Raw genomic sequence first — 57671 nt, forward strand, 5'->3', positions numbered from 1 at the left:
GCGGCGTCGAGGTTATTGATCCTCTGGACGGTGAAGTGCGCAAAGGCGGCTTACCGGAAGATGTCAAGATCCTCCGGACCGTCGATTTCGGTACAGTTAAAATCATCGAGGAACTGTGGGAGCAATACGGTATCGGCAAAATATTCAGGGAGGTTGCCAAAAAGAAGCAGGTTCCCTATGAAAAAGCCCTGCTTGCCATGGTTGCCAATCGACTGTGTACTCCGGAATCAAAACTTGGTGTTTGGGACAGGTGGCTTGAAACTGTATATCTGCCAGGGTGTGACAGCTTGCAACTGCATCACATGTATGAGGCCATGGACTTGCTCCATAGCCATTCGGATAAGGTAGAGCGGGAGATCTTTTACAATGTGGCCAACCTGCTGAACCTGACGGTGGATCTCATCTTCTATGATACCACTACAGCATCTTTTGCCATTGATTATGAGGATGAGGAAGGCCCGCGGCAGTATGGTCATACGAAAGAAGGGACATGGGCGCCTCAGGTCGTTGTCGCCCTGGCTGTTACTCGAGAGGGTATCCCTGTGAGAAGTTGGGTATTCCCCGGCAATACTGCTGACGTCAGTACTGTCGAGACCATAAAAAGCGATCTTCGAGGGTGGAATCTTGGCAGGGCGCTGTTCGTTGCTGATTCCGGGATGAACTCCGAAGGGAATCGAAAGGAACTGGCTAAGGCCTGCGGCACATATCTGCTTGCCACCAGGATGGCCAGTGTCAAGGAGGTTAAGGAAACAGTTCTTTCGCAGCCAGGTCGTTACAGGGAATTCTCTGAAAATCTTCATGCCAAAGAGGTGAACCTCGCCAACGGCAAGCGATATATCGTCTGTTATAATCCGTCGGAGGCCAGACGGCAGGCCACCCACCGAGAAAAAATTGTTGCCATGCTTGAATGGGAACTCAAGCAGCACAAAGACAAGAGTGCAACCAGGAAATGGGCTATAGCCCTGTTGGGTTCTCGAAGGTACAAAAGATACCTGACCATAACTGAGAAGGGCACCGTCCGGATCGACCGTAAAGCCATAAAGGCTGCGGCAAAGTATGATGGCAAGTGGGTACTGGAAACCAACGACATCCACCTGAGCCTTGAGGATGCGGCCTATGGTTACCGTGGCCTGATGGTCATTGAGCGGTGCTTCCGCTCACTTAAGCGTACGCAGATCAAAATGATGCCAATGTACCATTGGGCTGAAAGGCGAATAGAAGCCCATGTAAAAATATGTGTGTTGGCACTATTCGTAGAGCGGATAGCGGAGCTGAAATGCAAAAAACCCTGGTCACAGATTAGACGGGTTGCGTCTAAAATACAGGCAACGGAGTTCGCCACACCAGATCACAGTTTTTACCAATTAAATGAGCTACCCAAGGGGGCGAAGTCCATGCTGAACTGCCTTTCAATTGACCGACTTCACGAGGTTTTTGGTATAAAAACTGTTAAAAACGGTACTGCAATAACGTAGGCACACGCGAAAAACAGCGTCCTTTGCCAAGGCCCGCGGGAGCAGGCTTAGCGCCGAGGTGTTGATTTTGAATTTTAAACCCCAGTTGGATATTATTCAGTTAATCACCAATTTTAAAATATTCAGAACTCAAACAAAAAAATCTACTACAAAGAACCAATGATAATTTTCTTCAAAGTTATTGATAATGAACAAGTACGATGAATATTGACCTTTCTTTTGTAACGTATAATAGACTAGAATTCACTAAACTTTCTTTAGAATCGATTCTTGCCGATAAATCTGAAAATTTCAGTCTAATAATATGGGACAATGCTTCCAGTGATGGCACTGCAGAATACCTAAAAAATGAAGTTAATGATCCGCGTATAAAAGAAATTTTTTTATCAAGTAATAATATTGGCCAGACAGCGGCAGTCAATCAAATTTGGGCCAATTCTAAGGCAGACTTGGTAGGCAAACTAGATAATGACTGTCTCGTTTCACCAGGTTGGACACATCTTTTTGCTAAAGCACACGAAGATATACCTAACTTAGGTGTGGTTGCGATGTGGCATTTTTTTGAAAATGATTTTGATTATGCTCGAGCTAAACACAAAATAGAGACAATAAATGGGCATAATATTTTTCGTCACCCGTGGACATGTGGCACAGGGTTGTTGATTAAGAGAGAAACATTCAAGCGGTTAGGCCCAATTACATCAAAAGCTATGCCTCAATACTGGATGAAAATGGCTAAAGCTGGGTACATTAACGGTTTTTATTATCCATTGGTTTTTCAAGAACACATGGATGACCCAAAAAGTTCATATTGTAAGATAAAAGATGAAAAAACTTTTGATAGATTCAGAAAAATAACTTTTGGTTTACAATCAAATAGATACAAAGATGTAGAAGGACGTTTAAGATGGAGGCAAGAAATTATACGAAATTTAATGGATGATCCTTTTGATGTTTCGTATTATCACCCAGTGAAAGTTAAATTGCGGAACTGTTGGAAAAAACTATTGAATTCTTTTAAGGATTAAAGATAAATGGTACGTGAGACTGAACCACTAGTTTCAATAATAATTCCTGTCTACAATGCGGGAGGCTTTCTTCAGGCGGCGGTCGAAAGTGTAATTGACCAGTATTATAAGAATCTTCAAATTATAATTGTAGATGATGGGAGCACTGATCACTGTATTGAAACATTACAACATTTTTCAGATAATCGTATTACTATTCTTCGGCAAAAGAATTCTGGTAAATCTATAGCTGTGAATAATGCTTTGCATATCTCATGTGGAAAATATTATGCAATTCAGGATGCTGATGATATCAGCACACCAGACAGGATAACGGTTTTGGTAGATTTTATGGAAGAAAATCCCGATATCGCTGCGGTGTTTTCAGGACATGATCTTCTGGTGGACTCGACACGTTTTGCGCCTGTCAAAAATGAAAAAGACAGGCATGCTTGTAAAACAGATATTGATCAAATTAGGATGCCTGCACATGATCCTACCGCGATGTACCGTCTCTCCATGGTTGAGGAAATACGATATGACCCAGAATTGAAGATTGGGCAGGGGTACGACTATATTCTTCAGGTAGGAGAGAAGTATCCTATGTGGGTAGTTGATGACTGTTTGTATTCTTATCGTATTCGTGATTCTTCTACCACAAGAGGAAGCAATACTCGACGAGCAATGGCGGTAAAAAATGTATGGAAAAAAGCGTGTAATCGTCGGGGCATTGATTTTAATCAGTGGCTGAGTTCTAATAAACCGCGTCTAACGAAGTTAGAGCGTGAGGCAAATCGATATGGACTTATAGCTCATTGCATGGAGAGTGTGGTGACCTCTAAAGTTAAAAACAAATATTTGGACGCCTTAAAAGTCGGTGTTTTATGTTGCAGATTAAATCCATTTAAACTGAACTACTATAAACCAATGATATACTCATTAACTCCACTCAAGCTAATTCATTTTTATCGTAACAGGTTGAAAGAACTTAAACATTTACATTCCTCTTTGTAAGTAGGGCTTCCTGATTATTTCTCAACCAGTTGAAATTAAATAGGAATTCTTTTGACTACGTGTTATTATGTGCAGGAAAAACGGATAGTTACCTATCAAACCCTTGCACTTTTATTTGATAATGTATCGAAAAAGGTATAGCAAACAACTCAGTTTCGTAGACTTTGTACTCCCCTTTGGAGGTAAACTCCGAAGTGATAATCGTTGGGTCAAACTGGCCGACATGATTCCCTGGGAACTTGCTGAGTCGTTCTATGCAAAGCAGTTTGCTGGAAGCGGCCTTGGTCCTTCTGCTAAACCGGCTCGTGTTGCCTTGGGTGCTCTCATCATCAAAGAACGTCTTGGCGTGAGTGATGAGGAGGCCGTACTGCAGATCCAGGAGAACCCTTACCTACAGTTCTTTCTTGGGTTCAAAGAATTTCGCGATGAACCTCCATTCGATCCCTCCATGTATGTCCATTTTCGCAAGCGTTTTAACCTGGAGCAGCTCAATCAAATCAACGAAGCCATAGTCAATGCCGAGCAAGCGACACAGCAAGCCACTGCTGAGAAAGAACAAGACGATAACGATGATGAGGATGATTCACCGGGCAGCAACAAGGGCAAGCTGATTGTCGATGCGACCTGTGCCCCGGCTGACATCCGTTACCCTACTGATATCAGCCTGGTCAACGAGGCTCGGATAAAAAGCGAACAGATCATCGATATTCTGTTTAAGCCGCTGAAGGGGACGCAGCGCAAACCGCGGACATACCGCAGGAAAGCGCATCGTCTTTATCTTGCCCATGTCAAAAAACGCAAACATGCCAGTCGTCACAGACGCAAAGCCCTTGGGCAACAGTTACGTTTCCTCGGCCGTAACCTCAGAACCATAGAACAGTTGAGCAAACAGGTGCCCTTGACTCATCTGCGCCCTCGCCGATACCGTGATCTGCTGGTCATTCATGAACTACACCGTCAGCAACTGTGGATGTATGAGAACCGGTGCCATCGAGTTGATGACCGGATCGTCAGCATCAGTCAGCCACACGTGAGACCCATTGTACGGGGTAAGGCATCTGCTCCCACTGAGTTCGGGGCAAAACTCTCAGCCAGTCTGGTCGAAGGGGAGGTGTTTCTTGACCATCTTTCCTGGGATCCCTACAACGAGTGCGGAGACCTGATTCCTCAGCTTGAGGACTACAGAAAACGCTTCGGGCATTATCCGGCATCAGTCCATTGTGATAAGATTTATCGCACCCGAAATAATCGGAAGTTCTGCAAGAAGCACGGGATACGCATGTCTGGACCACCCCTGGGGAGGCCCCAGAAGAAGACGGAAAAGAATGCCGGGGCACTCAAGGCCCAAAAGCTTCAGCAGCGACAGGATGAACGTGATCGGATTCCCATCGAAGGGAAGTTTGGACAGGGTAAACGCCGTTTCGGCCTTGCAAGAATAATGGCCAAACTCTCGCAAACCAGTGAAACCATGATCGCCATCACCTTCATTGTGATGAACCTGGAAAAATTGCTGCGGGAGGCGTTTTTGTGTCTATTCTTTCTTTTTTTACGACATGCTGCAGCCCCTCTAACGGCTTTTTTCGGCGTCATAGTAGGGGTGATAAAGGGGCTGTGCTGGTTAGCCCTACAGCGTGCGAGTTGTCAAAGATCATGAGCCAATCTGTTTTCGGCTCAAAACACATTATTCAGGAAGCCCTAAGTAAATGATCACGGGTTTAAATCGAGATTTCACTGCTTTTCTCCAAGGTAAAAGCAACCAATGCTAGGGTTAAATAAAAGAGCATATTAATTTGACCAAAATAAGACACCCCCCAAAAACTGACAAAATGACTTAAAACACTGATACAAATTCCCCAACTTATCAACTTTACCTCTTTGTTTGTGCTTATAAGACTCATTCTGCCTGGAATTTTTACTGCACGAAAAATAATAATTATAAATAATAATAATGTGACAACGCCTCCACGGACCCCTTCTAGAACAAACTGATTCGTTATGTCACCCAAGCCTGTTCCCCATTTGTCAGTATTTTCAGTGCCTGTAAGGAACCAATCAGGATAGTTTTTTATGAATTTATCAAATAGATTGTACCGATGCCAACCTGTTGAGCCAGAAAAGATATCTACACGGGCAATTAAATGCCACACAGGTGCCTTCATTATTAAATGCAAAATAAAAAGACCCGCACAAATAGAGTTGAATATCATCCTCCCATACATTCTATAACTATAAATATTCCAAAATATTATGCTAGCCAGAACGGTCATCAAAGGTGTACTGGATGCGCTAAACAGTACATTAGATATAGCTGCGCTCAGAGCTAGAATGTAAAATATTTTTCCCTTATTCGCTTTTATTTCCGAATAGAACAAGGGCAGGAGTGTAGCCCAGAAACAGCCTAGCATAATTGCATGCGGGAAGGAGCCTAGAGCTCTAAAGCGCCCACGATGGTACATTCCACCTTTTCCGCCAAAAATTGAAAATATATTTAAATCATGAAATGTAACCAGGGCTATCAATGGGGCAGTAACTATTGCAAAAAATCCTAATATTTTAATTGCCTGGTGAACGTCACTCCACTCACCTAGCGCCTGTCTTGTCAACCAGTATATACCGAGGCAATCGAATATCACCCCGGATTTATAGATAAATGCTTGGGGTGTTGCATAATTGACTATATAAATAAGGCTTCCTGCAATCGCCCACGTAAAAATTAATTTATCAAAAGTATTCCATTGAATTGATCGAACTTCTCCCCTTATTGTTAGCCTCAGCAATCCTGCCAAAATTAAAAAACGTAACACTGTAAAATCAAGACCAAGAATATCTAGTCTTTCATCCATAGACATAAAACAAGCTGCTAGGATAAAAGGGGCTAAAAAAAAACGCCGGGGAGCAATAACCATAAAAATGGATAGAAATAAAGTCAAATATATGGATGGGGAATTCATAGGTTCAGAGCGCTGTCGGTATTTCAATTAACAGCTGAGGAAAAGTGAAGAAAATGGTATTTGACTCGATTAACAAACTACCCAGGTGAAAGACAATTTTTATTAGAGTGTCCTGCAGTGAAACCGCCTTAATTTTATGCTGTATATTTCAGACTTAGGGAGTCTTGAATAACCTCTTAATCTGATTTTTTCTAAGAAAAGCAACTGTTTTTGCTGGTACTACTCTGTTTCTGATAATACACCCCCCTGATAAATAACCAAGGTATCGGGATAAACTTGAAAGAATCACAGGTTTTTCAATAAATAAGCGATAAAGAAATTTTAAAAACGAATATAGGGGGTGATACCCAATATCGTATTCACTTAGACCCTGGCGAAAGCGAGCGGTACAAAATTTCATTCCTGTGGCAGAACCTACAATTCGATGTTGCAGTGCCACATACTCTGGGAACATCCGAACTTCCCAATTTTTGCTTTGAGCTTGTATGCATGCTAACGCATCTTCAGCGCCATATCTTAATGGTAAATAGCCGCCAATTTCTTCAAAACATTGTCTGCGAAACACTAAAATAGAACCGGGAGCACTTGTTTCAGATAAAATAGGTTTACGACTGGTATCTGGATATATATATCTTCCAGCAGCAATGCCTAAAGTAGAATTTTGACTAAATTCTGTTAATATATTCGAGTAGTAATCAGCAGGTAAAGAGATATCAGCGTCAAGATTACCTATGTAATCATAAAGAACTTTTTTACTTTGCAAGAACTTATAACCTTCAATAAAGGCTATGATTTTGCGGCTATAATAACTTTCAACATTATCTCTTTCAAGGTGGACACAGGAGATAAAATCGTATTTTGAGGCGTAACGATCTATCTTTGTACCAGTATCATCACTCGAACCGTCATTAACTATCACCCATATAACCGGTAATTTGTCTTGTTCAACCACGGACGTCACTAATCGGTCAATGTTACAAGTTTCATTATAGGCAGGGGTTATAATACAATATGGCTGGTCCATAGTTTACACCTCAAAGCCTTGTAACCAATTAGCTCGTTCTCGCCAGACAGTTTGCCATTTTCCTTTGCGTTGTTTGATTCTGTTAAAGAAAATTCCAGCAATTTTAAAACCAACAGCTCTTATCAGTACTGATAAAAAGAGCAGTTTAACTCCAATATATGATTGGGTTGGAGGCCAATGCTTTTTTATTAGCGTTACTTTAGCTTTAAACACCTTTACAAGCCGGGTAGATGATGAAGTCTCTGAGGCACCTCCATAATGGATAATTGTTGCTGATGGGGTGAAAAGTGGTCTTGCACCATTCTTTTTTGCTCGTAGGCAAAAATCAACCTCCTCTCCATACATAAAAAACAAAGGATCAAACCCTTGCATTTCAGTCCAAAATTCTCGATGTGTGAGAAGGAAGCAACCTGTTATAATATCAACAGTTCGGATTGTATCAAAATTCCAGTTACCAAAGGTTTCAGGACAAAAAAACTCTCTACCCTTCAATAAGTAAGATAAGCCAATTGCCTGCCAAAGTAGAGAGAGAAGGGTCGGGCTGTTATAGCAGGAAGTCCTGTTGAGGGTGCCATCTGGGAATATTGTTCGACCTCCCCAAATTTTGGCCTCTTTATTATTATTTGCAAATAGAATTAATTTTTCAATCGCGCGGTCTTGAATAACAGTATCAGGATTGAGTAGTAATAGATAGTCGCCAATAGCAATTTTGCTAGCTTCATTATTTGCTTTAGCAAATCCTAAATTAGTTTGAGAAACAATCAGTTTGACCTCAGGAAATTGGCTGCTGATGGCCTCAGCCGAACCATCAGTTGATGCGTTGTCTATAACAATTATTTCAAAATTGATATTAAAAGTTTCCTTTATGACAGATTCTAAACAGGCTGTTGTTAACTTTTTTGTGTTATAGCTGATTACTATTACAGATAAATCCATAGCTTGATTTATTTTTTTGCAAAGAAAAAAGGGTTCGGGTCAAAGCCGTAATCATGTTGTTGTTTTCCTGTAAATACATCTGTAGCGGAAACCAAACTGACTTTGAAGCCAACGTCAGTCAGGCGATTTTCAAAGTCCTGCCCGTATTTCCTAACGTGTCCTGTTTCACGTCGTTTTGGTGCCACATATTCTAACGTTTTTTCTAACTCCCAGTCTAGTGGGACTTGGAATATTGCAGTGCCCCCAGTTTTGAGCACTCGCTTTATTTCGGACAAGGCCTTTGTTTCATCCTGAATATGTTCCATCACATGTAGGCATAGAAAAAAATCATATTGTTCATCTTGATAGGACATACATGTAACGTCATCCTTCTCCATGGCATGTCGCTCATAATCAAAACTCAAATATTCTCCCTGCTTTTTTTTCTCAAGACAATACTGTTCAAAACTCCGCATGGGTGCTACTTCAAGCGCATTCTTGCCTTCAGTGAAAAAGTCGGTTTTTTTTTCAAGTATATAGGCCAATGCCCTGTGTCGGTCTTGGCATAAACATTTGGGGCACGTTGTGTTTGTCTCGTAATATCCGGGGCCCACATTAGGGTAAAATTGGTAACCTTTCCACCCGCAAACATTGCACAGGACTGACTTACCTCTGATATCATTGAAGCTATAGATAAAAAGACGGGAAATCGCTTTGAGTGCGTTAAAGATAAAATCTACATCATTGTGGACCAATGATCTCGCAATAAATCTGTTCCAACGAAAGAGTAAGCGTAATCTACCAAAAATTATATTAGAGTCTATCATAGTAGAATATTACAAGTGCAGTTTAAAATATTATTAAAAACGCTCCTCCCATCCCCCATTAAAAAGATAGGCCGGTTAACATTGCAGAAGACAATTTGGTAATCTTCATGAATAGTCTGGAATTTTACTGTAGAGTTGACCTGTATTTATCCCACATTGCACCAATAAAACCACTAGGTCTGAGTGCTGCTCCTTCATTGGCTACTGTATAACCAAATGGGTCGGGGTCACCTCCTGAAATAGCCATATACCTATCGGTATAATCAAACAAAGCTTGGTGGTTCCATAAATCTTGTATGCCCATTATTTTCGCAACAAGTGTTGCACCTGCAAAATAAGGGGTGTTGTTTCTATTGGTCCTGTATTTCGTGGTCCATTGTGAATCGGACGCTTCAGGAACATCGTCATATTTAATCCCCCATTCAGGCATCCCAATCATAGTTGTTGTATATGGGTAATTTGGGGCGGCTCTTGTATCTGGGTTCCATGCTGGACCGTTAGTGATGTCTACATCAAATTGTTTTACATAAAATGTTTGACTGTCTTCACCAAATCGAATGTACCCTGGAGGGACATTTCCTGGGCCATATCCGCCAGCATACAGGTAGTCACCAGATATTTGACCGATATTTTTCATGCTATCATCATTGAGCATAAGACCTGCAAAAAGTATGGGTAACTTTCTTCCTGGTCCATGGCCCCCATCCGGCCACCAGCCGGCTAATCCAGCTTCAACGAAACTATACAGGTCAATACCTAATTGTACATAGTTGATGAGTAGAGTCTCTTTCTCCGAATCTGTAAAATTTAGATTAAGCAGCAGTGGGGTTACAGCGAAGTAAGGGGCGAAATAATAATTATCTAGCCCACTGTCAATGGGATGTAGATATCTGCCAGACCATCTGCCGTTATGGTCAATCCACACCATTTGAAAGCGTGCTGCAATCTCATCAAGATACGAAGGAGTTATGATGGTTTGGTGGGTTTCCGGTACGTCAAGTTTTTTGAGCAAAGATAGATTGAGATCATTCTTGTTGTGCAGATGTTTGATGGTGCTACCTATCCCAGGCCTGAAAGTCCCAGAAGGAGGAGCTGTCGAAAGACAGGTCAAAACTGCTGCAGTTTTAATGTAACTCGAATTATCAACGATCCCATCTGGATTGCTGATAGTTGTTACAAGAGAGTTGTTCGCTGTTAGTATCAATGGTGTTTCTTCTGAAATACCGATTCCAACATTTTTACTAGCATCATAAGAATTAGCAGCATCATATCCTTGCCATTGGCCAACAGGGTTGAGCATGGAGCCGTTCATATCACGTCCAGTCTCTGGATGCTGCATATATCCAGGCGTAATTTGAATCACTTTGACTCCTTTTCCTGGGTCTAGTATCCAATAATCTCCATTAACAAACTCTCCATATTCTACTGGGGAATCAAAATACCATTTAATGCCGTTCTGCTTAATCTCAGTGGTGTAATTGGTAAGTCTCCAGTTCAAAGGAGTGTTTATTTCCGCTCTGCTAACTGGTGAGATCAAGGTAAGGCAAAGAGTGGTTATAAAAAATAAAAAGGTTAGCTTCATAACGTATTTGAAATTTTTGATGGTTTAATTTGCAGGATTAAATTGCACTTTAACTGCATCTGCAATTGAATAGCCATTGCCACCGTTTGTCAGTGTTATCATTAATTCTCCGCCTGTTAATGTGAATGATCCTAAAGCAAAAAAAGTGTTCCCATTGACCTGTTGATTTACTGTAAGAGTTGACACTTCGTTGCCGTTGTTATTAATTGTAAAAGGCGCATTCGTAGCACGGTTTGCGTAAGCAGTGTAATAACAATATATGGTATAATTACCAGCTGTAGGTAAATCAAATTTCCAAGTGGCCTGTAAACTCCCATCCCCATTTGGTGCTGTCTTGTATCCTACATTATAATAACCGTCGGTTACTGTAGAGTTACCCCATGAGCCAACGGTGCTAAAGGCACTCTCATCAGCGTCATCCACAATAATCTCAAATGGCTCAGTGTGGGAGAAGAGAGTTGATCTTGTCAAAGTCATTCCTCCCTGATTATCAATAACAGTCAGCGTAACTTCTGCCGGAATGTTTTCAAAATGATGTGTTACAGTTACTCCTGTTGCGTTTTCTCCATCCCCAAAATCCCATTGGTATTCGCTAATACTTCCATCTGGGTCAGTTGACTGTGCCGCACTGAGCGTGTATGTGTCGCCTTCCTGGGCATACTCAATAGTTGCAGTTGGCGGGCTGTTGCTGTTATCGATGTCGGTGATGGAAAGAGAAGTGAGGCCGTACGCAGCATAGACTGCGGGTGCGTGTGACTGACAAATGAAAATGGTGGTAATTATTACTAATAAGTGAGGCACTGAACTGGTTCTCTGTGGCGAGGTGTTGTGGCTGATGTATTTCCGCATGTCCTTTCTCCTTGCTAAAGTAACAAGACATTGCTGGGTAAGAAGGTCTTTAAGGCTTTGGTGTGGTCCCATGTGCATTCTATTGCCTGTTCATACTGGGAAGCTTGTGCATGCAAGCTTAAGTGTGGAACGGTTCTCGGTTACAGTTATCACCATTTGTTGGAGGTGTATGCATCCATAACGTAATATAGCGTCGCTATTCTCTTTTTTAGAAATATTAATTAGCCGTAATAAATTGTTTAATACCCTCTATCAGGCTTTCAGTGGCATTTTTACCCTTCAACAGATCTCTATTTACCCACTCTTCAGTTTGGTAATTTTCAAGCATGCCGATCAAGGTTTTATCATCGTACGCTACTAGTAAGCCTCTTTTCTCAAATTGTCTTGCTGTGGCCAGCTGGTGGTCGTTCCTGTGTTCTTTGTATTGTGCTAAACGTGGCATGACGATTATCTGCTTAGCTAAATCTAAACAGGTGATTATCGTACCCATGCCTGCATGGGCAATAACCAATTCTGCTTTTTGAAGTTTATCCTCAAATCGCTGGGAATCCAAGAATAACTCATATTCGATATGCTTTGGTTTAAATTTTGAGTCGCCTATCTGTGCGAACACATCAAGCTTAGCGCTTTTGGCCCATGCATCTACAGTTTGAATTAATCGATTAAAAGGAAGTTGATTCCCTACTGTGACAAAAATCATATCACTGAACCCAAATAGAACGGGCCAGTGGGTTTAGCCAGGTGCTCCCATTGCGTCAACCACAAATCGCTGAATTTACCAGCAAGCTTTCCTGATAATGATAACGTGTTGACGTTAGCTATACTGTCAACCCAGATTGTCTTTGCGCCCAAGGCCTTTCCAAAAATGATGGCAAACAATCCGGGAGCCGCACCAGTTGAAACAACATACTTTGGTCTGTACTTCATTACATAAAAAAAGGTTTTGAACGCTGTGTGCATTAGTTTAAGCTTTGTCCACCGGCTAGAATCAGGGACAGTGAGCACAAGACTGTTTCCATTTTTGGCTGTAGTGTTTTTTTGAGTGGTCATAAAGACACACTGGTATCCAGAGAATGCTGGGAGCAACTTGTTTAATTGCACCCAATGTCCACCAGAAGAACTGACAAGAAAAACAATATCATTTTCCATTTTAGCTCAACCGATTGTTGCCGGATTATTGGCTCGCCTCGAGAACCTTTAAGGAGAATTTTTTCATGAGTAATTGTAATTAATCCGGTGCATTAAAAAACAAATTAGTTCCAAAAAAATTACAAGTCCGAGTTAGGATTGGTAATATGGACGCCTGCAACAATATCACGTAATAAGCGGGCCAAAGGTAATTCTCTGCTTAGTTGGAGTTATCGTACACATAGCTCGAAATCTCAGTTTCCGTAGAGTCAGAGTTTATGGTTGTCATGGAGAGCGTCAGGGGGCCTTCCGGGGCCAGGCCCTGGCAGCTCAGTGTCCCTGTGTCCGGCGGCGTGTCTTTTTCGCACAGAAGCTCGTTGTTCAGGTAAAAACGCAAGCTTGTGGCAGTAGTGTCATCGGGCAAGTCCCAGGTAAAGGTAAAGAGCTTTTCTGTTCCGCCGGTGGTCGTTATAGTGGTGGAGGTCTCACTGAACTGCTCCTCAGAGGGGGGTTGCTCCTCCACAGAGGTCGAAGAGGAGATAACCGCTGTTATGGAAGTTATGGTAGGGCCCTTTTCAGTGCCACCTGCCGCTGTCTCCTCGAGCAGGGTCGTTATCACGGTGGTGGCACTGGCGAAATTCCCTTGTTCATCAGAGATGGTCAGGGTGACGTTGAATTCGCCTTGTTCCGTAAAGGTATGCGAGGGGTTGCTTTCGCTGGATGTGTTGCCGTCGCCGAACGACCATGCATAGCTCGTGATGGCCCCCTGAGAGGAGTCTGCAGAAAAATTGACTTGCAGGGGGGTGGTGCCCTGGGTTGCTGAGGTGCTAATCTGGGCGTGCAGGGTTTCAGTCGCTGTCTCTGTGGGGCTCACGCTTAAGGTGAAATTATCGGAAAGCGTGGTTTCCGTTCCATCAAAACCTTCTGCGGTGATGGTGAAGGTGTTTGTATCTTCGAGCAGCAGGCTGCAGCTCATCTCTCTGGCGTTTGCGTCGCTGGTTTCACAGAGCAACTGGTCGTTCTGGTAGAGGCGAAAACGGTTTATGCTGGACGTATCGTTGTCATATTGCCAGGTAAAATGGCCAAGGCGCCAGGCAAAGAGATCCGGGTAGGCAAAAGGGTCCAGGGTGAAAAGGTTGGCAGGTTCTCCTTCTGTGCCTTCCGTGGTAACGGTTGTCATTGTGAAAATCATGGTTTCCGGAACGATGTTCACAGGGCAGGTGAGGGAGGTTACTGAAGTATCTTGGGTCGAGCAAACCAGGTCGCTGTTAAGGTAAAAGTTACGTTGTGAAATATCGGCTGGGGAGGCTTCCCAGGTAAAGGTGATATTTCTTGTATGGGCTGTGACCTGGTATGCCGGGGTATAAAAGACTGAAATAGCTCCTGTCAGATCGCTTTCGTCTGCACCATTATAAGCGGACAGGGCGAAATGGTAGGTGGTGTTGTCTTCCAGTCCGGTGAGGGTAATGCTCGAGGCGGCAGGGTCTGTGATGCGTATGGGGGATGGCCCGTTTTCTGCGTCCTGGCCGTCAAAAGGTGGAGCAGGTTCACCGCCTTTTTTGTAGTAGAGCCTGTACCCTTCGATGGTATCCGTATTCGGAGTCCAGGAAAAGGTATAGTCTTTTGCAACGGCCCAAGTGGGCAATGCTAATATACTCCACAGCAAACCGAAGGCAAATCCTGTGGCTGCGAGGATGGTGTGGCGTGTTGCTGTTGCTTTCGGGTGTTTCATCCTGAGTGCCTGGTTAATGGTGCGGGGGCAGGAAGACAAGCCGTGCGAATGGGAGTGTTGAGTGCCGTTCATACTGCCTGCCCTTTGCTCCGGCTTTTCTGCCTGGTATTAACGCGTTTTCCTGGTTAGAAACTGGCTTCACGTCAGGCAAGTCGCCTCACGGGGATTATTGCGCCTGATTTCGCTATTTATCCTTCGAAAAATAATAAAAGAGCAGACCATTTTTCAGTGTGTGTAACAGCCATCGAGAATTCTTTTTCTGGGCAAACAATATGGTCATTGCAATTCTACAAGATGCTGGATTCAGCAGGACACAGATCCGCAGAAACCATACTGTTAGGAATATCCTGGCGCTGGTTAATATTTTCCGTGGCCCAGAGAATGGCTTGCACCCGGTTAGTGGCACCAATCTTTTTATAAAGGTTACTGACGTGGGTTTTTACCGTATTCGAACTGATAAAAAGTTTATCCGCAATGTGTTGATTGGAAAAGCCGGCAACGATCAGCTGGAGTATCTCCATTTCCCGTTTGGTAATGAGCGGCTCTTCGAGCACCGCTTGCTTACCATTTTTCTGGTTGCGCATAATCTCCAGGCTTTGCACCAGTAAGTCGCGAGTGACCCAGTAGTGCCCTTGGATTATCTTGTCTATCCCCTTGGTGATGTTTTCAAAATCGTCGGAGGTATAAAACACACCACGAATCGGGTAGCGGATAAAATCCTGCATCACCTCGACTTTTCTATCTACATTCATGAGAGCGATAGCAGGGTTATGCGTGTTGATGCCGGAGCTTTTGATGAGCCGATTGCAGTAGGAATCAATGGGTTTCTTATCGCAATCACAAAAGACAATGCAGTTATCATCAAAGAAATGCGCATTGATCTGCTCATCTTTATTAATACAAACAGGGTCAATACCGGATAGCCCGTACACCTGGCTAGCAAAAAGCTTGTTGGTAAAGGGATTGGGTCCCCAGATGAAGACTCGTTCAAACAGCATGAGAGTGCCACAATGTGTTACATTTTATATTGTTTCAGCATGTTAGTACAATATGAGAACACTTCTTTATAGCAATTATCTATGGATTGGTCAATTCACCCCACCGTTTTTGCATTCCGCATTTGCGGAAACCAGGCACACAAAAAGTGATGTAAGCGCAGGCGCTTCAAGGGCTACCCCCATGAAACACGGTAATGATGCGTGCAAATAACGACAGGTTTGTAATAAAAAAATGTCATTTCTGGATTTTTTTTTTGGATACACACTCTGGCTCCCCACCGGTGGCAAGCTAGCCCCCCCCCTCGGTAAAACCGAGGGGGGGAATAACCAACGAACCAATTCCAGTCTTCTCGTCTTACTGGGCTGGGTTCACCTCCCTTATGGCCAGGTAACCTACCACCTCATTTGTATGCCCTGTTTCGCTTTCTCGCGACTGCTCTTCTTCCACCCTGACCTGGAAACTCCCCTTGGCCTGGTTGGTTACACGGAGGGCGGAAGTATCACCACCATTGGTTGTCTGCATATCAGCAAAAAGGAAGGGCAACTGTTCACCGGTGTTTTGGTAGGTTACGCCTTTCCAGCCGTGATTAACATTCTCCGCAGTGGTGATTACTTCAAAACTCATATTGCCCATGACCCCGCCTCCTTTTTGCAGGGCGACATAATGCACGGTTTCCGCAGGATGAATATTTTCATGCAGTTCCTGCTCGCGGAAAGCGTAGGCAAATCCGGCGCCGGTCACATCCTGTATTCTTCCTGCTATGGTGTCCGTTTCGGATTCGCTGGCAACAGTGGTGAGCACCACCGGCGGAAAGGCGAATGGCTGATCAAAACTATGGGCAGTGAGGGTCGTTGTGCCTGTGATGGTGCCAGCCTCAAGAATGCTGCCGTTGATGACATGCCTTCCCTTTTCAACCACCAGGTAACTCACGGTTTCATCAAGGTGGCTACCGTCCAGGTAATCCCACTCCTCAAACTTGATCTCAAATCCGGCCTGATCAACATTTCGCAGCCGAATCACACCTGGATCACCCCCATTGTAGGTTGGCGGGCCGGCGATAACGATGGGGTGGGTAAACATTTTTTCCAGCTCGACCCGCTTCCACTCACCATTCACCGTGACCTCGCCTACTTCCACGGCAGAGAGGTGGTTCTCTTCAACTGGTTCAACAGCGGTGTTGTCAGCATCAGCCTGGTTGTTTTCTTGAGCCTGGCTCAGCTCCCTTATGGCCAGGTAACCTACAACCTCATTTGTATGCCCTGTTTCGCTCTCTCGCGACTGCTCTTCTTCCACCCTGACCTGGAAACTCCCCTTGGCCTGGTTGGTTACACGGAGGGCGGAAGTATCACCACCATTGGTTGTCTGCATGTCAGCAAAGAGGAAGGGCAACTGTTCACCGGTGTTTTGGTAGGTTACGCCTTTCCAGCCGTGGTTAACATCCTCCGCAGTGGTGATTACTTCAAGACTCATGTTGCCCATGGTCCAGCCTCCTTTTTGCAGGGCGACATAATGCACGGTTTCTGCAGGATGAATATTTTCATGCAGTTCCTGCTCGCGGAAAGCGTAGGCAAATCCGGCGCCGGTCACATCCTGCAGCCTTCCAGCTATGGTGTCCGTTGCGGATTCGCTGGCAACAGTGGTGAGCACCACCGGCGGAAAGGCGAATGGCTGATCAAAACTATGGGCAGTGAGGGTCGTTGTCCCTGTGATGGAGCCAGCCTCAATGATGCTGCCGTTGATGCTATGCCTTCCCTTTTCAACCACCAGGTAACTCACGGTTTCATCAAGGTGGCTGCCGTCCAGGTAATCCCACTCCTCAAACTTGATCTCAAATCCGGTCTGATCAACATTTCGCAGCCGGATCACACCCGGATCAGTTCCATTGTAGGTTGGCGGGCCGGCGATAACGATGGGAACGGCGAACATTTTTTCCAGTTCGACCCGCTTCCACTCACCATTCACCGTGACCTCGCCTACTTCTATGCCAGGCGATGGATCATCCTGGACCGAATCAACGGTGATGGTGGTACTGGCAAATGCTGTCGAGCCTTTATTATCTGTTACCTGAAGGGTGGCGGTATATATTCCTTCAGCAGTATAGGTATGGGTTACAGCAACACCGATGCCGACATCTCCGTCACCAAAGTCCCACGCATAGGTTTCAATGGTGCCGTCGCTGTCTGAGGAGCCGGAGCCATTCAGGGTGAGAGTAAACGGCGCCTGCCCTGATGCGGCAGACACACTCACAGCAGCCTGAGGCGGCTGATTGGTTTCTACGACAGGTGCGGTAATAATGATCGGCAGACTGGTGGTACTTTGTACTCCCTGACTGTCTGCAACCGTCAGGCTTACACTGTAGGTAGCGGCAGTGGCAAAAGTGTGGGTGACCTGCTCACCACTGGCTGACGAGCCATCACCAAAGCTCCACTCATAGCTGGCAACGGTCCCTTCTGTGTCGGTTGAACCTGATCCGTCAAACACGATGGCGGTAGAGGTTGTTCCTGTTGAGGGACAGAGTATAACTGCCTTGGGGGCGGTATTGGTGACAGGTGCCTCGGTAACGGTAATGGTGATAGTGTCACTGCTCATGTTGCCGTCGCTGTCTGTAACGGTCAGCCTGGATGCATAACTGCCGGGAAGGGTGTAGGTGTGGGCAACATTGCTGCCACTTGCTGCGGCTCCATCACCAAAATCCCAGCCATAGGAGGCGATCTGGCCGGATGAGGAGGAACCATCAAAACTCACAGTCAAAGGAGCGCTGCCTTCCTGCGTACTTGCCACCACCTCCGCTACAGGGGCGGAAGCAACCGGCGGGTCCACTGGTTGGGTTGGCTCTTCTCCATCGAAAGAAAACAGGTACGGTTCGGAATGATCGCTCTCAGAGCCGTCTGCAAAAAGGGCCACCATAGTGAAAGTGGTCGTTTCTTCTACCAAAGTTAACGTGCAGTCCATGGTGGTAGCGTCCGGGTTATGGGTCTCGCAAACCGGGATGCCTTCCTGGTAAAGCCGAAAACCCGTAACCGCCGGTTGGTCAGGCGGAGCATATCCCCAGTCGACATTAATGGAACAATCTACAGCGGCAGCCGCAGTGGCGTACCCCCAGCAAATAAGAGCGAGAAATGTGATGGCGATGCGGTTACACATGAAATGCTTTCCCCTTTGTTACGATTATTCATGAGCCGAGAGGATGCTATTTGGCACTGTTACCGCTATTTTCATATTTCGTTCCACCTGCGCGCCAGAAAAAATCTACAATAATTTCATAATATTACGTGAAAAAACGTTCCGAAATTAATTACTTTTTCGTAACCCATCTTACCTTTTATACCGTTTTGCTCTTCCCGCACGCATACCAGGCACTTGTCGATAGGTGTTTGCAGACTATTGAAGGTGGCGCTTTTGGTGCAGCTTTGGACTGCTCTGCTCACCCTATGACAAGCGTAAGATGAGCGGGTGAGCGGGCTGGGTGCAGCTTTGGACAGGGGTTGCCTGGGGAGTAGACGCAGATCCGGATAGAGGGGGGTCAGGGCAGCTAAGAAGTATGATTGGCAGACAGGAATCGTTGAGCGGGAACAGGCAGAGGGGAGGTATAGCCACCAAAAGGAGGGTAAAGGCGGCAGAAACAACACGAACCAGTAACCATTCCAGATTTGCTATTCCGGTTTGTCCGCGCTATAAGTACAAGCGGTTGGTTTTTTGGTTACACTCCCCCTGCATCGCACCTTCCCTTAAGCTATAAACAGTTGAGGAGCATTTATGGAAAACTATATTTACCTTATCGGCGAAGAGCAATCGGCCATTATCCCGGAAAACCGGGAAGTGCTGCAGTTCACCGAGGCCAAAATGGGCAGCATCGATACCGAAGAACTGCGATTGGTGGTTGCCAATGTGTTTGGCAAGGGAGATTTTTTCCCCGGCCCTCAGGAAGTGGTCACTTCCATCATTCACGAGCTGGTCAGGCGCTGGGAGCCCTACCAAAAAAAGACGATCAGCGACAGTTACTGCGTGCTCATGACTGCCTTTCGCCTGCTTGACGGAGAGATTGAAGCAACCCCGCAGGCCATCATTCCCACTGAGGGGCAGTCACTCTCGCCTGGTGATGACAGCAGCTTTTACCGGCTGCTCCTGGAAACACTGCCCACCTTTCAAGAATGCTTCACCCACAGTGCCTATGCGCCGGACTCCAAGCTGGTTGCCATCATTAAAGACAGCGCGGTGCACCACCAACAGCAGTAAATCAAGCAGATCTATCCAGCCTATGGCTTGCGGACGAAATCGGTCAACGTGGGCGGAGTGACGCAGAAGCCGCTCATGCAGTCGCCGATGGAGTTGATCGCTGCATCTTCCAGGTCGATCAGGGCCAGGACAACATCTTCCACCGTTGCTCCGGCATACTCGCCCTCCGCTGTAAACCACCCTTCCCCTTCCTTGCACACAAACTGTTCCTGCACGTACCGGTGCTGCTCTGCCTGGGGCTTATCGATAAATTTTCCATCATACATAGGCCACCTCGTCAATGGTTGGGGGGCTCAGGACTGCAGCGAATAACAGGGCGAGTAGGACTGGGAGGCAAGCTTCATGCGCCCTGCATCGATAAAGTCGGAAAGCAGCTGATCGAGCGGGTCCATCACCTCGCAATCCCCATGGAGTTCAAACAAGCCTTTTTCTTCAATGGCGCGAATGCCGGCGTCCTTGACGTTACCGGCAACGATGCCGGAAAAGGCCCGCCGCAGGTTGACCGCCAGCTGGTATTTATCCTGCTTAAGGGACAGGTCCAGGTTGCGCATGCTCTCGTGGGTCGGCTCAAAGGGGTGTTGAAATTCCGGATCAATATGGAGCAGCCAGTTGAAATAGTAGGCATCATCATTGAGCTTGCGGAACTGGCGCACCCGCTCAATGCCCTCCTTGGCAATCAGCGCCACCTTAACCGGGTCGTCAATGACGATGGTGTAGCGCTCCTGGGCTTCCGGGCCCAGGGTTGCACCGATAAAGGCGTCAATCTGCTCAAAATAGGCGGCAGCGCTTGGCGGTCCGGAGAATATAACCGGAAAGGGCATGTGCTTGTTCTGCGGCGCCATGAGAATGCCCAGCAGATAAAGGATCTCTTCGGCCGTGCCCACGCCGCCGGGAAAGACAATGACCGCATGCCCGGTGCGGACAAAGGCCTCCAGCCGTTTTTCGATATCCGGCATGATGACCAGGGCATTGACGATCGGGTTAGGTGATTCCGCAGCAATGATGCCCGGCTCGGTAATGCCCAGGTACTGGCCAGTGTAGTTGCGCTGCTTGGCATGGCCGACGGCCGCCCCCTTCATGGGCCCCTTCATGGCGCCCGGGCCGCATCCGGTGCAGATGTCCATACCGCGCAGACCCAGCTGGTAGCCGACCTCCTTGGTATAGTCATACTCGTGCTCCCGAATGGAATGACCGCCCCAGCAGACCACCAGCCGAGGGTTGGTACGGGGACGCATGATGTTGGCGTTGCGCAGGATATGAAACACTGCATTGGTAATGCCGCCGGTTTCCTGCAAGTCAAACTTGGGATTATTGTTAATCTCATCATCCACGTAGATGATATCGCGCAGGACCGCGAACAGATGCTCGCGGATACCCCGTATCATTTCACCGTCGACAAAGGCAAGTTCCGGAGCATTTTTCAGGTCCAACTTAATCCCCCGCTCCTCCTGGATAACCTCAATATCAAAACTGGCGAACCGCTCAAGCAGTTCCTTGCCGTCGTCAAGGTATTCGCCATAGTTGAGCACGGCCAGCGAGCAGCTGCGGAAAAGCGGGTAAAGCGGACCTCGGCTGGTATCGAGCAGCTTACTGATTTCCAGGCGAGAGAGGACATCCAGGTGGCCGTTGGGCGATATACAGGCATCCAGTACAGAGTGTGGCATGCAGGTTCCTTAGAATAAAGAATGGTTATTGGGCTTGTTTGCTGCGTCATCCCGGCGCTGCAATCTGTGCGTTCCATGGCTGTCTCAAGCGGCGCAATCTCTCCTTGACCGCTTACGGAATGAGTCTGAGCTGCACATGAAGAATTCGCACTGGAGAGCAACCGCAGAAAAGACCTGGCTCGCGCTACTGACGGCCAGGTCGCGTTCATTGTACCACAACCGTTGTCCAGGCAAAGCGCTTTTCACCTTTTCTTTCTCTCCTCCCCTTACCCACTCAGAAGGCAGCTGGAAGATGATTTTTTCTGGTGACACGGGCGCAGGCAGGGGTTGAAATGTAAAATATTTTACTAATTGCAGCTGTCACCGTTTCTTGATCATAATTTTTATTTACTGTGCTGCAGGCGCTTTTAAGAGGTTGCCGAAAAAGAGCTTGACCACTTAATTACTTTTTTGCAACTTAAATCAAAAAGCTGCAATACACTCAATCACTCAACGCCTCCTGTTGAAGAGAGCAACGCCATGCATAGCACGCACAAACCAGAACCCCCTTTTGCCACCCGCCTTCTTGCCTCCCTTTGCTTCAGCATAAACTGCATTTACACCGGGCAGTGCTCTTTTCGCCGTAGCCCTTCCTGCATACGTGCCTGCCACTTCCGCTCCTGCGTGTTCCGGATATGCGCAACGGCCCTTCTTGTTGCAGGGGTGCAGGCACCTGCCCTGGCCGCAGTACAGTATTTCTACGATAGTCGTCACCAGCTGCAGCGTGCAGTTTTTACTGATGGAACAACCATCGCTTTCAGTTACGACCTCAATGGCAATCGCATGCACAAGACCACCACAGGACCGAACTTCATCACCTACGAAGATGGTGAAGATGGTACGACCAACAGCTGGCAGGTGTACGACAAGACCCCGGAGGGTGCAACCATTGGCAACGTGTATGATGCACTCCGCCAAAGCCGGGTAATTACCCTGAACGGAACCGGTACTGCCAACGGTTTTCGGCTGCGCAACCCAGACGACAGCAACTGGAACAACCGGGACTATCCGGTAATCCAATGGTCCATGCGCTATGCAGAGCATTTTGTGGTCTACATTGCCGCCCAGACTACCGACGGGTTCCGCTACCTCTACTACACCCCGGTTGATACCAACAAACTGGGTGACGGCACCTACATCCACCACGGACTTGGGATAAACGCCAAAGATAGCACCTGGCAAACCTTTGTCCGCGACCTGGAGTACGACCTCCAGGAGGCCCAGCCGGACAATAGGCTCATCTCAGTTGACGCCTTCCTTATTCGCGGCAGCGGCAGAGTTGACGACATCCAGGTGCTGCGCGAGATTCCAGAGATGCTTGACTCAGACCAGGACGGCCTTGCTGATGGTGATGAAATGCAGCTCTATGGTTCTCATCCCTACCAGGCTGATTCCGACGATGACGGACTGAACGATGGTGAAGAGTTGGCGTACTGGGGGCAGGCCTGGGACCAGGATGCCGATGGGGACGGGACGATCAACCTCCTGGATAGCGATGCTGATGATGACGGTATTTTTGATGGCCTGGAAACAGCAGAAGGAACCGACCCGCTCGACCCGGCATCCGCACCCGCAGCCATTACTGTGGAAGATGGAGAAAACGCATACACTCTCGGCTGGCAGATATACGACAATACCCCTGAAGGCGCAACTATTGCCACGGTCTATGATGAGCAGCGCCAAAGTCAGGTCGTCGCTTTCAGCGGAGAGGGAACGGCCAATGGTTTTCGACGGCGAGATGCCGATGGCCGCGACTGGGGCTTTGAGCATTTTCCGGTGGTTGAGTGGTCAATGCGCTCTACCGAGCATTTCGTCATCTACATTGCTGCCCAGACCACCGAGGGCTTTCGCTACCTCTACTACACTCCGGTCGATACCGACACGCTGGGTGACAGCACCTACATTCACCACGGACTCGGGACAAACGCAAAAGACGGCACCTGGCAGACCATGGTCCGCGACCTGGAGTACGACCTCCAGGAGGCACAGCCCGGCAACAGGCTCCTCTCGGTTGACGCCTTCCTCATTCGCGGCAGCGGACGGGTCGATGATATCCGGGTGCATCGCGAACTTCCGGAATCGCTTGATTCTGACGGCGATGAGCTGACCGACCGCAACGAGATGCAGCTATATGGCACGGATGCCTATCTGGCCGATTCTGATGGCGACGGTGTGGATGATTGGCAAGAGCTTGAGTATTGGGGGCAAGCCTGGGACCAGGACGCTGATGGCGACGGGATGATCAACCTCCTGGATAGCGATGCTGATGATGACGGCATAGCTGATGGGCTGGAAATAGCGGAAGGAACCGACCCGCTCGACCCCGCGTCCTATCCCCTGTCAATGTGCCTTGAGGACGCTGAGGACGGAGCAACCCTTGGCTGGCAGGTCTACGACAACACTCCCGAAGGTGCACTCATAAGCAACATCTATGACGAGGAGCGCCAGTGCCGGGTGATTGCCTTGAGCGGCTCAGGCACGGCAAACGGCTTCCGACTGCGCAATGAGGATGGCAGCAACTGGAATATTCAGCAGTTCCCGCTGATCGAATGGTCCATACGCTCCACAGAACATTTCGTGGTCTACATCGCTGTTCAGACCAGCGAAGGGTTCCGCTACCTTTATTACACCCCGGTTGATATCGACAAGCTGGGAGACGGGACCTATATCCATCATGGCCTGGGTATCTCGGTAACGGACGGCAGCTGGTACTCAATTGTTCGCGACCTGGAACAGGACCTGCGAGATGTGCAACCGACCAATGAACTGCTGTCCATCGACGCCTTCCTCATCCGCGGCAGCGGCAGGGTTGACGACATTCGGGTACATGCACGGATGCCTCAGCCATAATCGGATGCGCATGCCACGCCAATTAACCATGAAACAACAGACAACCAAACCAAACAACCACATTATTACGCCCTCATCACCATGAACAACACAAAGATCGCACCCCTTGGCCCGGCCGTGCTCACAGCAGCCATTCTGCAATTTTTCTGCTGGTCAGCAGCCTCCGCTGATTGCAGATGTTCTGTGGGCAGTAATTATATCAACATAATCGGCATGGAGATATTTGCGGCATCCTGCCCGCCCGAAGGACTCACTCATGATGAAAACAACACCACCGTCAGGTACCTGATTGACCCGATAAGGTGCGCAGGCTCAACCATCCAAAAATACGCCTCCTATGGCGACATGGTTATGTCGCCGGCATCCGTAATCTCTTATCACCAGAGTCAAGGATATAAAGTGCTCTCCAACCCCAGCGGCAGCCACATTATTGCTGTTTATAAAAATTTTACTGGTCGCATTGCCGGTAAAAAAGTCACCGAGCTCTCCACTTCGCAGGTCTATGTCACAGAGGCACTCAACCAGTATTGCACAGCACCCAACCAGCTTACGGATAGTGACGGTGACGGCTTTCCTGACTGCCTGGACTGCGCGGCTGCCGACCCTGAACTTTCCACCGGGTGCCCGACCTGTACTGATGAATATGCAGCCCTGGTCAAGCAATGCGGCAGTGAATTGATGATCAGCAGCTTCGATCCTGAGGCATGCAACGGCTACTGCAGGGAGCTGGGCGGCCCAAGGTGCCTACTGAATGCATCACCCCGGTAAACTCTTCTTCTTCACTCCCTCTATCCACAGATAATTATGCACACCACAGCTTATCAACAAAAATGGTTTTCCCTCCTCCTGGGTCTGCTGCTTTGCCATGTGAGCTCCACCGCCAACGGATCATCGCAACCCTACCTGTTTGAGCACCAGGTCAACTTTGCCACTGGCAACAAATACCACCAGGAAACCGATATTGCTCTGGGTGGGCCAGGCCTGCCAGTGATTTTTACCCGAACCTACAACAGCCAGAGTGAAGAAGTTTTTCTGCTGGGCTATGGGTGGAGTTGCAACCTGAACGAACGGTTAGTTGTTGGCGCGGACAGCATGCATATGGTGGCCCCTGATGGACAGACGATTTTTTTTGCCATGAAGGAGCAAGGTCTGTGGGAATCACTTACCGGAAGGCGACAGACAGTAACTGCGGTTGGAGATCAGTACCGGTTGAGGCTGCCTGGCGGCAAGAGGAAGACCTATGCCGCCGATGGTCGCCTGCTGGAAAGCATGGACCCCAACGGCAATCGTTTAACTTATACCTATACAGCAAACCAGCTCACCGGCATCGCCTCCAACTTCGGACAGGCCCTGGCGTTCAGTTATACCGCAGGCCGACTCGCTGCCGTGACCAGTCCGGCAGGCAGCTTCCACTTTACCTACGATGAAGACGACAACCTGACCTCAGTGACCAGGCCTGATGGTTCAATGATCAGCTACCTCTATGATGACCCCAATGATCCCCACAACCTGACCGGCAGAATCGACCAGGAGAACAGGCGCAGCTTCACAGCCGTTTATGATGCCGAAGACCGGGTGACCAGTATCGCGCTGATGGGCGGCCTTAAGGCGACGACCATCGCCTATGACGGTGCGTGGGAACGCACCGTCACCAACAGTTTGGGACAGGCGACCACCTATCGCCTGACGGCCAAGAATGGCCAAGCACTGGTCGATTCCTTTATCGGCCCGGGATGCTCTTCGTGCGGTTCGTCGGCAGACACATCCTACACCTACAACAATCGCGGCCAAATGAGCTCTGCCACCAACGCCGCCGGCGCTGTAACCGAGTACACGTATGATCCTGACGGCAACCTGCTGACAATGACAGAAGCACAAGGCACACCGCTGGAGCGAACAACCACCAGGACCTATACCGCAGCAGGCAAACTGAACACCTATGCTGCACCCTCGGTTGGCGGTGTTGATGAGGAAAAACTGTTCACCTACACCTATGATGGAGCAGGTAACCTTTTGGGTAAGACTACCAGCGGTTACGATAAAGATGGCCCGTTGTCTATTTCCACGACGTACACCTATAATAGCACTGGCCAACCGCTCACCATCGATGGACCACGAACAGGTATTGACGACACCCTGACCATCACCTATTACCCCAATAACGCCGACCAGAGAAACAATCGGGGCCAGCTCCATACCATGACCAATTGCCAGGGACATACCATTACCTATGCGAACTACACCGCTCTGGGCATGCCGTCCACAATAGTCGACGCCAACGGCGGCACGATCACCCGCACCTATGATGATAGCGGCAACCTTGTCTCCCAGGCACAGGGAGGCTTAGTCACCAGCTACACCTTTAATAAGGCGGGCGACATCACCGGTATCACCTATCCCGGAGGGCAAAGCTATACCTACACCTACGCTCCAACAGGACTGCTGGAAGAAATAGCCGGCAACTCCGGCAACTCCATCCACTACACCTACGACTCGGAAGGCCAGAAAACCGATGAGGAGGTGTACGATCCGGCCGGTACGCTGCAGCGATACGCAGGATTTGCCTACGATGAACAGGGCCGCTTGAGCAAAATGATCATGCCGGGCGGCGACCTGCACCAAGCCACCTATGATGCTCTCGGCAACCTGGTGCAGAGGGTCAATGCAACCGGGCTCCAGACCACCATGAGCTACGACCAACTCAGCCGAATGGTTACAAGTGAGGAAGCAGGGGCAACTGTCGGCTATGCATATGACTCGGCAGGCAACCTGGTTCAGTTCACCGACGCGCTCAACCTGGTCACCCGATATACCTACGATGACCTGGGACGAAGGATTGCCCGTAATGCACCTGATACAGGCGAGACTACCTACGAGTACGACCAAGCAGGCAATCTTATCACCAGCACAGACGCCGCCGGACGAACTATTCACTCCGCCTATGACAGCTTGAACAGGCTGGCCAGTCGACGGACCGACGGCGTTACGGACAATTTTTTCTATGACATTGGTCCAAATGGCACCGGTCGTCTTACGGGAACAATCGATAATTTTGGCCAACGGACGCTGAGCTATAACCTCAACGGACAACCTCTCAGCGATACACGCACCATCAATGCAACCTCATATACCATTGCATACGACTGGAACAGCAGCAGCGGCCAACTGGAGGCCCTTACCTACCCCAGCGGCATGCAGGTTGCGTACTCGCGAGGGGACAATGGACGCATACAATCCATCACCGTAGACGGCGAGACCATTATCAGCGCAGTTACCCACCTCCCTTTTGGACCGCTTACACATGCAGTTCTGGGCGAGGTACCACTCAACCGGACCTATGACCAACGATATAACCTGACTGAAATTTCCACTGGCTCTCTGCATCGAACCTACACCCGCGACCCTGAAGGGCACGTAACAGGCATAACCAACCTGCCTTCACCAAATGCGAGTGACGCAACAGTCAACTATACGTACAAGCAAGGAACCAACCAGCTTGCATGGGCCAGCGGCAACCTGCAAAAGACCTATACGCAGGATCCTGTCGGCAACACCATCTCAGACGGCAGGTTTACCTACACCTACGATGGTCTCAACCGACTCACCCGCGTGGAACAGGGATCCACCCTGGTTGCTGAATACGGCTATGACGTGCACAATAGAAGGATATACAAAGCAACAACCAGCCAGACGGTTCATTTCCACTACGATACCAACGGGCTACTCCTTGCGGAAACAACGTCGGACGGCACCCCACTCCGCGAATATATCTACATCGGCAACGAGCCAATCGCCCTCAAGGTGTACGACACCGCTCCAGGCATCTACTACTTCCTGAACGACCATCTCGGCAGCCCACAACAGCTGATCACCGCCACCGGCACCATTGCCTGGCAGGCAGCATACCTGCCCTTCGGCCAAGCCCAGATCCTCCAGGAAACCGTCACCAACAACCTCCGTTTCCCGGGCCAGTACTTTGACGAAGAAACCGGTTTACACTACAATTGGAATAGGTACTATGATCCTGCTACGGGGAGGTATATTTCTGCTGATCCTATTGGGTTGGAGGGTGGGATGAATTTGTATGCGTATGCGAATTTGAATCCTGTTAATTTTTCTGACCCGAAAGGACTGGAATTAGTTGTACCGGATCTAACAATGGTCTTTCCGAAATCAAAACTTGCGGCACCCATTGCGCAAGTTGCTATTGGAGGCGTAGAATTAGGAATCGGCTTAACAAATGGTGTTGCAGGAATAGCATTAATCGTTTCCGGGCCTCAATATTGGTTAATGGCCCAGCCTTTTTTAATTTCCTCTCCGTCATTGGTTTTTTCTGGATACACACGAATAAAAGACGGAATTGAATCCCTGGAGGATAGGACTTGTGAGCAAAATTGAATTTATATGGCCATTGAAAATAGTTCTAAACGTATCAATATTTCTACTTTCTATTATTTTTATACTTTATGCATCAGCACCTTTTTTTGGAGGAATTTTATCACTTTCAGCTTTATTATTTTATTTTTCAATTATATTTTTACTATTTATTGCAAAATATATTTTCAATAAAATAGAAAAAAATGAAAAAATAAAAAAAAATGAAATTATTCATATAACTATTTATGAAATATTTTGTTCTTTTTTATGGTTTAGACCTTTTCTAGCCTTTTTAATATCGATTATGCTTATTATTACAAATTACATTTTACACAAGAAATACTTAATAAATAACAATTGACTTTTACTTTCAATAGCATCCTCAATCAGCCCCCTCGCCAGTTCACCCAGCGCTCGTCAACGGCTCTGCAATATAAAAAATTTTTGGCGATGCAATGATGTATCTTGCTATGTGTCTTGCTATCTTTTTTGCCATTGCTGGCGGCATATGTCTTGTAACAATTCAGTTGAGAAAAAAGCTGCCATTATGGGGCGGGCTTTTTTCTGAAAAGCTGTTTTCCGAACTTGATAAAAAAGATAAACTTTTATTTCATATTGGTTGTGTATTACTCCTTGCTTGTGTGGTGATAGCCGCATTAGCATATTAATTCCAGAATACAACCCGATTAATCAAAACACTCTCTTCTCAAAATTTCAAAAACTTTGGAGAGGACGATGCGCAGTACACGACAACAGCAAACACCACTTCACTGCTAGCATCCTTCATACAGTGACAAAGGCTGCGCAATCCGGGGAATGAAGACCTAAACACAACCACAAAGACCAACGGCTATACAGTTACCGCCCTCACCCTTAGCTTGTCGAAGGGACCCCAGAACCAACACTACTAAGGAAACAATCACAGGCCTCGGCCGGCTCAGCCTGAATGGAAGTGGAGAAAAAAACAGCCCGCAAGAAAACAAAAAAACCCACTAGCTCCATGCTAGTGGGTTTTTTGTACTGAGATTTTACTTACTGCTTACTGTCGTCTTCGACGGGCTGCTCCAGCAAGACCAGCAAGGCCTACTCCGAAAAGCACCATTGTGGTTGGCTCAGGGACGGCGCTGATATCCTCAACGAGATAGACACCATCGTTAAAATCGAAGTCTGGTCCTTCGTTGAATGCGAGCAGCCAATCATCGGCTTCTCCTGTGCCCTGGAATGGTCCCATACCATACTCATATGTAATACCTTCCAGATTGTATGCTAAGGCAAGGGCTCTTCCAGTGTTTCTGTCGTCCTCAGTATAAGCGTAGCTATTATCTTTTTTAATGTAAAAGCCGAAGCTATTGCCAAAGTCCAGTATTTCTTCTGTACCATTAACCCACAGATCGCCATCTACATCAATTTGAAAGTCGATTGATGCCCCTGTAGTGGTAAGCGTATCAAAAGTATATTCTTTCGTATTATCGGTGAAAGAGTAAATGCCGAACTGATGGGGGTTGCCAGCATACAAAGCCACTCTGTATGCATCTGAGTCGCCATCCCCACTTGGCGTCCAAATAGCTTCTTCTCGCTGATCGCCAATAGCTAATACATCATTATTATTTTGCGTGAAACCATCAAGTATGCTCTGTAACGACGGCTCACCGCCGTCAATGATAGCAATCTGAGTATCTCTGTCGTTAAACGGGAGCGCAAAAGCACTACTCGCGAGTAAACCCGTACCGATCAGAGTAACCAGAGCGCCTTTAAATAATTTTTTTTCCATTCCATTCTCCCTCATTTAATTATCAAAGTTCAACGTTTGATGATAATACCTGGTCTAAAGATGAACAATCCGCTTGCACCCGGCCTGATCAAATGTTTTCTACTATTCTACTGAGATGCATAATTTATGCCACATGCGCACTACCAAAAAATCAACGGTCAATATGAACGGAAAAAAGGCCAATAATAGACCTAAAAAAGTTTACCCGTGCTGCGAAGGAAGCACATGCAATCTGCAAATGGAAAACCCTAAAGAGAGAACCCTTCCTCTACAAACCGAAAAAAAACGTTGCCCCACAAGAGGCACAGCCTCACTGAAAGCCAGCTCCCCCGAAACCACGCGCCTTCTCCTGGTAAAAAACCACCCTCTTTTGAAAATTGATCTAGGCCCTCAGGAAAAACCAACCCCATCCGCTGATCCCCTTTCAATCACTCAAGCCCACCGGATATCTCTTCAACTACACCCATTTTTATCCATCACGCAACTCCGGAATTCCGGAAAATCGGACTTTTCCCCGGAATTTTCCTCAAGGGCACTTTCTACGCCCCTCAAAATCAGGTTGGTGGGTAGGAGAAAATTGCTACTCAGCAAGACGCTGCTGAAAATAATTGCAGGAAGAAAAAAAACCGCTGGTACAATATGCAGTTACATATTCTCTGGAGGGAAGAAACAACCCATCGTGAACAACTCGACAACTCCTCGTCGATGCAGACCAGTACCGACAACACATTGGTTCTCCGACGAGCGATGCATTATCAGGCGAAATGATAGGTTGGTTGACCTTTAGTTTCTGCATAAAAAGCATTATGCAAAAAACACTCCGATCAATAACTCGCAGGTACTGATTGAGTTAAAACTTAAACCGAAACCCGGAATTTCCTAGAGTTCTTTTTTGATCTGTTTTGCTGAAATATCATACCGCTTCATCTTATCGTAAAGTGCGGTTTTGCCGATCTGGAGTTTATCTGCAGCGATGGCGACATTGCCGCTGAACTTACGCAAAGCCTGGGTGATGATATCGCCTTCGAACTCGGCAAGGATACTTTTGAGAGAACCTGTTCCCAACTTTTCGTCAATATTGATGCCGCCTCGTTGTTGCTGGTGATCATCAAGATTCTGATCGAAAAAGAGATCTTTCTCGGTGATCATCTTTCCTTTTGTCATCAGGACCGCGCGCTGAATCAGGTTCTCCAATTCGCGCACATTGCCAGGCCAGTCGTGGAGCAGTAACCGGTTGATGATCGACTTAGGGACAAAATCGATCTCTTTTTTGAAAGCCTCCCGGTAATGGTTGACGAAGTGGGATACCAGTTCCACAATGTCTTCCTTGCGATCTCGCAGGGGCGGCATATCGATATTGATGATGTTGAGCCGGTAGTAGAGGTCGAGCCGGAATTTCTTTTCCTTGACGGCAGTTGCCAGATCCACATTGGTGGCGGCAATAACCCGCACATCAACCTGAACCGGTTCATTTCCGCCAACCCGAACAATTTCTCCATTTTGGAGTACGCGCAGCAGTGAGGCCTGCATTCGGGGACTGATATCTCCTATCTCATCGAGGAAGATGGTACCGCCATTAACGATCTCAAATTTACCCACCTTGCGAGCAGTCGCTCCGGTAAAAGCCCCTTTTTCGTAGCCGAAAAGGTCTGACTCGAGGATCGAGTCGTTAATGGCATTGCAGTTGATCTTGAGAAAGGGTTTATCATCCCGGCCGCTGGTGGCCTTGATCAGATTGGCGACCAGCTCTTTGCCGGTTCCGGACTCACCGGTAATAAGGATGGTGGCATCGGAACCGGCTACTTGAAAAATCATTTCCCGCAGTTCCCGCATTTTCCTGCTAGAGCCAATCATCTTGTCGGCCTCGTGGCGGTGCCCCAACTGGCTCTTGAGACTGTTCAACTGCCGGGAAAGACGTTGACGCATCTCTTCGCTTTCCCTGAGTTCGGCAATCTTCTGCTGGAGGATGTCCTCAATGTTATGATTAAACATCCGCAGCTCCTCCTCACGCGCCTTACGCGAGGAGATATCACGCATAATCAGCATGATCAGTTGCTCCCCGGTATAACCGACAAAGGGGGCTGATGAATACTCCACCGGGGTCGTGCCGATTATGGCCTCCTTTACCTCTCCATTCGGCTCGGATGAAGGGTGGTGCACCTCATCTCCCCCACCAAGCTGACAAAGCCCAATGACTGAAAAATCCAGAGTGGCCTCCTCCATGCTATTGACAGCAAAATGTCGACGTGCACTGGGGTTCATGTATTCAATAGAGCAGTTTCCATTAACAAGAACCACCATCTCTGGCATGGCATCGAGCAAAGCCCTCCAGTTGGTCGAGAGACGATGAACTTCCTCTTGAGCGTCTACAGTTGAGAGCGTATTATTAGTCAAAAATTCACCAAATCAATGAGGGAGATGTTATATGATAATTAAATTATTTGTACTTATAGTAGCATGTATTTACCCCTCAAACAATTTTTTTCCGGTAAATCGAAAAAAATACCCAATTTTATCACATATCCTACTAAAAATATTATACAAACTGCCAATAGGTACTTTTACCCATTATCCGGAAATTTCCTGTTGCTGGAGGCGCTCGACCAGTTTCCGATGACCGGCAGGAAAAGGGTACTCACTTAACAGAGAAAGTTTTGTCCAGGCGGCATCATTTGCTGCATGAAGCACCGGCGCACCAGGATCATCAGAGAGCTCGCACCAGAAACTGTGCAATGTCACCCGGTAACGGGTGTAGTAATGGACTACTGTGTGAAATGGTACGGGGTTGCTGACCTGCCACTCGGTCTCCTCTTCCACCTCACGGACAACCGCCTGCTCAGGAGTTTCCCCATCCTCGAGACGGCCTCCGGGAAACTCCCACAAGCCACCCCAGATATCATCGGCTTTACGCTGCTGAATAAAAAAGAGTTCCCCACGACGCAGGATGGCGCAGGCCATGGTGATGTCGATCAGTTGTTTTTTTGCCCGCGGAACCGGACGCTCGGACACCGTCCCCCGGGCAAAGGCTACACAATCCATGCGAACCGGACAATGCGGACAGTCAGGATTTTTCGGGGTACACACCAGGGCGCCGAACTCCATCAGGGCCTGATTCCAATGACGGGGATCCTCCCGATAGAGGAGCGTTTCCGCCAGGGCTTCCAGTTGCCGGCGGGTACCAGCCTCCTTTAGCGGGGTATCAATATCAGCCAGCCGGGCGAAAACCCGCTCCACATTGGCATCAAGCACAGGCACCGGCTGGTTGAATCCAATGGAAAGGATGGCGGCTGAGGTATAGGGGCCGATTCCCGGCAACTCCAGCAATGCCTGCCGCGTTGCAGGGACCCGGCCCTCATGGGCTTCCATCAACAGCCCGGCGGTTCGCTGAATGTTGCGGGCCCGCGAGTAGTAGCCCAGTCCTTCCCAGGCCTTGAGAATATCCCGCTCCGAGGCACGGACAATGGCCTCGACCGTGGGGAACTGCTCGATCCAACGGGAAAAATATTCGGCCACCCGCTCCATCTGGGTCTGCTGGCCCATGATTTCAGATATCCACACATGGTAGGGGTCATAGCCCGCTCGCCAGGGAAGCGGACGTTGATGCTCACGGAACCAAGCGAGCAGATGCTGCTGCAACTGATGTATTGTTTTCTTATCCATTCCTTGCTTCAAAAATAAATAGTCTGGAAACGCGTAATGGCGCAAAGCCGGGGGGGGGGACGTCTTTAAACAGGTGAGGTGAAGCTTTGCTTCATTTCCGTTGCTGCCTGAGGTAAACTCATTTTATTCAATACAAAGATGCTGCCTCTACGCGGTCACGGCTTCAGGCCTGAGCGATCATCCAAGAGATATTTTCACAGTCACCCATGCATTTACGCACATTTTTCCCCTTCATTCTCCTTCTCCTGCTGATGCGCATTTCCCCTACGCCCACCTTTGCCCTCATCCCAGACGAAGTAGTGGTAATCGCCAATACCCGGGCTAACGACAGCCTGTCTCTGGCAAAATACTACATGCAGCAGCGCAACATCCCCAAGGAGAACCTGGTACGTATCCGCACCACAGGGGAGGAGTCCTGCAGCAGGGAGGAATACCAAGACACTATAGCCAAACCAGTAAAAAAAGCGGTACAAAAGCTGCGTGGTCAAAAACGGATCCGCTGCCTGGTGACCATGTACGGGGTTCCCCTTAAAATCCGTCCGCCCCTGCTGGACGTTGACGGGGAAGAAGAAGTCAACCTACTCCAGCAGGAGATAAAACAAAAACAAGAACACCTGCAGACAGCACAAAAATTGGAACAACGGGGGCTTACGGAAGCCATCGAATCCCTCAAGCTGCAAGTCAAGCTCCTGCAACGAACCGATACCAGGGCAGCGGTGGACTCGGAGCTTGCCCTGGTACTCAGTGGAGACTATCCGCAGGACAGCTGGCTCCCCAATCCCTATTTCCTGGGCTTTCAACGCCAGAAAACACTGCTCAAGCGCGACCAGGTACTGATAGTCAGCCGCCTGGATGGACCTCGGCCGGAAACAGTGCGACGCATCATAGACGACACCATCGCCACCGAACACCAGGGCCTGCAGGGCCAAGCCTGCTTTGACGCCCGCTGGCCGCCGCCAACAAAAGAAAAAGAACTTAGCGGCTATGCCCTCTACGATGCCGCCATCCATAAGGCAGCAGAACGCCTTGCCACCGCCGGTTCGCTGTCGGTAGTGCAAAATCAAGAGGGGGCGCTCTTTCAACCCGGCGAGTGCCCGAGCCCTGCTCTCTACTGCGGCTGGTACAGCCTGGGAAAATACACAGATGTCTTTGGCTGGGCCCGAGGTGCAGTCGGGTATCACATTGCCAGCAGCGAGTGCGTCACCCTCAAGCAGGAATCTTCCCAGGTGTGGTGCAAACGGATGCTGGAGGAGGGTGCCGCCGTGGTCATCGGCCCGGTGTATGAACCCTATGTCCAGGCCTTTCCTTTTCCTGACATCTTTTTCAGTAAACTCACGGAAGGCTACCTCACCGTAGGCGAGACCTACCTGATAAGCCTTCCGTTTCTCTCCTGGCAGATGGTGATGGTTGGCGATCCGTTGTACCTGCCGTTTCAGCCGACACCCTCGCCTGCTGCGCAATAACGTTCTTTTTTTCCAGCCAGAATCCAACAGCTGGTGTGGTCAGGGGGAGCTTCAGGAAAAACGAAATGGTGGCCTTCCCCCTTTGCGCCGAACCCAGTTCAGGGTCCGTTGCACCCGCTTTTTCTTCACCACCTGCTGGAGCAGCCGTTGTTTTCCGGGAAAATTCATCACACACACCCCTATCAGGATGGTCAGCACTCCCTGTCCGGGGAGAAACAACATGGCCACCCCGGCCGCAACCAGGGCGAGCCCGAGCATATTACGCCCGATGAGTAGGGCGAGGGCACGCGCCGGATGCTCCCGCTGTTTGGCGGCCAGCTGCCGCCAATGGCGCTGGAAATAATCGCTCGGCATACGATTGATCAACCAGGGAACTGCCAGCAGACTGCCGAAAAAGGTCAGCAGCGACAGCACCCCCAGTACCTGGAAAAGCAATAGGGCAGACACGGTACCCCGCCTCCTACTGTGAAGGGCTCACCAGCACCTCATCCAGGGAGCGTTTGGGCACATGGTGTACGTTCCCGTTCCGTTCATCGTGCCAGTATCGCACGCTGCCGCTCTCATCCACTGTCTCCAGCACCACTCGCTCGGCCGCATACCCAAGGGCCAGGACCAGCATCACCTGCAGAGGAGCGGAGATACCGAGCACCTCATCGATATTTCGGGAAAAGGCACCAATACGGCATCCGTAAATAGATTGCTCCGCTGCTGCAAGCAGCATGCTTTGGGTGGCAATCCCGCAGTCAAAATGGGCCTCGTTTTCCGTGCCGATAAGCAGATCCCGGTCCAGCAGGCACAGTATATAGGCCGCCGGCCGTTCACCGGGAGCCGGCCCCTTCCACTGCGCCAGGTATCCGGCCCAGCCCAAGAGCGGAAAAAGCCGCTCCCGCTGGTGCTCTTCGGTAAGCACCATATACTTGAGCACCTGGGCGTTGCGGGCTGAGCCACTCAGCCTCGCTGCATCTACCAACGCTTCCAGGGTTGCCCGGCTGATAGCCCGCTGCTCCTGAAAACGCCGTACAGTCCGCGTCTGTCGAACCAGTTGTTGTATCTCCATATCGCTTCGCTTGCCTCCTGCGCAGTCCATCATCACTGCCAATGGTGTTGCTGCATACCGTTATTTTCGAAAAAAATCACGCTTCACTTCAAACGCCCTCTTCTTAGCACATGGCAGGCTGTTGTGTCACACCCTGTGTGCCAGGGTATTTTTTCAGCACTTTCCATGATTCTCCTGTTCATTTACCAGCTAACATGCTAACTTTTTACTATTAAATACTTATCCTCTCTCAACGCCTCCATCTATGCTCGATACGCTTGGACTCCTCCGCTGGCAGGATATTGCCGATATCCTGATTGTTTCCTACATTATTTACCGTATCATGCTGTTGATACGCGGAACCCGTGCGGTACAGATGCTGGCAGGAATTGCAGTCATTATCATTGTCTACTTCTTTTCCGGCAAGCTCGATCTCCTCACCCTGCACTGGCTGTTCAAGACCTTTCTCAGCTCTATTCTCCTGCTGGTCATCATCGTTTTTCAGGCAGATATCAGGCGTGCCCTCACCCAGATGGGCAAAACACCGTTCCAGAAAACCGACGACGTAGACCACCAGGATATTGAAGAGATTGTCCGTGCGGCAAGCTATATGGCCAAACGCAAGATAGGGGCCCTGATGGTGATAGAACGGGAAACCGGCCTGCGCGACTACATCGACTCCGGTTTCCGGTTGGACGCCCGGCTGCGCTACGAGCTGCTGGTCGCTATCTTTCTGCCCTCCTCCCCCATGCATGACGGCGGGGTAATTATCCACCAGGGCAAGATCCACTCTGCCGGCTGCCTGCTGCCCCTTTCCCAGAATACCCGCATCGACAGGCGCTACGGCACACGGCACCGGGCAGCACTCGGCCTCTCTGAAGAAACCGACGCGGTTATCATAGTGGTCTCGGAAGAAACCCAGGAAATATCCCTGGTAAAACAAGGACGCATCGCTACCTTGGGGGATGAAAAGGCACTGCTCTCTGCACTGCGCTCCATCCTGCAGCGAAAAAAAGGCAAAAGCAGCTGGAGAGACTGGTTCACCCTCTCACCATCCGAAAAAAGAAAATGACACGTCTCGATTTCTCCACTCTTGTGACCAAACACTGGCCGCTCAAGCTGCTGTCCCTCATTATTGGCGCCAGCCTCTGGTATTTTGTCGTGGGCGAGGATCAAATCGACATCACCATCAATGTCCCCATTGAGGTGCACAACCTGCCGCCCAACCTGGTCATTGCCAACCAGTTTAAAAAGGAAATCGAGGTTTCCATTCGGGGCTCGCGGCGCATCATCCAGGAAATCCGTGAACAGAATATCTCCCGTCCGGTGGACCTGACCAAAGTGGAGGCCGGAGCCATCGTCATTACCAATGACCGCAACGCCATTCCTTTTCCCCAGGGCATTACGGTGCAGCGTCTGCAGCCGACGAGCTTCACCCTCCTGATCGACCAGCTGGCACAGCGAGATTTTCCCATCAACCCGGTGCTGGAAGGCGAGCCAGAGCCAGGGTATGTCCTGCAGTCCATCAGCATCGAGCCCTATCAGCTGGCCGTCACCGGACCCAAGACCATGCTCGAAAAACAGACCGCGCTGAAAACCGTGGTCATTGCCCTTGACGGCCTGGTCAACTCAACCAAACTGCAGGTTGCTCTCGACCTGAGCAATGAAATGTTGAAACTCATTGGCGAGACCGTGGTTACCGCCACCCTGGAAATCGAGGAAACCATGCTGACGAAAACGGTGCGCGGCATCCCGGTGAATGTCCGCGACGCTGCTGTACCATACAGGACTGCCCCTTCCATGGTTACTGTTGAGGCGGATATTCCGGAAAATCTGATTCGCGACACCCCGGAACTTGCCATGCTTTTTCGCGCCTCGGTCAGCACCTCGGTCACGCCTGATGCAAACGGTACCGTCCCGGTTATCGTCAATGGCATCGACGTCCCCGGGCATAAGCCGATCACCGTCATCAATGTGACACCGGAAAAAGTCCGCCTTGTTCGGCAATAGCACCGTGCAACGGCGATGAAGGACAAGCGGCAAACCCATCGATTCCCAGTTTTGTGTGGGGTCAAGGCTGGCAACACAGGCTGCTGCAGCCATCCACTCTTTACTCCACGGATATGTTTTAGCGTCAACCAGGATAACGGGCACCAAACCACAGGGTAAGACTGCCCGGCGACTACACCAAGAGGAAAACCATGCGTAAACTTTTCGGCACCGACGGGGTACGGGGGGTGGCCAACACCTATCCCATGACCTCGGAAATCGCCATGCAGATAGGCAGAGCCATTGCCTTTATTGTCAAAAATCGTGACCGCGGCAACTCCATTGTTATCGGCAAGGATACCAGGCTGTCCGGCTATATGATCGAAAATGCCCTCTCTGCAGGGATCTGCTCCATGGGGGTTAATGTCCAGGTTGTCGGCCCCCTGCCCACTCCGGGAATCGCCTTTATCACCACTTCCATGCGTGCCGATGCGGGGGTGGTGATTTCCGCCTCTCACAACCCGTTTCAGGACAACGGCATCAAGATATTCTCCCGTGACGGCTTTAAACTGCCCGATGAAGTCGAGGCAGACATTGAAGACCTGATTTTTTCCCAGAAAATGGCCGCCCTGCGGCCGGTCGCCGATGAAGTCGGCAAGGCCTCCCGGATCGATGATGCCCAGGGCCGGTATATCGTTTATCTGAAAAACACCTTCCCCAAACAGTACACGCTCGATGATTTTCACATCGTTCTCGACTGCGCCCACGGAGCAACCTACAAGGTCGCCCCCCATGTTTTCACCGAGCTTGGGGCCAAGGTGACCACCATCGGCGTTGCCCCGGACGGAAAAAATATCAACCATGACTGCGGCGCCCTGCATCCTGAAAAAATGGCGGCCAAGGTCAAGGAACTAGGCGCAGACATTGGATTGGCCCTGGATGGAGACGGCGACCGCCTGATTGTCTGTGACGAGCAGGGGCAGATTGTTGATGGCGACCGAATCATGGCCGTGTGCGCCAAGGACCTGCTCAGTCGACGCAAGCTCAAGAAAAAGACTCTGGTAGCCACGGTGATGTCCAACATGGGCCTGGAGCAGGCCATGGAGCGTATGGGCGGACACATGGTCCGATGTCAGGTGGGCGACCGCTATGTGGTGGAGGCCATGCGCAGCCGAGGGTATAATTTCGGCGGCGAGCAGTCCGGTCACCTGGTATTTCTCGACCACAACACCACCGGTGACGGCATCCTCGCCGGGCTGCAGGTGTTGTCGATCATGATCAAGAAGAACAAACCACTCTCGGAACTGGCGCAGGTGATGTCCACCTATCCCCAGGTGCTGGAAAATGTGCGTATGTCGCGCAAAATTGCACCATCGCAGATCCCCGGGTTTTCTGATGCACTAGCTGCTGCGGAAACAAAACTCGGTAAGCGCGGCAGGATCCTGGTCCGCCCCTCAGGGACAGAGCCGGTTATTCGGGTGATGGCCGAAGGGGAAGATCTGCAGGAGATCGAAACCCTGGCCCTGGAACTGTCCGATGTGGTACGGCGGGCTGATCGCTAACCCGCCCGACGTCGTGTATGGGGTATCAATCAGGCCCCATCCGACACTGCCTTCAGGGCGTGTCGGATGTGGCCTTCTTTCTTCGGGGTTCCGGTGATCGTTGACAGCTATGCCTGCTGCTTGGCAGCGGCCATGGCGCGTTTGAATCCCTCAGCAGCACGGGTAATCACCGCCTCGTCCACGCAAAAAGCAAGCCGGATATATCCGGGCATGCCGAAGCCTCGACCGGGAACGGCAAGAATCTTTTCCTGCTGGAGCAGCCCGCAGAACTCCACGTCATCGATTGGCACCTTGGGAAAAAGATAAAAGGCTCCCTTGGGCCGCTCGTAGTCAAAGCCCGCAGCATCAAGCACCCGGCAAAAGGCTTCAAGCCGGGTGGCGTATATGGAACTGTCTACCGAAATATCCTGCAGTTGTGCCACCGCACGCTGCATCAGGGCCGGAGCATTGATGAACCCCAGAATCCTGTTAGCCAGGGTCATGGCATTGAGCACGTTCTGTTTCTCCGGCATTTCCGGATGCACGGCAATATACCCGATGCGCTCTCCAGGCACAGAAAGCTCTTTTGAATAGGAGGAGGCAACGATTGACCGGGCGGTGGCCGTCATCAGGGCCGGCACCTCATGGTCGTCAAACACGATGTTGCGGTACGGCTCATCAGATACCAGGTAAATGGAGGTGTAGTAGCGTTCACTGGCCGCATCCAGCATTGTACCAAGGGCAGCGAGCGACTCGGCGGAATAGATCTGGCCGGTGGGGTTATTGGGGCTGTTGATCAACACCACCTTGGTCCGGTCGGTCAGGGCGGCCTCAATGGCCTCCAGGTCAAGGTTGAAATGGGCATCTGTATTGACCACCTTGACCACTCCGCCGTGATTATCCACATAAAAATGGTAATCAACGAAAAACGGGCACAGAACAATAACTTCGTCGCCCGGATCCAGCAGGGCCTTGAAAATCACATTAAGTGCTCCGGCGGCACCGCAGGTCATGAGAATGTCGCCCTGGTCCAGGGAAACCTCCTGGTCGCGGGATAACCGCTGAGCAAGGGCCTCGCGTACGTAAGGATACCCGCCGTTGGGCATGTAGCCGTGAATTCCTGGCTTTTCCTCGGCTACCAGCTCGCTGAGCACAGTGGAAAATTTTTCCGGGGGAGGTACATCCGGATTGCCAATGCTGAAATCAAAGACATTGTCATCGCCAAACTCGGCCTTCATCTTCGCCCCTTCCTCAAACATCTTTCGAATCCAGGACGACTTTTCCGCAAACGCCTGCATCTTTTTCGCTATAGCCATATGGTTTTCCCTCTCTGATAAGTCAATAGAATCAACACACCCCTACTGCATAATCCAGTATGCTGCCAACAAAGTATTACTCACCGAATTTTCGACGAAAATAATCGTAAGCCGCATTAATCTCCTTCATTTTCTCCTCTGCAACCCCTTTGAATTCATCGCCGAGGTGGGCAACCTTGTCCGGATGGTACTGCATGGAGAGCTTTCGATAGGCCTTTTTGATCGCCGCAAAGTCGGCACCCGGCTCAAGCCCCAGCACGGCATAGTAGTGCTCATCCGAGGCGGCTGCATTGGTTGCCTCCTGGTACTGATGATACCGGTATTTTGCCTCTACAGTCCGCTGGTCATAGGCTGATATCTGGAGAAAGGCGGCGATTCGGCGTGCGGTCTCCAGTTCACTGGCTACCGGTGGTTTCTTGGTATAAATTATCTGGTAAATCAGTTCCAGCAGAATCAGCCGCGGTTCATAGGCAAAGCCGTTACGAAATTCCGTCAGCAGTTCATCCATACTGACATCCGCATTGCGGGCGTCCTTGATCAATTGCTTGACCCAGTAAATCTGGTCCTGATTATAGCGCAGATTATACTGGAAAAAATTGACAATGGTATTGAGCTCTGCCCGGGTGAAATGTCCGTCAGCCTGGGCGATCTTTACCAGAATGTGTACCAGCAGATAGACAAAACGTTTGTGGGATTCCGTCTGCGCGGCCTCGTAGGTGTGGACCCGGCGCTGCACGTAATAGGAAAAGCCCCAAAAGGCGGCAATCAGCAACAGGATGCCGAAAATACCCGAGAAAAAGATAAAGCCAAGAAAATTAAACAGCGCCGGTGCGCCGCCGGTAACCAGGACCAGCAACGCAATGATCAGGAGACAGCCGCCGCATCCCGGCTGATTATGTTGTCTGTATTCCATAAAAAAAGTGGTAGAGAAAAAAAGAAGAATGTCCCTCGGGTCGCTGGGTGAAGATTACCTCTCATCCCGATCGGCAAAAAGGGCGTCCACGAATTCACGCGAGTCAAAATCGCGCAGATCCTCCATCTGTTCGCCAATACCGATAAAACGAACAGGGATCCTCATCTCGCGGCATATATTGGCAACGATCCCGCCTTTGGCTGTACCATCAAGCTTGGTCAGGGCAAGACCGGTGACATCCACTGCTGCATCAAACAGCTTGGCCTGGGAAAGACCGTTCTGCCCGGTGGTCGCATCGAGAACCAGCATCACCTCATGGGGGGCCCGGGGCATTTTTTTACCAATAACCCGTTTGATCTTCTTGAGCTCTTCCATCAGGTTGACGCTGGTATGGAGGCGGCCGGCAGTGTCGATGATAATCACATCATACCCATGGGCCATACCATACTCCATGCCGTCAAATACTACGGAGGACGGATCAGCTCCCGGTGCCTGGGCCACGACTTCAACCCCGACCCGCTCACCCCAAATCTTTAACTGGTCGATGGCTGCCGCCCGAAAGGTGTCGGCAGCGACCAGCAGGACGCTCTGTCCGGAATTGACGAATTTATTGGCAACTTTGCCGATGGTCGTTGTTTTTCCGACCCCATTGACGCCGACGACCATGATCACAAACGGACCTTTCTCCGGCATAACCTTTTCAGCAGGCTGATCGGCTGCGGCTATGTAGGAGAGGATTCGCTCGCGAAAAACCGCCTTCAGCGAGCGAGGATCACTGAGTTTATCCCGTTTGACCGTCTTGCGGGCGTATTCCAGTATATCGGTACTGGTTTCCACCCCAAGATCGGCAGTAATCAGGATTTCTTCCAGTTCGTCAAACAGGTCCTGGTCAATTTCTTTTTTGCCGAGAAAGAGGGTATCGATCCGTTCAACAAAAGAGTCCCGAGTTTTCCCCAGCCGCTGCTGCAGCCGGCGAAACAGGGAACGGCTCTGCTCGTCTTCTTCCTCGAGGGCAGTAAGTTCATCGGTTTGCTCCAGGACAGGAGGTTCCCCGGCTTCAAGGGCAGCTTCCGCCTCTTCGATGACCTCTTCGACAACCTCTGCGACGGTCTCTTCGACCTGTGGCTCGGCTTCCGCAGCAACGGGCTCTTCACCTGTCGGCGCCTGGTCAAGGACGGTCTCCGGCTGGGCAACGATGTGATCCGACTCCTGGATATCGGCTTCCGGTTCCTGCGGGGCAGGCTCGACAGCAGCTGCAGGTTCCGGCTCCGACGATGCAACAACCTGCTCTTCGTCAACCACCTCGGGCTGGTCATCACCTGGTAAAGCTATTTCCGCTTCAACCGGTTGCGGCTCAATCCCTGTTTCCGCATCCGTTGCAGCGGCGGGTGTGGCAGCTTCCTGCTCTCTCTCCTCTTCCTCTGCTTCAACCGGCGGCTCTTCAGCGGCTTCGGCAAGGGAAGAACCAACGGCAGGGGGTTCTCCCTCCCGGGCTTCTTCAGCCAGCAGTTCTTCCATCGGCGGCGCTTCGGGCACGGCCTCTTCAGCAGGCGCGGGTTCCGGTTCTACCTCCAGGGCGGGTTCATCGGCTTCCGCCACTCCCGACGCCTCTTCCGTCGTCTGTTCGGAAACTGGGGGCTCGGGCACCGTCTCCACCGGCTCTTCTTTAACCGGTTTGTCTTCAACCGGTTCCGGTTCAGGTGCCGCTGGAGGGGGCTCCACCACCTCCTCCGGGGGTTCTTGCGCCTGGGTTACCGGTTCAGCAGGAGGCTGCTGTTCAGGGCTTTCGCTTTGTTCGAGTTCCGATTCCTGAGGAACCTCGACAGGTGTTTCTTCTTCGACCTTTTTCTTGCGGCCGAACTTCTTTTTAAACCAGCCCAGCATCAGCTATCCGCCTTTTTATCTATTGCTATATCAAGCACTTCACGAATGGTATGAGGATAGTGAAAGATGACCCCCTCACGGATATCCTCTGGTATCTCCAGCACATCCTTTTCATTGAGTACCGGCAGAATCAACTCGTTAATTCCGGCACGGAGTGCTGCCAGTACCTTTTCATTAATGCCGCCCACCGGCAGCACATCGCCGCGCAGGGTAATTTCTCCGGTCATGGCCACATCCTGACGCACCGTATTTCCGGTGATCACCGAAACCAGCGACGAGACCATGGCTACCCCTGCCGACGGCCCATCTTTGGGTATGGCGCCCTCCGGGACATGGACATGCAGGTCCAATGTGGAGAACTGTTCCTCATCAATGCCAAGCTCAGCAGCATGGGACTTGATATAGGTAAGGGCAGCAGTAGCCGATTCTTTCATCACATCGCCCAGCTTACCGGTCAGGGTCAAGCCGCCCCGCCCTTTCATGCTGGAGGTCTCGATAAAGAGGATCTGACCGCCGACAGGGGTCCAGGCAAGGCCGGTTGCCAACCCCGGTCCCCAGGTCCTGGCCTTCATTTCGGAAAAGAAGCGCAGCGGTCCCAGATAGGTATACAGGTCCTCTGTGGTGACCACGGATTTTTCGGTCTTTCCTTTGGCTATTTGCGCGGCCACCCCTCTGCAGATGGATGCTATTTCACGCTCCAGGTTCCTGACCCCCGCCTCTCGGGTATAGGATTGGATCAACTCGGCGATGGTCTCTTCCGGAATCTCCAACAGCTCTGTACTCAGGGCATGCGCCTCCAGCTGTTTCGGCACCAGGTGCCTGGTGGCGATGGCCACCTTCTCCTGCATGGTGTAGCCGGATAGTTCAACCACCTCCATTCGATCCCGCAGGGGTCCGGGAATGGTATCAAGCACATTGGCGGTGGCAATAAACATCACCTTGGACAGGTCGAACTCGATATCCAGGTAGTGGTCGGTAAAGGTCGAATTCTGCTCAGGATCAAGCACCTCAAGCAGGGCTGAGGAAGGATCGCCGCGGAAATCGTTGCCCAGCTTATCCACCTCATCCAGGAGAAAAACCGGGTTATTGGCCTCGGCCCGTTTCAGGCTCTGGATAATGCGGCCAGGCAGCGCCCCGATATAGGTCCGACGATGCCCCCTGATCTCGGCCTCGTCGCGTACGCCGCCAAGGGCGATACGAACGAACTGGCGGTTCATGGTTCGGGCTATGGACTGACCAAGCGAGGTCTTGCCGACCCCTGGAGGACCGCTCAGGCAGAGAATCGGCCCGTGGATGTCTTCCTTGAGTTTACGGACGGCAAGAAATTCCAGAATGCGCTTTTTGATTTTTTTCAACCCGTAATGGTCTTTATCCAGGTCTTTCTCGGCCTGTTCCAGGTCAAGGGTATCGGTGGTCGACTCCATCCACGGCAGATCGAGGATCCAGTCCAGATAATTCCTGGATACCGTGTACTCAGGAGATGACGGTGAAATCCGCTCCAGCCTGCCCAGCTCCTTGTCCACTACCTTCTGGGCCTCTTCGGTAAGCGCTTTTTCCGCGAACCGTTCACGCAGTTCCCGGATTTCCACCTTGTCGTCTTCACCTTCACCCAGTTCCTTGCGAATGGCCTGCAGTTGCTGCCGAAGAAAAAATTCACGCTGCCGCTCATCCATGTCCTTTTTCATGGACTTCTGCAGCTCGTTGCTCATTTCCACGGTTTCGATCCGATCATTCAGCTCTCGGGTCACCCGATGCAGCAGATCGTGCAGGTCCTCCAGTTCCAGTACCTCCTGCTCGGCTTCGAGTTTCAGGTTGAGTTGGGAGCTGACCAGATAGGCAACATAGAAGGGATTCTCCAGGGAATTGACCGTGGCCAACAGCTCCTGGGGCAGTTCGCTGGCTGCGACAAGCTTCTGAAACTGGTTGCGGAGGTTGAAGACAAGGGCTTCAATCTTTTTATCTTCAACCAACTCCATGGGAATCTCGCTGATCCGGGCGCGGAGATAGGGATCGGTCTCGGTATACTCCTCAACCCGCATCTTGCGGGTACCGCTGACCAGGACCTGATAAAATCCCTGGGACGACTTGGTCAGCTTGTGCAGGTAGCCAACTACCCCGATATCGTACAATTCATCCTGGCCGAGGTTTTCTCCTTCTTCCACCTTATCCTTTCGACTGGGCAGCATGCCGAACATCCGATCGCCAAGCAGGACATCATCAATAAGCTGTTTAGAGGATTCACTGGCCACCTGAAGCGGAAAGCCCATTCCCGGATAGAAGACGAATCCCTGCAAGGGCAGAATGGGAAGAGATTCAGGGATTTCGAGTGTTGTCGGATCGACTTTTTTCTGTTCTATATGCTCTGTTACTTGTTCGTTTGTCATCATTATTCACCGGGCTGAATCGCTATATTGACTTTTCCCTTCCTGACGCGCTTGGGTAACCTCACCACAAGTATGCCGTCGGCATAGGCGGAGCTGACCTGGTCGACATCCACCTGCGACGGCAGGGAGACGGTCCGCTGAAACTCGCCCAGTTCAATCTCCAGTTGATGGATACAGGCAATTGATTGCTGGTCAGGCAGCTGTCTTGTTCCGCTGATCACCACCCGCTGTTCATCTACGGTTACCTGCAGGTTTTCACGGGTGACGCCTGCGATATCCGCATACACATATACTTCATTTTCTGCTTCGTATATGTCCACCGGCGGCTCCCAGCCGCCTGCTCCCATGGGCATCATGCGGGCAATCGTCATATTACGGAGCATGCGGCCGGTCTGCTGCTGCATCTGTTCCAATTCCTTGAATAACTTCTTGCTGAAGGGGTCCATTTCTTTCTCCACTCGTCTGCCTGACGCAGGCGGCTGTTGATTGCTCACACCGGCCGTACCTGCCGGTATATGATATGGGCGGAATTGCTATAGGCTGAGCATCTGAGGTATCATTTCCGCTCAGGTGTGCTCCGGATGGAGCGATAGGCGATAGACCTCCCCCAGGCAGAGCCCCGATCTCCTCTACCAGTGTTTTTCATCAGCGCAAGAGGAGAGAACCGGCAATTTTTCGGGAACCGAGAAAGCACTTGTTCAATGCAACAATTCAAGCAGACAAGCGTCAACGGTTGTCAACTTCCTGCAGCCCCAAAAATTTCGATTCCAACGGGGATGGTCAAGCCTATCAACTGTCCGGTTTTTCTTCTGCAAAATAAGTAAGCACTATAACTATTCTGACAATTATAAATCAAGAAAAAGACAGCAGATACTTCTCCACCTGCTCAGCCGGTTCCTGCAGCAGGCATGTGCACAGCCCGCTGCACCATAAATGAATGTCCGTTCACTCTGCACAATGCCCAGGAACAGCTCCCTGCAGAAATAACCACCCACCCACCTTTTCGTACCTTTTTGATTGCAATTCAACAAACAGGAATTAGATTACAACCCGATTATTTTCTGGTGATCATCAAAGTGACTGCGATAATCGACTGACCTGGCGCCCTGAGCTTTTTCTCCTTCCCGGCAGATACCCGGGGCTGTTTCGCCGCGATCGTTCGCACAGCTTCCCTGCCTGTTTTTGGCTAGTAACCCGGTCGATCCGATAACGTATCATTGGAACAACCGATTCTCATCGACAGGGAATACCAACTGACAGCCGCTTTGAACACCTATTTCATACTTTCATGGAGGCAATTATGAGCAGTTCATGCAACGGATCTTGCGGTACGGAACAGGGCGGCAGCTGTAACTCGGCAGATGCCCACCTCGCCCAGCAGGATATGGCCATCAACAAATCTCTGGGCAGGATAAAAAACAAAATCCTGGTTATGAGCGGTAAAGGCGGTGTCGGTAAATCAACGGTTGCCGTAAACCTGGCACTCGGTCTTGCCAAGAAAGGGCATAAGGTTGGATTAATGGATGTAGACCTGCATGGTCCCGACATCTGCAGGATGCTCAACCTTACCGGTTCACTTGAGCCCCCCGAAGACCCCAACGGTCTCATTCCACCGCTCACCTACGACGAGCACCTCAAGGTGGTCTCGCTGGAGTACATGATGAAGGACCGCGATGAAGCCATTATCTGGCGCGGCCCGCTGAAAATTCAGGCCATCCGGCAGTTTGTTGCCGATATGGACTGGGGGGAGCTGGACTACCTGGTTGTTGACGCTCCTCCGGGCACCGGCGACGAGCCCCTGTCCATCGCGCAGACCATCCCCAACGTGCAGGCGGTTGTAGTGACCACTCCGCAGGCGGTTGCCCTGGCCGATGTCCGCAAATCAATCAACTTCTGCAAGACCGTTGAAATGCCGATCGTCGGCGTGGTGGAAAACATGTCCGGCTTCATCTGTCCTCATTGCGAAGAAACCGTCGACATTTTCAGTAGCGGCGGCGGCGAACAGACTGCACGCGACTTTGACCTCCCCTTCCTGGGCAAGGTTCCCATGGATCCACGGGTTGTGGTCGCCGGCGACAGTGGCAGCCCTTATCTGTCCTCAGATGAATCCACTCCAGCCACAGAGGCGTTTGGAAAGATAGTGGAGTCTGTTGAAAAACGGCTTCCTGCCACTGGCGGCGTTTCTCTGAACACTATCGAGACAGGCAGTGGCTGCGCCTGCGGGCCCGGCGGCTGCAGTTAATCTTTTTCCAGTTTCGCAGCCCGGTCTTCCGGGCTGCGGCATCAACCTGTACGGGAGCTATTGCACATGCTTGTTCAACAACTAACGGTCGGCATGATGGGCGTTTGTGCCTATGTCGTTTCCTGTGAGTCTACCAAAACCGCAGCGGTCATTGATCCCGGCGGAGATGAGGACCGAATCCTAGATTACTGCCGTGATAATGGGCTGCAGGTAAAATACATTATCAATACCCATGGTCACCCCGATCATGTGTGCGGCAACGGCCCTATCAAGGAGGCGACCGGTGCCAAGATTATCATGCACACAGCCGATGTTGAATACTTCAGCGACCCGGACCTCAAACGCTATTTTTCCGCACTTGGTCTGCCCGAGTCGCCGCCAGCGGATATCCTCGTCAATGATGGCGACACCATCACCATCGGCGAGGAAGAGCTGACCGTTATCCACACCCCGGGACACTCCCCGGGCGGCATCTGCCTGTACAATGCTCCGCACCTGTTCACCGGTGACACCCTTTTTGTCGGCGGTGTGGGAAGGACCGATTTTCCGCGCTGTTCCATGGCGGAGCTGAGCAACTCCATTAAAAATCGGTTGCTGACCCTGCCTCCGGAAACCATCGTCTGGCCCGGCCACGGGTATGGCGGCTCCCAGTCGACCATTGGCGCGGAAGCACGCTCCAATCCTTATTTCTAGCACCGCCAACCCGGAGCGGCTGCTTAGACAGCGGCAAAAACGCCCCCTCTCCGGGGCGTTTTTACCATCATTCCTTCGCCTCAACGCACTCTACAACCACCCCAGCACAACGTTATGCGTGAAATCGTACTCGGCACCGCCGGCCATGTAGACCACGGCAAAACCAGCCTGATCAAGGCGCTTACCGGAACAGATACCGATCGGCTGAAAGAAGAAAAACAGCGGGGAATCACCATCGAACTGGGTTTTGCCCACCTTGACCTGCCGTGCGGTCACCGTCTCGGTATTGTGGATGTACCCGGGCACGAAAAATTTATTCGCAATATGGTCGCTGGTGCCGCAGGCATGGACATGGTAGCGTTTATCATTGCCGCAGACGAAGGTATCATGCCGCAGACCAGGGAGCATTTTGATATCTGCCGCCTGCTCGGCCTACGCAACGGTATCATCATCCTGACCAAAAAGGACATGGTGGAACCCGACTGGCTGGAAATGGTCGAAGAGGAGGTTCGAGAATTCTTTACCGGCAGCTTTCTGGAGGAAGCGCCAATTCTCCCGGTTTCATCGGTTACCGGAGAAGGAATCGACAAGGTGGTGGCGCTGCTTGACGAGCGGGTACGGTCGCTGCAGTTTCAGGAGGAATTCGGCCCTTTCAGGCTGGCGGTTGACCGGGTCTTCAGCATGAAAGGCTTTGGTACGGTGATCACCGGGACTTCACTCTCGGGCAGGATTGCGCTTGGCGACGATATCATGTTTTATCCCGGTGGACTGACAGCCAAGATCAGAGGAATTCAGGTCCATGGCCAGGAGGTGGAACTGGTTGAAGCAGGCCATCGAACGGCAATCAATCTGCAGGGGATCGAGAAGGAGCAGATACGCAGAGGCGATGTGGCGGCAACCCCGGGAGCCCTGATCGACACCACGCTTCTGGATGCACGGCTGCACTATCTCGCCACCAGCGGCCGGGACCTGAAGAATCGAAGCCAGGTGCGGGTTCATGTGGGTACCCGGGAAATCATCGGTCGGGTGCTGCTGCTGGAAGAGGAAAAACTTACCCCCGGGTCCGATGCCGGCGTGCAGTTGATTCTCCAGGAACCAGTGGCCGCCTGGCCCGGCGACACCTACGTCATTCGCAGTTATTCGCCGATCACCACTATTGGCGGCGGCACCATTTTAAATACCGCTCCGCGCAAGCGCAAACGAAGCAGTGAGCAGCACCGGGAACACAACCGCCAGGCATTCGCCATCATGGAGGGAAGCGACGACACGGAAAAGATGCTGCTTTTTCTTGAAGAGAGCGGTAGAGACGGCATCACTGCCGACCAGTTGGCGGTCCGCCTGGGCATTTTCGGCAATAAACTCAAAAAGATTACCCAGCAACCGATCAGCGCCGGACGGGTCATGGTGGTGGATTCTGAGAGCCAGCGACTGGTTGCCGCCGATATTGTTGCCCGTCTCAGGGAGCAGATTGTCGATTACCTGACCCGCTACCATCAGGAAAACCCGCTCAAGTCCGGACTGGCCAAAGAAGAACTCCGTTCCCGGCTCAAGCCGCCGGTGGATGCCAAGCTCCTCCACTATACGCTTTCCTCGATGACGCGAAAAGGAGAACTGGAACAGAGCGGCGCAGAAATCAAGCTGGCAGGACACACCGTTACCCTGCAGGTCGACGAACAGGAGATGCAGGAAAAAATCGGATCGCTCTATCGCACCGCCGGACTGAAGCCGCCGATTCTCAAGGAAGTGCTGGCCTCCTTTGATATGTTCCCCGCCCAGCAGATCATGCAGGTCATCGAACTGCTGCGGGAACAGGGGCAGTTGATCAAGATCAACGAATCCCTCTTTTTCGATGCCCAGGCAGTCAGTACCCTCAGCCGCGAGGTTACCGCCTTCATCCAGCAGGAGGGAGAAATTGATGCCCCCCGGTTCAAGCAGCTGACCGGACTGACCAGAAAATTCTCCATTCCCCTACTCGAGTATTTTGACAAGATCAAGCTGACCATCAGGGTGGGCGACAAACGGGTGCTGCGCAAGTCCTGACCCGTGAGCATGGGCACCAAGCGCGTCCGTTTGTTTATATGCAACCCGACGAGCTCCATCCCTGCCCGAGCCGTGCTTCCACGTACAGGGCCAGTGCCATAATCGCCCGGTCTATACTGCGGAAAACCGGAAAGCCGAGGGCCTCCAGGTCTGCAACAAAGGGGTCATACACCGCACCGCCGTCAACAACCAGCACCAGCGGTTTGCTCAGGCTATCCCTGAGGCTGGACATGTGATGATATATGCCCTGGCGGTAGGCTTCGCTGCCATCAGCCAATGAATGCATGGCCGGAGTAATCGGAACCAGGCCGGCCACCACGGCGTCCACTTCACTCTCCTCTGCCAGAATACGAATAACTTCGGCAAAAACCCGGTCATCGGCGCCAGGATTGATATCCAGCGGATTATCGATGGTTACCAGTGTATCCAGCCGATGCTCCGCCATGAGGCCGGCAAGTGCTTTCTCCGTTTTCCCGGTAAACGTCGCCAATTCCATGGCATAGTCATCGGTGTGGATATAATCTGCCAGGCCCACCGCCTCAAAACCGGCACTGGAAAAACCGGCGATCCGCTTGCCGGGTATCGGAATACCGTGCAGCATGGACGCCAGCTTGAGCAGATCGGCGAACTGGTCAAGCGTCTGGGCAACAATGGCCCCTGCCTGGCGCAGGCAGGCCTCGCACACAACGTAATCGCCAGCCAGTGAAGCGGTGTGCCCAGAGGTTGCCTTCTGCCCCTCGGGCGTTCTTCCTGCCTTGTAAAAGACCACGTTCTTGCCCGCCTGCACGGCATCACGTACCGCCCCGGCAAAGACATCGCCGTCTAGGTCATTGAACCCTTCGGCATAGACCCCGATCACATCCACCTGGTCCTGGCAGCTGAAGTACTGCATGAAGTCGCCAAGGCTCAGGTCGGTCTGGTTGCCGATGGAGACCAGGTATAGGGGATCAAGGTCGGGAAACCTGCTCATCCGGGTCCCCATGAAGGCGCCGCTTTGACTGATGAAGGCAATTCGCTGTTGCCCGCCAGTCTGCTGTTTGGCCAGTTTCTCTTCCGGCAGAAACCAGGTATCGTAGGTGCCGGGATGAGAGATCACCCCCATGGAGTTGGCGCCAAGGATGATCGGTCCCTGCCACGGGAGGTGACGCGAATGTTGCAGCGCTGACCGCACCTGTTCCGCCCGCTCCCGACTCTCCTCTGTTTCGCCGATGCCGCCGGGAATAAGGAGAACGCTTTCCGCACTATGCCCGGCAATAACCGCATCAATGACCGCTGGAACCTGCTGCGAACCGATCGCCACCACCAGCAGATCCACAGGTCCTGGGAGTTCATCCAGCCCACCGATGCAGCGCACCCCGTCGATGGCCGCACTCTCCGCCTGAATGACCGAAAGTCGCTCGGCAGGAAAACCAGCTCGAACAATATTGCGGAGGATGACGCGACCGAAGTTTATTCTGGATGCGGATACCCCCAGAATCGCAATGGATGCGGGATGAAGCAGGTTATTGATTTTTTCTATGGGGCGTCGGGGCGCTACCGCCTGTGGAGCGGAGAAATTAAGGAGGCCGTCCAGAGGCACCATATGAAAATCGGTAAAGGCAAAGGGGTTGACCTCAAATTCATTGATATACCAAGCTGCCTCGGGGTTTGCCGAGGAAAAATGATTTCCCACTTCGATCATGGCGGAAAAACACTCGACCAACTGCTCATCGGTCACAATGCGCTTCTGTCCCCGTGTGAGTCCTATGAGCTTGCGATAGGAGACCGTCTGACTGAACAGCTGAAAAAAGGCAAGCCCGCTGATCGCATTGGTTGGGGCAGTCACTATTGCCTTGTTCTTACGAAAGAACGTTGCATACAGCTCCGTATCGGTGCCGCCGAGGCCGGCACTGAGCACCATCCCGAATTCCCTGGTATGGCGGAGACCGACAATCAATTCATTGCCAAATGCCTCGGAATCAGGCGGCATGTACTGGATGAGCAACACCCCCCTGACATCGGCAATGACCGCCTCCAGCAGGTCTTCACCGCTGAGGCCGGCATAGGACTCGGGTACCACCGCCTCCCCGCTTTCAATAAGCCGCTTATACTGCTCGGGGACTTCATACTGCATCCGGCGCCAGGTGGAACGGATGGTATCAGGGTCGTTGCTGACCACCCGCACTCCCCCAACCTCTGTCTTGTGGACGATGGTCGGAGAAACGATTTTCATTACTACCCGTTCTCCGTCAAATCCAGCCAACTGCTGCTGCTCAGGCTTTCGCCCTGCGGGCAGCAGCGTGCAGCGAGGGACGGTTTCGGAGCCTAAGGCAGCCAGAAAAGCGTAGGCCTCGTGCTCAAACAGGGCGCTCCTTCCTTCCGCTGCTGCAGCAGCAAGTATCTGTTCGAGCTGGTCCCGGTCCACACTGGTCTGGATGTGGAGTAAACGACATTGTTTCTTCATACAACACCCATCCTCAGAGGAGGGAAAAGGAGATGGCGGGTAAAAAGAGGTAGGCTGGCAATTGCTCCACGCCTGTACAGGTGCCAGTCCGGATTGCTCATGAGCAATTTCACTTCAAATTCACTTGATTGATATTATTACTTAAAGGGAAATCCAGGCTACTCCCAGCCATCAATCCCCCTACCCGAGCAGATAGACGCCGCTGCCAGCCGGCCCTGCATATAGAGCGAAAGCGTTTTGACCGCCCGATCACATACGGTAAAGACCGGAATATGCGCATCAATCAATGACTGACGGAGCGGCTGGTACAGTTCACCACCGTCCACCACGGCCACCACCGGCTTTTCAGCCTGCGCACAGAGTGCTATCAACCGGTTTTTGATGCTGTCAGCGGCATTCATATCGTATTTGGCGTTCTTCGGGTCCTGGAGGGTGCGCATGGCCGGCGACAGCGGGTCAAGGCTGATCACCAGGGCATCGACGTCAGGATCCCTGAGCAGCACCTCCGCGACCCCGGCATGCACCTCGTCATCTGCCGCGGGGTTGATGTCCAGGGGATTGGCCACGTTCACCAGACCACTCAGCCGTTTAGCCGCCAGCAACGCGCCTAGGGACTGCACCGTTGATTCGGCAAAGGTTGCCAACTGCATGCGAAACGCTTCCGACACCAGGGAATCGGCCATGCCTACCGCCTCAAAACCGGCACCGCTTACTGCTGCCAGCCGATTTCCCTGAATGGGGCGGCCGTGGAGCCGTTCGGCAAGAAAAAAAAGATCCTGAAATTCGGCAAAGGAACGCGCAATAATAGCTCCGGCCTGGCTTACACAGCTCTCACACACCATATAGTCACCGGCAAGCGAGGCGGTATGGCTGCTGGTTGCCGCTTTCCCTTCCGGGGTGCGCCCGGCCTTGTAGAAAACAACCACTTTGCCGGCAAGTACAGCAGCCCGTACCGCCCTGCAGAAAGCCAGCCCATCCATGTCATTGAACCCTTCTGCATACACGGCAATCACATCCACTGAATCGACATCCTGAAAATATTCCATCATGTCGCCCAGGGTGAGGTCGGTCTGGTTGCCCATGGAGATCATGTAGGCCGGTTGCAGTTCTGGGCACTGGTGGCTGCGATGCAGCATGAACGCACCACTTTGGCTGATCAGCGCAGCACGCTGAGTGGTGGTGGCTGTATGCAGGGGCAGCTTTTCCCGAGGGATGAACCAGGTGTCATAGCGCCCGGGCCTGGAAATCACTCCCATACAGTTGGCGCCGAGAAACACCGGCCCCCCGGCGACACCACTGTGGGCCTCGTCAATCAGCCTGATCACGTCTTCGGCCCGTTGTCTGCTTTCCACGGTTTCCCCCAGACCGCCTGCAATAAGCATAACGCTTGCTGCGCAGGAACGCGCAATGACCTCGGCAATGATGGCAGGGAGGTGCTCGGCGGCTACCGCCACGATCAGCAGGTCGACCGGCTCCCCCAGTGCTTGCAGGGCAGGAATACAGGCAACGTTTTCAATCGCTTTTTCCGTCGGGTGAATGACAGAGAGCTGTTCGCTGGGATACCCCTCGGCGAGTATGTTTTCCAGGATGATACGTCCAAAGTTTTTGCGGCTGGCGCTCACTCCCATGATGGCTATGGAACGTGGATGAAGCAGCTTATGGATGTTGTTGACCGGCCGTTGCTGCCTGAGTATGGGTTGACGCCCGAACCGGCACATACCATCCAGGGGGACCATCAGGTAATCGGTAAAGGCAAAGGGGTTGACCTCCAACTCCTCCAAGGTAAAGGATACATCCCGATTATCCGGTGCATAGTAATTGCCCAGGGCAATAAACGACGAAAAACACTCGATCAACTGTTCATCGGTCACCACCCGCCGTTGTCCCCGGGTCAGGCCTGCCAATTTTTTATAGGCAATGGTGGAGCGAAACAGTTCAAAAAAACTCTGTCCGTCCGTCAGTCTGGTGGAAGAAGCGATAATAGCCTCTCCTTTACGGAACCGCTGGGCATAGAGCTCGGTATCGGTACCGCCCAGCCCGGCACTGATCACCATCCCAAATTCACGGGTGCGTCGAAGCCCGACGATCAATTCGTTGCCAAAGGCAGTGGAATCCGGCGGCATGAACTGCACCAGCAATACTCCGGTGAGATCGTTGCGTATCGCCGCTTCCAGAGCTTCGCCCCGTAAGTGACTGTACGCCTCCGGTACACCCGCCTCTTGTCGTTCCAGCCGCAGGCTGTAGTGCTCAGGTACTTCATACAGCATACGCCGCATTCCGGAACGGATCGCATCAGCCCGATTGGCAACAATTCGCACCCCGCCGACTTCGGTTTTATGCACAATGGTCGGGGAGACAATCTTCAGGACAACGCGGTCGCCGGGCAACTCGGTCAACGCGCTGTCGGAAAATCGAGTACCGCGAGGAATAAACATGGTCCTCGGCGGCGTTTCCGCACCGGAGAGGGCCAGCAGGGAATAGACCTCATATTCGTAGAGAAAATCGCGACCGTCATCGGCAGCAGCCTCCAACATGCCGGTTATGGACGAAAAATCAATGGACAGGCTCATTTCTCACTCCGGTTGAGCGGATGGTGTGCGCCAAAACAGTCACTGAATGCTTAGCGACCGCCTGTTTCCGGACAGCAACTGATCGCCTCTGCTGCCACCTGAATATGACTCTTTTCCGCCTGGGCAATTTCAAGAAACACTTTTTCCAACTCCGTTCCACCATAGGTTTGGGCAAGATGCCGGTACATGTCATAGGCGGTGCATTCAATGTATACGGCCATTTCCATGGCTGCCAGGCAGGGATTGTCGGTATTCTCCGTCAATACATCAAACAACTGGTCTACCGGCAGGTTCCCTTCAACAATATCTCCGGTTAGCCCCTGGTAGACAGTTGTAAAGGAGGCCACCCCCTCATCACGTGCTGCCCAATGCCGATGAAGCAGCCGTGCATGGGCCTCCTCGGCCCGGGCCAGCATTCGCAACGGACGCTGCAATCGCTCGTCCTTGAGACGTTCGAGAAGCGACTGATAAAAGCGCTCTGCACCCCGCTCCAGTTCCATTGCCCGGGTAAAGAGCTCGTGGACGGTGCCGGCGCCGAGAAAAGATTTGAGATCAGGCATACCGCTCAATACCATCCCGTCCCATGCGAGCATGCCGCCATCCATATTATACAGTGCAGGCTGCTCAGCGGTTCGGTTTGCTCCAATAAGGGTTGCAGCCGCGCGTGACCTCTTCCCTGAGCGACAATACATCACCAGCTTTTTGTCACTGGGCAACTCACCCGCGCGTGCAGCCAGCTCCCCCAAAGGAAAGAGCGCCGCTCCGGGAATGTGTCCCTGCAGGTATTCATGGGGTTGCCGTACATCCACCACCAGGTATTCCTGCTCGTGGTGCGAACGGATAATATCTCGTACCCGATCGACCGATATGTTTTCATACACCGCTTCCATGCTCGCTCCCCCAGCGCCAAATTGACACCCTCTTTGATTATTTCGCAGATGCTCCACCGGCCAAGCAACGCAGCGTGCTCGACATGACTGCCGAAGCATGTCCTCGACATGGCGGTGGGGCTGCAAATACCCTCGTTTTATCTCGTGGAAAACTGTACACTAACAAA

The 57671-nt window shown here is 51.0% G+C and carries 44 protein-coding genes (1 of these 44 only partly in view); 18 read left to right on the forward strand and 26 right to left on the reverse strand.

The features are described 5' to 3' along the window. The 4 genes from ACZ52Z_RS06220 to ACZ52Z_RS06235 all read left to right on the forward strand — a co-directional run. Positions 1–1475, forward strand: partial view of an IS1634 family transposase gene (locus ACZ52Z_RS06220; RefSeq protein WP_464269885.1) — the 3' portion only. Its footprint begins 187 nt before the window's first position; 1475 of the gene's 1662 nt are visible here — the last part of the coding sequence; the start codon falls outside the window, past its left edge; its stop codon occupies positions 1473–1475. Positions 1476–1675: 200 nt separating this feature from the next. After that, on the forward strand, positions 1676–2503 hold the full coding sequence (locus tag ACZ52Z_RS06225; RefSeq protein ID WP_464269886.1) for a glycosyltransferase: 828 nt from the start codon (positions 1676–1678) through the stop codon (positions 2501–2503). 6 nt (positions 2504–2509) lie between these two features. Continuing rightward, positions 2510–3496, forward strand: coding sequence for a glycosyltransferase family 2 protein (locus tag ACZ52Z_RS06230; protein WP_464269887.1), 987 nt, complete (start codon positions 2510–2512; stop codon positions 3494–3496). A gap of 121 nt (positions 3497–3617) precedes the next feature. Continuing rightward, positions 3618–5150: an IS5 family transposase gene (locus ACZ52Z_RS06235; protein ID WP_464269888.1), complete on the forward strand. Its 1533-nt coding sequence runs from the start codon at positions 3618–3620 to the stop codon at positions 5148–5150. Between the two features lie 61 nt (positions 5151–5211). On the opposite strand, the gene ACZ52Z_RS06240 is transcribed toward ACZ52Z_RS06235, so the two are convergent. From ACZ52Z_RS06240 to ACZ52Z_RS06290, 11 genes are all read right to left on the reverse strand, one after another. Further along, on the reverse strand, positions 5212–6345 hold the full coding sequence (locus tag ACZ52Z_RS06240) for a hypothetical protein (protein WP_464269889.1): 1134 nt from the start codon (positions 6343–6345) through the stop codon (positions 5212–5214). A gap of 256 nt (positions 6346–6601) precedes the next feature. Then, complete coding sequence (locus tag ACZ52Z_RS06245; protein ID WP_464269890.1) at positions 6602–7471, reverse strand: glycosyltransferase family 2 protein; 870 nt, start codon at positions 7469–7471, stop codon at positions 6602–6604. 3 nt (positions 7472–7474) lie between these two features. After that, positions 7475–8407 carry a glycosyltransferase family 2 protein gene (locus ACZ52Z_RS06250; protein WP_464269891.1) on the reverse strand — a complete coding sequence of 311 codons (933 nt, stop codon included), beginning with the start codon at positions 8405–8407 and terminating at the stop codon, positions 7475–7477. Positions 8408–8415: 8 nt separating this feature from the next. After that, the gene (locus ACZ52Z_RS06255; RefSeq protein WP_464269892.1) at positions 8416–8931 is read right to left on the reverse strand and encodes a class I SAM-dependent methyltransferase; all 516 of its coding nucleotides are present in this window, start codon (positions 8929–8931) and stop codon (positions 8416–8418) included. A 406-nt stretch (positions 8932–9337) separates the two neighbouring features. Further along, positions 9338–10795 carry a hypothetical protein gene (locus ACZ52Z_RS06260; RefSeq protein ID WP_464269893.1) on the reverse strand — a complete coding sequence of 486 codons (1458 nt, stop codon included), beginning with the start codon at positions 10793–10795 and terminating at the stop codon, positions 9338–9340. A gap of 24 nt (positions 10796–10819) precedes the next feature. After that, positions 10820–11644 carry a golvesin C-terminal-like domain-containing protein gene (locus ACZ52Z_RS06265; RefSeq protein ID WP_464269894.1) on the reverse strand — a complete coding sequence of 275 codons (825 nt, stop codon included), beginning with the start codon at positions 11642–11644 and terminating at the stop codon, positions 10820–10822. Between the two features lie 217 nt (positions 11645–11861). After that, positions 11862–12344: a glycosyltransferase gene (locus tag ACZ52Z_RS06270; RefSeq protein WP_464269895.1), complete on the reverse strand. Its 483-nt coding sequence runs from the start codon at positions 12342–12344 to the stop codon at positions 11862–11864. Continuing rightward, entirely contained in the window at positions 12341–12793 is a 453-nt protein-coding gene (locus ACZ52Z_RS06275; RefSeq protein ID WP_464269896.1) for a UDP-N-acetylglucosamine--LPS N-acetylglucosamine transferase, read from the reverse strand. The genes ACZ52Z_RS06270 and ACZ52Z_RS06275 overlap by 4 nt, the downstream gene beginning before the upstream one ends. 199 nt (positions 12794–12992) lie before the next feature. Beyond that, entirely contained in the window at positions 12993–14576 is a 1584-nt protein-coding gene (locus tag ACZ52Z_RS06280; protein WP_464269897.1) for a PKD domain-containing protein, read from the reverse strand. A 215-nt stretch (positions 14577–14791) separates the two neighbouring features. Further along, entirely contained in the window at positions 14792–15502 is a 711-nt protein-coding gene (locus ACZ52Z_RS06285) for a LuxR C-terminal-related transcriptional regulator (protein WP_464269898.1), read from the reverse strand. A gap of 355 nt (positions 15503–15857) precedes the next feature. Further along, on the reverse strand, positions 15858–18647 hold the full coding sequence (locus tag ACZ52Z_RS06290) for a PKD domain-containing protein (RefSeq protein WP_464269899.1): 2790 nt from the start codon (positions 18645–18647) through the stop codon (positions 15858–15860). Between the two features lie 612 nt (positions 18648–19259). On the opposite strand from ACZ52Z_RS06290, the gene ACZ52Z_RS06295 reads away from it, so the two are divergent. Then, entirely contained in the window at positions 19260–19739 is a 480-nt protein-coding gene (locus ACZ52Z_RS06295) for a hypothetical protein (protein ID WP_464269900.1), read from the forward strand. 20 nt (positions 19740–19759) lie between these two features. Here the strand turns inward: ACZ52Z_RS06295 and ACZ52Z_RS06300 are convergent, their stop codons facing one another. Together ACZ52Z_RS06300 and ppnN are read right to left on the reverse strand one after the other, a co-directional pair. Continuing rightward, complete coding sequence (locus ACZ52Z_RS06300) at positions 19760–20005, reverse strand: hypothetical protein (protein ID WP_464269901.1); 246 nt, start codon at positions 20003–20005, stop codon at positions 19760–19762. A gap of 27 nt (positions 20006–20032) precedes the next feature. Then, a complete protein-coding gene (ppnN, locus tag ACZ52Z_RS06305; protein ID WP_464269902.1) occupies positions 20033–21403 on the reverse strand; it encodes a nucleotide 5'-monophosphate nucleosidase PpnN in 1371 nt (456 codons plus the stop codon). Positions 21404–21922: 519 nt separating this feature from the next. Here ppnN and ACZ52Z_RS06310 point away from each other — a divergent pair. The 5 genes from ACZ52Z_RS06310 to ACZ52Z_RS06330 all read left to right on the forward strand — a co-directional run bounded on the left by ACZ52Z_RS06310 (position 21923) and on the right by ACZ52Z_RS06330 (position 29337). Beyond that, the gene (locus ACZ52Z_RS06310) at positions 21923–24292 is read left to right on the forward strand and encodes a hypothetical protein (protein ID WP_464269903.1); all 2370 of its coding nucleotides are present in this window, start codon (positions 21923–21925) and stop codon (positions 24290–24292) included. A gap of 183 nt (positions 24293–24475) precedes the next feature. Continuing rightward, on the forward strand, positions 24476–25060 hold the full coding sequence (locus tag ACZ52Z_RS06315; RefSeq protein ID WP_464269904.1) for a hypothetical protein: 585 nt from the start codon (positions 24476–24478) through the stop codon (positions 25058–25060). Between the two features lie 36 nt (positions 25061–25096). Continuing rightward, the gene (locus ACZ52Z_RS06320; protein ID WP_464269905.1) at positions 25097–28690 is read left to right on the forward strand and encodes an RHS repeat-associated core domain-containing protein; all 3594 of its coding nucleotides are present in this window, start codon (positions 25097–25099) and stop codon (positions 28688–28690) included. Next, a complete protein-coding gene (locus ACZ52Z_RS06325) occupies positions 28677–29030 on the forward strand; it encodes a hypothetical protein (protein WP_464269906.1) in 354 nt (117 codons plus the stop codon). The genes ACZ52Z_RS06320 and ACZ52Z_RS06325 overlap by 14 nt, the downstream gene beginning before the upstream one ends. A gap of 94 nt (positions 29031–29124) precedes the next feature. After that, a complete protein-coding gene (locus ACZ52Z_RS06330; RefSeq protein WP_464269907.1) occupies positions 29125–29337 on the forward strand; it encodes a hypothetical protein in 213 nt (70 codons plus the stop codon). A gap of 371 nt (positions 29338–29708) precedes the next feature. On the opposite strand, the gene ACZ52Z_RS06335 is transcribed toward ACZ52Z_RS06330, so the two are convergent. Further along, positions 29709–30440, reverse strand: a complete 732-nt coding sequence (locus tag ACZ52Z_RS06335; protein WP_464269908.1) for a PEP-CTERM sorting domain-containing protein — start codon at positions 30438–30440, stop codon at positions 29709–29711. 639 nt (positions 30441–31079) lie between these two features. Between ACZ52Z_RS06335 and ACZ52Z_RS06340 the strand changes: the two genes are divergently transcribed. Further along, positions 31080–31208 (forward strand): hypothetical protein, encoded by a 129-nt coding sequence (locus ACZ52Z_RS06340; protein ID WP_464269909.1) that lies wholly within the window; start codon positions 31080–31082, stop codon positions 31206–31208. Between the two features lie 111 nt (positions 31209–31319). Here the strand turns inward: ACZ52Z_RS06340 and ACZ52Z_RS06345 are convergent, their stop codons facing one another. Both ACZ52Z_RS06345 and mutY read right to left on the reverse strand, forming a co-directional pair. Beyond that, positions 31320–32834, reverse strand: coding sequence for a sigma-54 interaction domain-containing protein (locus ACZ52Z_RS06345; protein ID WP_464269910.1), 1515 nt, complete (start codon positions 32832–32834; stop codon positions 31320–31322). Between the two features lie 174 nt (positions 32835–33008). Further along, on the reverse strand, positions 33009–34100 hold the full coding sequence (mutY, locus tag ACZ52Z_RS06350; protein ID WP_464269911.1) for an A/G-specific adenine glycosylase: 1092 nt from the start codon (positions 34098–34100) through the stop codon (positions 33009–33011). A gap of 206 nt (positions 34101–34306) precedes the next feature. On the opposite strand from mutY, the gene ACZ52Z_RS06355 reads away from it, so the two are divergent. Next, positions 34307–35563, forward strand: coding sequence for a TIGR03790 family protein (locus ACZ52Z_RS06355; protein WP_464269912.1), 1257 nt, complete (start codon positions 34307–34309; stop codon positions 35561–35563). Between the two features lie 51 nt (positions 35564–35614). On the opposite strand, the gene ACZ52Z_RS06360 is transcribed toward ACZ52Z_RS06355, so the two are convergent. Both ACZ52Z_RS06360 and ACZ52Z_RS06365 read right to left on the reverse strand, forming a co-directional pair. Beyond that, positions 35615–36010, reverse strand: coding sequence for a PGPGW domain-containing protein (locus ACZ52Z_RS06360; protein WP_464269913.1), 396 nt, complete (start codon positions 36008–36010; stop codon positions 35615–35617). Positions 36011–36023: 13 nt separating this feature from the next. Further along, the gene (locus tag ACZ52Z_RS06365) at positions 36024–36620 is read right to left on the reverse strand and encodes a nitroreductase family protein (RefSeq protein WP_464269914.1); all 597 of its coding nucleotides are present in this window, start codon (positions 36618–36620) and stop codon (positions 36024–36026) included. A 244-nt stretch (positions 36621–36864) separates the two neighbouring features. Between ACZ52Z_RS06365 and cdaA the strand changes: the two genes are divergently transcribed. The 3 genes from cdaA (at position 36865) to glmM (ending at position 40150) form a co-directional block, all read left to right on the forward strand. Further along, positions 36865–37671 carry a diadenylate cyclase CdaA gene (gene cdaA, locus ACZ52Z_RS06370; RefSeq protein WP_464269915.1) on the forward strand — a complete coding sequence of 269 codons (807 nt, stop codon included), beginning with the start codon at positions 36865–36867 and terminating at the stop codon, positions 37669–37671. After that, positions 37668–38609: a CdaR family protein gene (locus ACZ52Z_RS06375; protein ID WP_464269916.1), complete on the forward strand. Its 942-nt coding sequence runs from the start codon at positions 37668–37670 to the stop codon at positions 38607–38609. The genes cdaA and ACZ52Z_RS06375 overlap by 4 nt, the downstream gene beginning before the upstream one ends. A gap of 191 nt (positions 38610–38800) precedes the next feature. After that, the gene (gene glmM / locus ACZ52Z_RS06380; RefSeq protein WP_464269917.1) at positions 38801–40150 is read left to right on the forward strand and encodes a phosphoglucosamine mutase; all 1350 of its coding nucleotides are present in this window, start codon (positions 38801–38803) and stop codon (positions 40148–40150) included. Positions 40151–40257: 107 nt separating this feature from the next. Here glmM and ACZ52Z_RS06385 read toward each other — a convergent pair whose 3' ends face one another. The 5 genes from ACZ52Z_RS06385 to ACZ52Z_RS06405 all read right to left on the reverse strand — a co-directional run bounded on the left by ACZ52Z_RS06385 (position 40258) and on the right by ACZ52Z_RS06405 (position 47072). Beyond that, on the reverse strand, positions 40258–41445 hold the full coding sequence (locus ACZ52Z_RS06385) for a pyridoxal phosphate-dependent aminotransferase (RefSeq protein WP_464269918.1): 1188 nt from the start codon (positions 41443–41445) through the stop codon (positions 40258–40260). A gap of 76 nt (positions 41446–41521) precedes the next feature. Next, positions 41522–42358, reverse strand: a complete 837-nt coding sequence (locus tag ACZ52Z_RS06390) for a DnaJ domain-containing protein (RefSeq protein ID WP_464269919.1) — start codon at positions 42356–42358, stop codon at positions 41522–41524. A 54-nt stretch (positions 42359–42412) separates the two neighbouring features. Next, complete coding sequence (ftsY, locus tag ACZ52Z_RS06395; protein WP_464269920.1) at positions 42413–44242, reverse strand: signal recognition particle-docking protein FtsY; 1830 nt, start codon at positions 44240–44242, stop codon at positions 42413–42415. Continuing rightward, entirely contained in the window at positions 44242–46626 is a 2385-nt protein-coding gene (lon, locus tag ACZ52Z_RS06400) for an endopeptidase La (RefSeq protein WP_464270765.1), read from the reverse strand. Before lon ends, ftsY begins: the two co-directional genes overlap by 1 nt. A 2-nt stretch (positions 46627–46628) precedes the next feature. Next, entirely contained in the window at positions 46629–47072 is a 444-nt protein-coding gene (locus ACZ52Z_RS06405; protein ID WP_464269921.1) for an Hsp20/alpha crystallin family protein, read from the reverse strand. 854 nt (positions 47073–47926) lie between these two features. Between ACZ52Z_RS06405 and ACZ52Z_RS06410 the strand changes: the two genes are divergently transcribed. From ACZ52Z_RS06410 to selB, 3 genes are all read left to right on the forward strand, one after another. After that, entirely contained in the window at positions 47927–48868 is a 942-nt protein-coding gene (locus tag ACZ52Z_RS06410) for a P-loop NTPase (protein ID WP_464269922.1), read from the forward strand. Between the two features lie 66 nt (positions 48869–48934). Beyond that, positions 48935–49561, forward strand: a complete 627-nt coding sequence (locus tag ACZ52Z_RS06415; RefSeq protein ID WP_464269923.1) for an MBL fold metallo-hydrolase — start codon at positions 48935–48937, stop codon at positions 49559–49561. A 114-nt stretch (positions 49562–49675) separates the two neighbouring features. Beyond that, positions 49676–51601 (forward strand): selenocysteine-specific translation elongation factor, encoded by a 1926-nt coding sequence (gene selB / locus ACZ52Z_RS06420; protein ID WP_464269924.1) that lies wholly within the window; start codon positions 49676–49678, stop codon positions 51599–51601. A gap of 34 nt (positions 51602–51635) precedes the next feature. Here selB and ACZ52Z_RS06425 read toward each other — a convergent pair whose 3' ends face one another. The 3 genes from ACZ52Z_RS06425 to ACZ52Z_RS06435 all read right to left on the reverse strand — a co-directional run bounded on the left by ACZ52Z_RS06425 (position 51636) and on the right by ACZ52Z_RS06435 (position 57504). Beyond that, entirely contained in the window at positions 51636–54044 is a 2409-nt protein-coding gene (locus ACZ52Z_RS06425) for an acetate--CoA ligase family protein (protein WP_464269925.1), read from the reverse strand. Positions 54045–54202: 158 nt separating this feature from the next. After that, positions 54203–56614 (reverse strand): acetate--CoA ligase family protein, encoded by a 2412-nt coding sequence (locus ACZ52Z_RS06430; RefSeq protein WP_464269926.1) that lies wholly within the window; start codon positions 56612–56614, stop codon positions 54203–54205. A 50-nt stretch (positions 56615–56664) separates the two neighbouring features. Further along, on the reverse strand, positions 56665–57504 hold the full coding sequence (locus ACZ52Z_RS06435) for a rhodanese-like domain-containing protein (RefSeq protein WP_464269927.1): 840 nt from the start codon (positions 57502–57504) through the stop codon (positions 56665–56667). Between the last annotated feature and the right edge of the window lie 167 nt (positions 57505–57671).

It is taken from the genome of Desulfogranum aggregans, from assembly GCF_055398265.1.

Coding starts and splice junctions, on each gene's coding strand:
- ACZ52Z_RS06225 (WP_464269886.1), top strand. CDS start 1,676: ATGAATATTGACCTTTCTTTTGTAACGTATAATAGACTAGAATTCACT.
- ACZ52Z_RS06230 (WP_464269887.1), top strand. CDS start 2,510: ATGGTACGTGAGACTGAACCACTAGTTTCAATAATAATTCCTGTCTAC.
- ACZ52Z_RS06235 (WP_464269888.1), top strand. CDS start 3,618: ATGTATCGAAAAAGGTATAGCAAACAACTCAGTTTCGTAGACTTTGTA.
- ACZ52Z_RS06240 (WP_464269889.1), bottom strand. CDS start 6,345: ATGTCTATGGATGAAAGACTAGATATTCTTGGTCTTGATTTTACAGTG.
- ACZ52Z_RS06245 (WP_464269890.1), bottom strand. CDS start 7,471: ATGGACCAGCCATATTGTATTATAACCCCTGCCTATAATGAAACTTGT.
- ACZ52Z_RS06250 (WP_464269891.1), bottom strand. CDS start 8,407: ATGGATTTATCTGTAATAGTAATCAGCTATAACACAAAAAAGTTAACA.
- ACZ52Z_RS06260 (WP_464269893.1), bottom strand. CDS start 10,795: ATGAAGCTAACCTTTTTATTTTTTATAACCACTCTTTGCCTTACCTTG.
- ACZ52Z_RS06265 (WP_464269894.1), bottom strand. CDS start 11,644: ATGCGGAAATACATCAGCCACAACACCTCGCCACAGAGAACCAGTTCA.
- ACZ52Z_RS06270 (WP_464269895.1), bottom strand. CDS start 12,344: ATGATTTTTGTCACAGTAGGGAATCAACTTCCTTTTAATCGATTAATT.
- ACZ52Z_RS06275 (WP_464269896.1), bottom strand. CDS start 12,793: ATGGAAAATGATATTGTTTTTCTTGTCAGTTCTTCTGGTGGACATTGG.
- ACZ52Z_RS06280 (WP_464269897.1), bottom strand. CDS start 14,576: ATGAACGGCACTCAACACTCCCATTCGCACGGCTTGTCTTCCTGCCCC.
- ACZ52Z_RS06285 (WP_464269898.1), bottom strand. CDS start 15,502: ATGCTGTTTGAACGAGTCTTCATCTGGGGACCCAATCCCTTTACCAAC.
- ACZ52Z_RS06290 (WP_464269899.1), bottom strand. CDS start 18,647: ATGTGTAACCGCATCGCCATCACATTTCTCGCTCTTATTTGCTGGGGG.
- ACZ52Z_RS06295 (WP_464269900.1), top strand. CDS start 19,260: ATGGAAAACTATATTTACCTTATCGGCGAAGAGCAATCGGCCATTATC.
- ACZ52Z_RS06300 (WP_464269901.1), bottom strand. CDS start 20,005: ATGTATGATGGAAAATTTATCGATAAGCCCCAGGCAGAGCAGCACCGG.
- ppnN (WP_464269902.1), bottom strand. CDS start 21,403: ATGCCACACTCTGTACTGGATGCCTGTATATCGCCCAACGGCCACCTG.
- ACZ52Z_RS06310 (WP_464269903.1), top strand. CDS start 21,923: ATGCATAGCACGCACAAACCAGAACCCCCTTTTGCCACCCGCCTTCTT.
- ACZ52Z_RS06320 (WP_464269905.1), top strand. CDS start 25,097: ATGCACACCACAGCTTATCAACAAAAATGGTTTTCCCTCCTCCTGGGT.
- ACZ52Z_RS06330 (WP_464269907.1), top strand. CDS start 29,125: ATGATGTATCTTGCTATGTGTCTTGCTATCTTTTTTGCCATTGCTGGC.
- ACZ52Z_RS06335 (WP_464269908.1), bottom strand. CDS start 30,440: ATGGAAAAAAAATTATTTAAAGGCGCTCTGGTTACTCTGATCGGTACG.
- ACZ52Z_RS06340 (WP_464269909.1), top strand. CDS start 31,080: ATGCAGTTACATATTCTCTGGAGGGAAGAAACAACCCATCGTGAACAA.
- mutY (WP_464269911.1), bottom strand. CDS start 34,100: ATGGATAAGAAAACAATACATCAGTTGCAGCAGCATCTGCTCGCTTGG.
- ACZ52Z_RS06355 (WP_464269912.1), top strand. CDS start 34,307: ATGCATTTACGCACATTTTTCCCCTTCATTCTCCTTCTCCTGCTGATG.
- ACZ52Z_RS06365 (WP_464269914.1), bottom strand. CDS start 36,620: ATGGAGATACAACAACTGGTTCGACAGACGCGGACTGTACGGCGTTTT.
- cdaA (WP_464269915.1), top strand. CDS start 36,865: ATGCTCGATACGCTTGGACTCCTCCGCTGGCAGGATATTGCCGATATC.
- ACZ52Z_RS06375 (WP_464269916.1), top strand. CDS start 37,668: ATGACACGTCTCGATTTCTCCACTCTTGTGACCAAACACTGGCCGCTC.
- glmM (WP_464269917.1), top strand. CDS start 38,801: ATGCGTAAACTTTTCGGCACCGACGGGGTACGGGGGGTGGCCAACACC.
- ACZ52Z_RS06385 (WP_464269918.1), bottom strand. CDS start 41,445: ATGGCTATAGCGAAAAAGATGCAGGCGTTTGCGGAAAAGTCGTCCTGG.
- ACZ52Z_RS06390 (WP_464269919.1), bottom strand. CDS start 42,358: ATGGAATACAGACAACATAATCAGCCGGGATGCGGCGGCTGTCTCCTG.
- ftsY (WP_464269920.1), bottom strand. CDS start 44,242: ATGCTGGGCTGGTTTAAAAAGAAGTTCGGCCGCAAGAAAAAGGTCGAA.
- lon (WP_464270765.1), bottom strand. CDS start 46,626: ATGACAAACGAACAAGTAACAGAGCATATAGAACAGAAAAAAGTCGAT.
- ACZ52Z_RS06405 (WP_464269921.1), bottom strand. CDS start 47,072: ATGGACCCCTTCAGCAAGAAGTTATTCAAGGAATTGGAACAGATGCAG.
- ACZ52Z_RS06410 (WP_464269922.1), top strand. CDS start 47,927: ATGAGCAGTTCATGCAACGGATCTTGCGGTACGGAACAGGGCGGCAGC.
- ACZ52Z_RS06415 (WP_464269923.1), top strand. CDS start 48,935: ATGCTTGTTCAACAACTAACGGTCGGCATGATGGGCGTTTGTGCCTAT.
- selB (WP_464269924.1), top strand. CDS start 49,676: ATGCGTGAAATCGTACTCGGCACCGCCGGCCATGTAGACCACGGCAAA.
- ACZ52Z_RS06425 (WP_464269925.1), bottom strand. CDS start 54,044: ATGAAGAAACAATGTCGTTTACTCCACATCCAGACCAGTGTGGACCGG.
- ACZ52Z_RS06430 (WP_464269926.1), bottom strand. CDS start 56,614: ATGAGCCTGTCCATTGATTTTTCGTCCATAACCGGCATGTTGGAGGCT.
- ACZ52Z_RS06435 (WP_464269927.1), bottom strand. CDS start 57,504: ATGGAAGCGGTGTATGAAAACATATCGGTCGATCGGGTACGAGATATT.